The following is a 56,507-nucleotide window of genomic DNA, read 5'->3' on the forward strand; positions in this document are numbered from 1 at the left end:
GACTCGTGACGGGACCCCACCGCCCGGCCCGTATGGAAAGACGGCTCGCCTTCGGCTTCGCGGTTGAGTGGGCTAGGGGCGTCTGCGTTCCAAAAGGACGGTGTCTCGCCATTCGCCGTGGTGCTTTGCGATTCGTTCGCGTAGGCCCACTGTGCGGAAGCCTGCTTTGTGGTGCAGGGCGATGCTGGCTCGGTTCTCCGGGAAGATGACTGCTTGCAGGGTCCACAGGTCGTCTGCGTCTGCGGCTGAGACCTGGTGGTGCAGCAGGGTTTTGCCCACGCCCTTGCCCTGGGAGGCGTCGGCCACGTAGATCGAGGTCTCCACCACTCCGGCGTAGCACTCGCGGGCGGAGACCGGGGTGGCTGCTGCCCAGCCCGCGGTCTTGCCGTCCACCACGGCTATCCAGCGGTGGTCTGGCAGCCACTTGGATTCGAGCGTTCTGCGGGACGGGACTTCGGTTTCGAACGTGGCGTTGCCCGAGGCTATGCCTTCGCCGTAGATGCGGCGGACGTCTGGCCAGTCTGCGGCCGTCATGGTGCGGATGGTCACGCCCTGGGCCGGGGTCATCGTGCCTGATGAGGAGAGGGCGCCCATCACCGCGTCTGCCGCGTGCGGGAGGCCCGTGCAGCAGGCTGGATTGACTGTGACGAGGGTTGTTGTGCCCTCGCGCTGGATGTGGAGGAAGCCGACCTCTGCCAGTTTGCGGACGTGGTGTGAGCAGGTGGACTGGCTCACGCCCAGCAGGGTGGTGAGTTCTCCTACGGTGACCGGGGTCGGGGACGAGGCCACGTGGTTCAGCAGGCGGACTCGGGTCGGGTCGGAGAGCGTCGCGAACCAGGAGGCGTAGGTCGTGGCTTCGTCGGTTAGCATGAGGCAAGTATCGACGTTGGTCGATTAAAGGGTCAAATCGAATACTTCTTCACGCAGAACGAGAGGCCTCGGAAGAAGCCGTCGCCGAACGCTTCCACGCGGGCGAAGCCCGAGGGGACCGCCTTGCCGTTGACGTCTGCCGCGATGAGGCTGTCGTCTGCCAGGAGTTCTGCCACTGCCTCGTCCAGGTCTCCTGGGGAGAGGCGCAGGCCCGCTGCCGCGTTGGGGCGGTTGGTGAGGCCCGCCCAGGCTCCTGTCAGGCAGGCGGTGCGCTGGCCCGCGGCGTCGTCGTCCAGTTTGAAGCCCGTCGCGTGCTGGATGGAGAGGGAGAAGCGGGAGGCGATGACGGCGAACGCGGCGAAGTCGCCGATGCCGCCCTTCGCGCCCTTCTTCGGGGGTGTGCCGATCTTCACCAGCTGCGGGAGGTCCAGCTGGAGCTGGTTGAGTGCCGGGCAGTAGGAGGCGGGGGAGGTGGTCTGGGCGTTGGCGCAGGATTTGATGCCTGCCTTGTCGAAGGCGGGGAAGGCCGCGCCGCTCGACTTGTAGGCGTCGCGCAGTGACTCCTCCAGGGCCCTGAGGTACTTGTCCTCGTTCACCTGGGCGTTGCCGCGGCCCTGGCCCTGGTCGGTGTCGGAGAGGTCGAACGGGCGCTCGGTGATGCGCTTGGAGATCTCGGCCTCGTTGATCTCGGCGCAGCGGGCGGCGCCTCGGGTGAAGCCGAACTGGAAGGCGGAGACGCGGTCGAACGCGCTGCCGTGGGCGCCCTGCTTCTCGAAGGACGTGCCGGCGCTGTCGCGGATGAAGAACATCGTCTGCAGGACCTGGTTGAGGCCCTCGCCGGTGGAGAGCTCGAAGTGCTTCGACTTGTTCTCGGCGATCCAGCGCATGAAGACGCCGGTGTAGCAGTCGGCCTGCTGCTCCTTGACGATCGACGGCGTGTTGGCGCCGATGTTCGAGGCCGGGCCGAGCTTGTACTGGACGGCGTGGCCCATCTCGTGGGCCAGGACGGTGACGACGGCCATCGGGCCGAAGGAGTCCTTGAGCATCGGCAGCAGTTCGCCGCGGTCCCAGGTGATGCTGTCGTCGAGGGCGCAGTAGAACGCGTTCGCGATGCCGGTGGTGTTGAGCTTGCAGACCTCGACGCCCTTGCCGTTGGAGTCGTAGGAGATGAAGCGCTTCACCGGTTCGAACGTCTTGCCCGCGAACGAGGCGGGGAACTCGGCCTTCCAGAACTCCTGCACGTCGGCGAGGGTGTTGATGGCCAGGCGGTCCATGTCGCCGCCGTCGCCGTTCTCCACGCTCAGGTCCGCGTCCGGCACGCCCTTCTTGGGGCCGGACGGGCCGTTGGAGATCTCCAGGCCCGCGACCTTCGTGGGGTCGGGGCGCTCGCCCTTCGGTTCGCCGTCGACCACGGAAGCGCACGCGGTCAAGGTTGCGGTCACGGCCAGCGCGACGGCGATTCGTCCGAATCCCATGAGGTCAGACCCTACTAAGCGCGTTCGGCGGCCATTCGGCACGTACCTTCGGCCAAACGTGAAAACTCCTCACCCCTCGGGGTGATTTCAAGACTGCGCGGACTCGTTTCCGTTGTACCGCTGATGTTCGGGAGCGCACAGTCCCTTCCGCAAGCCTTCAGCGTGGAAGGAGTTCAGCGGTATGGGTAGAACGCGCTGGGCACGGTTCGTCGGGGTGCTCGGCATCGGTGCGGTTGGTGCCGGTGCCCTCCTGTTCGGCATGTCCCAGGGAGCGCTGGCCGCCTCGTTCGCGGTGTCCGGCACCAATTTCAAGGTCTCCGCCGACAACTTGACGGGCCAGGGATTCGTCCAGTTCGGCGGTGTCGATGCGGGTGCGGGCAAGGTGCACGTCGTCGCGGTCAGCGGGTTCAAGACGGCTCGGCTCGACAAGTTCTGCCAGTCGGTGTTCGTGCCCGGCATGCCGATCGTCGGTGACGTGACGATGCGCATCACCGCGGACAGCGTGGGCGGCATGTCGGCCGACAACCTGGTGGTCAACCTCACGGACCTCAACGGTGACCTCGTCCTCGGCAACCCCGAGATCGGCATCGACGCGAACAAGGTGACGAAGGGACCGGAGAACCTCAGGGGCCTGCCGGGGTCGTTCGGTCTGCAGGCCGACACGGCCAACATCACGTCGCTGCAGCAGACCGCCTGGGCCACCACGGCCCAGACCATCAGGTTCAAGGGCATGAACCTGACCATTCGCCAGGGGAAGCAAGAGTGCTTCTGACGATCTGGCGCGGCTTCACCGCGTGGCGACGTGGCCGGCCCTTCGGGGCCGGCCTGTTCGTGGCCGGAGGCGCACTCATCATCCTGTTCCCGCCGTTCGTCGGCGTGAAGCTCGGCGACATGGTCATCTCGATCAAGACGATCGGCGGCGTCTCCGCGCTGCTGATCGGCGCGTTGCTGGCGATCTGCGCGGCCGCGTTGTGGCTGCAACCCAAGTTCCGGCTGGCGTCCGGCCTCGTCACGGTGCTGCTGTCACTGGTCGCGCTCGTCGTGACCAACCTCGGCGGCTTCCTGGTCGGCACCATCCTGAGTCTGCTCGGCGGCGCGCTCGCCGTCGCGTGGACGGACGAGCCCAAGAAGCCGAAGGAGGCGAAGGGGGCGGAGAAGGCGCGGCGTGAGGACGTGGAACCAGAGCCGGAGCCGACCCAGAGGGTTCACCCCACATGATGCGAACACAGCCGCTGGCCGCCGTCGCGATGGTCGCGGTGCTGGCGCTGCAGCCGCCGTCGAGCACCGAGCCGCCGCCGTCCTCCAGCCCCGGCAGCAGCTCACCGGCCCCGACCAGCACCACGTCGGAGCCACCACCCGCGTCGAGCACCAGTGCCACCCCGCCGCCGGTGTCGTCCACCGTGCCGACCCCGCCGCCCAGCACGGAGCCCTCGACGCCGGCACCACCGCCACCGGCCCCTGCACCGGTGGCGGCGGGAGGACGGGAGTGGACCCTGACGGCGTCCAGGCTCGACCTGGGCGGCCTCAACTTCGTCGGGATCGTCGACGCGCTGCTGAACGGGCAGGTCGTCGAGGTCCTGAAGTTCACCGCTGCGGACATGAAGATCAAGGACCTGGTGCAGACCGCCGAGATCTCGCCGGGCTTCAAGCTGGTGACGGCGGCACGGCCGGGCAGCACGTCCACGGTCTCGCCTGGCCGGATCGAGCTGTACACGGTGCAGCTCAAGGGCAACCTGGACATCCTCGGGATCAAGATCCCGGTGGACTACACGGCGGCACACCCACCGCCGCTGAACGTGCCGTTCGTGACCTTCACCGAGGTCACGGTGCGCAACACGGACCTGATCGGCGGAACGCTGAAGATCCCGGGCGCGCGGATCTCCGTGGTGTCCGACCAGGCTCCGGCCGCCAGACGCTGAAGCCCGCACCAGGCCTCGAGCCGGTGCGGGCTTCCGCTTGTCCTCAGTAGGTCGCGTCCGTGACCTGCCACCGCACACAGGTGGGGCGGGAGCCGGTCCGCTGGAACTCCAGCAACGCGTCTCGCACCTGTTCCAGCAGGATCACCGAGTCACGCGGGAACTCCGTCTTGTTGTCCTTGTCGACGTACAGCGTCGGCGCGTCATCGGTCGGCTCGACGGCTTGCGTCACCCAGAAGCCGAACTGGTCGGTTCCTCCGTCGGGGTCTGGCCCCACGTAGTGCAGCGCCGCGAACCCCTTGTCGACATCCAACTTGAACATGCGGTCAGGGATCTCCAGGACGCCGAACCTCGGCAGCTCACGTGCGGCGATCTGAGTGGGATGAGGTTGCGCGTGGTCCACCAGGTAGGCCAGCACCCGATCGAGCTCTGACGCGGTACGGACGGCCTCAGGCTCGTCGGCGCGGTTCTCGCCGTGGTAGTACCAAATGTCCAGCGTGTAACTCACCGCACATCCTTTCCGCGGAACACCCGCGAACGTACCGGATCGTGCACGGTCAGCGTCTGGCCAGGGCCAAGCACGAAAGGGAGCAACTGAGCGCAGGACAGCGCTCCGTTGCAAAGTTCGTTGTTGACCACCAACTCCGCGTGCTTCACACCACCCAGCCGCATGCGCCAGCCGAACTTTGACCTCGACGTGTTTCGAAGCCTCGAGGCTCGCTCCTGGGCGGCCGATGCCCAGTCGAACCAGGTGATCGTTGATGCGGTCATGCTCGCCATCGGGTTCGCGCCCACTTTGAACGATGTCGCTGTGTCCGTCAGGGTCCCGGTACATGCCACTGGTCTGATAAGCGGGCAGTTGCGCTCGCGACCGCATGACCCACGGTTGCTCACGCGGCGACATCGGCTCTGCTGGCGGTGGCACAGGGGTTGTAAGCCCCGGCTTCGTCTCGGACTCGAACGTCGCGCGGACCCGGGCGACACCTTCCAGCGCGGTCTTGGCCTCGCTGATCAGTGCCTGCGCGCCGTGCCCGACTGCGTTGAACGATGCGACGACGGCATCGGCCTCAGCCTCTTCTGCGGTTCCGGACGTCGTCTCCGCGACGTGGGATCGGCACTCGTCAGCGAGCGCGGACGCCTGCATCAGCCTCGCGATCGAGTCTTCGACCTTCCGAACGACCTGATCCAGAACGGCGGCAACGTCCGCGAACGTGGACAAGTCGTCAGACGCCGCACTTCTTCGCGCCCTCGAACACACCTTCGCGGAACTTCGCCACCCGCTCGAACCCGGGATCCACGGGGTTCGAGCCCTTGGTGTCACGGGCCGCGTAGTCGAACTGCAGCAGCACCGTCACGGCCTCGTCGAAGTCACCCGGCGAGAGCCCGAACCCGTCCTGCCGCTTGAACACCTCGCCCGTGTACGCGCCGGCCAGGCACAACGCCGCCGCGGAGGCGCCCTCGCCCTCGGTCGGCTTGCCCAGCACGGCGAGCTCGGCCATCGCGTACCTGGTCGCGATCAGCGTGCCCGTCGCGTAGTCGCCGAACTCCCTGTGCAGCGCCGGCAGCTCGTCCTTGGTGTCGATCTTGATGGTCTTGTCCGCCGGGCAGTACGCGACGGGGCCCTGGTCGCCGGAGCAGGTCGGCTCGGTCTGGGAGGCCTCGGCGCGCGGCGACGGCCAGGTCTTGCCGGCGGTCGTGGCGAGGTTCTTGAAGAAGCCGTCCAGGTCGGGCGTGACGGCTTCGAGCATGTCGTCGAACGGCAGGTTGCCGCCGTTCGCGCGGTCCTTGACGCTGGTGAACGCGCGCTGCGTGAACTGGCGGTTCTGGACCGTCATCGCCCCGCAGAACTTCGTGCCCTGCTCGTAGCCGTCCTGGAAGGCCGCCACGCGGTCGAACGCGCTGCCGTGCGCCTGCTCGTCCTCCGGGGAGGTGCCGACCGGGTCGCGGAACGTGATCAGCGCGCCGAGGGCTTTGTCCAGGGCGTCCGCGTTGATGTCCAGGCGTTGCGACTTGCCGTCCGTCACGTTGCGCACGAACGCGCCGGCGAAGCAGTCGGCCTGGGCCTCGGTGAGGATCGTCGGGTACCTCTCCGGCTCGCGGCGTTCGGCCTCGGGCGTGATGCCCATGCGGTTCTGCACGGCGTGGCCGATCTCGTGCGCGAGGACGACGACCACGGCGGCCTCGCCGAAGCGGTCCTGCAGCACCGGCAGCAGGGACGCGCGGTCCCAGGCGATCGCGTCGGCGGCCGGGCAGTAGAACGCGTTGCCCTCCACGTCCGCGGCCTTCTGCGTGCACGGTGGCGGCTTCGCGGTGGCGTCGGCCGTGTCGACCGAGAAGTAACCGCCGCCCAGCGGCTTCCACGGCTTGTTGAAGGTCGTCTGGAACGACTCGGTCCAGAACTCCTCGATGTCCGTGAGCGCGGTGGCGGCCAGCTTGTCGATCGGGCCGTTGTCCGAGCCGCGCACCTGGACGGTGGTGGTGGACGCTTCCTTCTTCACCACCTTGGCGGCACGGGGCGTCCCTGGGATCTGGGCTGTGCACCCTGCGGCAAGCAGGGCGGTGACGACGATCAGCGCGATGCTCCGGTGCCGCATGGAACCATTGTGCCTGCCGGCCGGCTCCCGGGGCGTCCTAGTCGTCCAAGTCAGGCGCATACAAGGGGCAACGTGCGGCGGACTGATCAGGTTCACCGCGCTGGAGTCGCCCGATCGACTTACATTTCCATTCGTGCGCGAGGTGTTGTGCGCCCTGTTGCTCCTTCTGGGCCCTCCCACGGGGGCCGATCCGACCATGCCCGGTTGCCTCGGGGGCATCGCGCCGGACCCGCGGGCCGGCGTGGTCATCGGGCCCGGTACCGCCCGCTCGGCGCTGGACGTGGTGCCGGGAGGTGTCTACGACCTGTCGGTCTGGGCAGGTAGCCGGGCACCCGGACCCGCGACGGCGACCGGACTGCGGTTCCTCGACGGCGCCGGCGTCCAGACCGGACGGACCTACGCTCTCCGGCCGGCCCGCGAGACGAAGCGCCAGAACAGTTACGGCATGGTCGCACCGCGTGACGCCGCCACCGTCGAGTTCTTCGCCACCACGACCACGGAGATCCACTGGGACTGCGTGTTCCTCAGGGTGTCCGCCTACGACGTCGCCCTCGAAGCCGGGCAGGACACCCTGAAGATCACCGTCACCAACACCGGAAGCGAGCCGCTGACCGGCCTGAAGCTCACAGTCACCGGCTGCGCGGACTTCCCGCCGTTCGACCTGAAAGACCAGGAGCAGGTCGTCCGCACCTGCGCGGGCTCCGGTCCCGCGCAGGTGTCCGGTGCGCTCTACTGGAACGGAGCGCTGCCGGACGTCTCAGAGAGTCTCGATCTCGGCCGCCGGGTCGGGGACCAGCCACAGCACCCCGGAGGGCGGCAGCTGCAGGATCGCTGAGTACGGCCGCCCGTGCCACGGCCTGGCCTCGGCCTCGACGCCGCCGAGGTTGCCCACGCCCGAACCGCCGTAGTGCGTGGCGTCGGTGTTCACGAGCTCCTTCCAGCGTCCGGAGGACGGCAGGCCGACGCGGTAGTCGTGGTGCGGCGACCCGGAGAAGTTCGCCACGCAGGCGAGCGTCGAGCCGTCCTCACCGACCCGCAGGAACGACAGGACGTTGCCGCCCGAGTCGTTGGCGTCGATCCACTGGAACCCCTCCGGCGTGACGTCGTGCGAGAACAACGCCGCTGCGGTCTTGTACACCGAGTTCAGGTCGCGCGTCAGCGCCTGGATGCCCTGGTGCAGCGGCTCCTGCTCGACGAGGTGCCAGTCGAGCGACCGCGACTCCGACCACTCCTGCCGCTGCCCGAACTCACCGCCCATGAACAGCAGCTGCTTGCCCGGATGCGCCCACATGAACGCCAGCAGCGACCGCACGCCGGCGGCCTTGTTCCAGTCGTCGCCCGGCATCCGGGTCCACAGCGAGCCCTTGCCGTGCACCACCTCGTCGTGCGAGAGCGGCAGCACGAAGTTCTCGCTCCACGCGTACACCAGCGAGAACGTCATCTCGTTGTGGTGGAACGAGCGGTGCACCGGCTCACGCGACAGGTAGTGCAGCGTGTCGTGCATCCACCCCATGTTCCACTTGAAGCCGAACCCGAGCCCGCCCAGGTGCGTCGGCCGCGTGACGCCCGGCCACGCCGTCGACTCCTCGGCGATCATGACCACGCCGGGGTGCCGCTTGTAGACCGTCGCGTTCAGCTCCTGCAGGAACCGGACCGCGTCGAGGTTCTCCCGGCCACCGAACTCGTTGGGCAGCCACTGGTCCGCCGGACGCGAGTAGTCGAGGTAGAGCATCGATGCGACGGCGTCCACGCGCAGACCGTCGAGGTGGAACTCCTCGATCCAGTACAGCGCGTTCGCCACCAGGAAGTTCCGGACCTCGTTGCGCCCGAAGTCGAAGACGTACGTACCCCAGTCGAGCTGCTCACCGCGGCGCGGGTCGGCGTGCTCGTACAGCGGCGTGCCGTCGAACTTCGCGAGCGCCCAGGCGTCCTTCGGGAAGTGCGCCGGCACCCAGTCGACGAGCACGCCGATGCCGCGCTGGTGCAGCGCGTCGACGAAGTACCGGAAGTCGTCCGGCGAGCCGAACCGCGAGGTCGGCGCGTAGTACGAGGTGACCTGGTAGCCCCACGAGCCGCCGAACGGGTGCTCGGACACCGGCAGCATCTCGACGTGCGTGAAGCCCATGTCCTCGCAGTAGTCCGCGAGTTCCGCGGCCAGCTCCCGGTAGCCGAGACCCGGTTTCCACGAACCGAGGTGCACCTCGTAGATCGACATCGGCGCGTTCGTCCAGTTCGTGGCCTCGCGGCGCGCTTCCCACTCCGCGTCGCCCCACTGGTACCCGGACCGCGTGACGACCGAGGCCGTCTGCGGCGGGACCTCCGTGGCGAACGCCATCGGATCGGCCTTCTCGTGCCAGACGCCGTCCTGGCCGAGGATGCGGAACTTGTACCGCGAGCCCACCACGACGTTCGGCAGGAAGACTTCCCACACACCGCTGGAACCCATGGAGCGCAACGGGTTCGCGCGGCCGTCCCAGCTGTCGAAGTCACCGGTCACGCGCACGCCACGCGCGTTCGGAGCCCACACCGCGAACGAGACACCGGTGACGTCACCGGCAATCGTTTCGTAGCAACGAACGTGTGCGCCGAGCACGTCCCAGAGCCGTTCGTGCCGGCCCTCGCCGATGAGGTGCAGGTCGAGCTCACCGACGGTCGGCAGCCACCGGTACGGGTCGTCGACCTCGACCGTGTGGTCGCCGTAGGACACCAGCAGCCGGTAGTCGCCGGGCGCTTCGGGCAGCTCGCCCTCGAACAGCGCGTCGGCGATCCGTGGCAGCTCGACCTGCTTGTCACCCCACGAGATGGCGACCGACGTCGCGCCTGGGCGCAGCGCCCGCGCGATCACCTGGTCGCCGACGGTGTGCACACCCAGCACCGAGTGCGGGTCGTGGTGCGCACCTGACAGGAGTCGGTCCAGGTCGGCCTTCACGACTACTCTCCTCCAGAAGTCATCCGGGCGATCGACGACAGCGGAACCGTCAACCACTCCGGCCTGTTGGCGTGCTCGTAAGCGACCTCGTAGACCGCCTTGTCCAGCTCGAAAGCGCGCAGCAGGTGCGCGTGGTCCCGCGGGTCGTCCGCCACCTCGGCGTAGCCGTCGCAGAACGCCGCCCGGTTGCGCTTCGTCCACTCCATCGCGCGGTAGGCGAGCTGGTCGTCGTCGGGCTGGCCGATGAGCAGCTGCCTGGCCGCGTAGTCGAACGACCTCAGCATCCCCGCCACGTCGCGCAACGGCGACCGCAGCGCGAGGCGGTCCTCGACCTTCGCCGCGGGCTCACCCTCGAAGTCGATCAGCAGCCAGCCGTGCACGGTCCGCAGCACCTGGCCGAGGTGCAGGTCGCCGTGGATGTGCTGGATTCCGATCGCGCCGATGTGCCGGCGCGCCTCCTCGAACGCGGCGCGCAACGGCGCCTCGTGGCGGCCCAGTTCCGGCACCGCTTCCAGCACGACGCCCAGGCGCCGTTGCATGCCCTCGATGGCGCGGTCGATCGCGTCCTCGTCGGCGATCCGCGTGCCCAGTGCCTCGGCGAGATCGGCGTGCACCTTCGCGACGGCGTGGCCGAGGCGTTGCGCCTCGCCCGCGAAGTCGCCGCCGACCTCGAACGCGTGCAGGTCGGCCTCGGCCATCAGGTCGCGCACCGAGGTCTTGGCCATGTCCCAGCCCTCGACCGCGTCCGGCAGGAACTCCTGCAGCATCGCGAGCGTGATCTGCTGGTCGTTCAGGGTGGTGGAGATCGAGCCCAGTGGCAGCGCGATGTGCTCGCAGCCGACGGACCGCAACGCGCGGTGCATCGTCAGGTCGCGGTTCTCGCCGTTCGCGAGCTTGCGGAAGATCTTCAGGATGTACTGCTGGCCGTAGATCAGCGACGTGTTGGACTGCTCGACGCCGATCGGCCGCCCGCGCAGGCCCGACCGCAGTTCGGTGCCGGGCTCGTGCGCGAACGTGATGCCGTCGACGGTGTACCCGGACGCGATCCGGTCGAGCAGCACGCCGTTGTGCTCCGGGTCGAGCAGGACGTCCCAGGCGCCGGTGCTCAGGCTCAGCGCGCCCTGGTAGTTCTCGGTGCGTCCTGGCTGTTCGACCTCGAAGACCACGTGCACCAGGTCGCCGTCCACGACCGTCGTCCTCAGTGGACGGACGGCCGTGATCGGCCTGTCCTTGCCGCCGAACCACCTGGCGGCCGGGAGCAGATCGGGTAGCGAGGCGGCCAGCTTCTCGACCAGTTCGTGGGGATCGGTCACGCGCGATTCACCTCATCTCGCTGTCGTCGCCCGCCTCTACCAGCTGGAACCAGTAGAAACCGTGACCCGGAAGGGTCAACAGGTAGGGGAGTTCCCCGATCGCGGGGAATTTGACACCTCCGGTGAGCTCCATCGGCGCGTAGTCGCGGTGCTCGGAGAGGTCCAGCTCGACGGGTTGCGGGAAGCGCGACAGGTTGTTCACGCAGAGCACGATGTCCTCGCGGCCGTCCGGGCGCTTCCACTGCCGCTTGTAGGCGAGCACGCTCGGGTTCGAGCCGCCGAGCTCGGTGAAGTCGCCCTCGGCGAACGCGTGGTGCTGCTTGCGCACCTCGATCATGTGCCGGGTCCAGTTGAGCAGTGACGTCGAGCTGTTGAGCTGTGCCTCGACGTTCAGGCCCTGGTAGCCGTAGACCGGGTCCATGATCACCGGCAGGTAGATCCGGCCGGGGTCGCAGCTCGAGAAGCCCGCGTTGCGGTCCGGGGTCCACTGCATCGGCGTGCGCACCGCGTCCCGGTCCTGCAGCCAGATGTTGTCGCCCATGCCGATCTCGTCGCCGTAGTACAGAACGGGCGATCCGGGCAGCGACAGCAGCAGCGCGGTGAACAGCTCGTGCTGGTTGCGGTCGTTCTCCAGCAGTGGTGCGAGGCGGCGGCGGATGCCGATGTTCGCCTTCATCCGCGGGTCCTTGGCGTACTCCGAGTACATGTAGTCGCGTTCTTCGTCGCTGACCATCTCGAGCGTGAGCTCGTCGTGGTTGCGCAGGAAGATGCCCCACTGGGCGTTCTCGGGGATCGACGGCGTCTGAGCGAGGATCTCCGAGATCGGGAACCGCGACTCGCGCCGCACCGCCATGAAGATCCGCGGCATCAGCGGGAAGTGGAACGCCATGTGGCACTCGTCGCCGCCGACCGCGGGGTCACCGAAGTACTCGACCACGTCCGACGGCCACTGGTTCGCCTCGGCGAGCAGCACCCGGCCGGGGAACTCGTCGTCGACGACCTTGCGGCACTTCTTCAGGAACTCGTGGGTGCGCGGCAGGTTCTCGCAGATCGTGCCCTCCTCTTCGAAGAGGTACGGCACGGCGTCGAGGCGGAACCCGTCGATGCCGAGGTCGAGCCAGAACCGCAGGATGTCGAGCATCGCCTCCTGCACTTCCGGGTTCTCGTAGTTGAGGTCCGGCTGGTGGCTGAAGAAGCGGTGCCAGAAGAACTGCCCGCGCACCGGGTCGTAGGTCCAGTTCGACGTCTCCGTGTCGACGAAGATGATCCGCGCGTCGCTGTAGCGCGAGTCGTCGTCGCTCCACACGTAGTAGTCGCCGTACGGGCCGTCCGGGTTCTGCCGCGACTCCTGGAACCACGGGTGCGCGTCGGAGGTGTGGTTGAGCACCAGGTCTGTGATCACGCGGATCCCGCGCCGGTGCGCCTCCTCCAGCAGGTACACGAAGTCCTCGACGGTGCCGAACTCCGGCAGCACCGCGCGGAAGTCGCTGATGTCGTACCCGCCGTCGCGCAGCGGCGACGCGTAGAACGGCGGCAGCCAGAGGCAGTCGACGCCGAGCCACTCCAGGTAGTCGAGGCGCGAGGCGAGACCACGGAGGTCGCCCGTGCCGTCGCCGTTGGAGTCGCTGAAGGCGCGGACCAGCACCTCGTAGAAGACAGCGCCCTTGAACCAGTCCGGGTTGGCGGATGCCGGTTTCGCCGACTTGAAGTCCTCAGCCTGAGGTTCGACCAGGAAGCCGTCGCCGTCGATGGCTTCTCCGGTGTGCGGTGTTCCTTCCAGCCCGAGCGCAGCGTCGGGACGGGAGTCGTCGGCCATGGTTCCCACCTCGTCGGGGGTTGTGCGGGTTGATCAGCTGAAACGGCGCTGCAAGCTCACGACGTGCGCGGTGGCACGCCACGGCTCGAGGCGGACGTAGTTGGCCTGTCCCCAGTCCCACGTCTCGCCGGTGACCTCGTCGTGCGCGATCACCCGCTCGTGCCAGTCGAACCCGAGGTCGGGCAGGTCGAGGTACAACGTCCCCTCCTGCGTGTTGTGCGGGTCGAGGCTGACTACGACGACGACCGTGTCGCCCGTTTCCGGGTCACGCTTGGAGTAGGCGACCAACGCGTCGTTCTCGATGCTCTGGAACTTCAGCGTGCGCATCTGCTGGAGCGCGGGATGCGCCTTGCGGATGTGGTTGAGCTTGCGCAGCCACGGTTCGAGACTACGTCCGTCCGCCAGTGCACGGGCGTAGTCTCGGGGCCGCAACTGGTACTTCTCGGAGTTGAGGTACTCCTCGCTGCCAGGCTTCACGGCCTCGTGCTCGAACAGCTCGTAGCCGCTGTACACGCCCCACGTGGGGGAGAGCGTGGCCGCGAGCGCCGCGCGCAGCCCGAACATCGCCGGGCCGCCGTGCTGCAGCGACTCGTGCAGGATGTCCGGCGTGTTCACGAAGAGGTTCGGCCGCGCCTCGTCCCAGTGGTCGCGGACGTCCTCCCCGAACTCGATCAGCTCCTGCTTGCTCGTCCGCCACGTGAAGTACGTGTAGGACTGGGTGAAGCCGAGCTTGGCCAGGCCGTAGAGGCGAGCCGGCCGGGTGAAGGCCTCCGCCAGGAACAGCGTGTCCGGGTAGACCTCCTTCACCTTCCAGATCAGCCACTGCCAGAAGTCCGGCGGCTTGGTGTGGGGGTTGTCGACCCGGAAGATCCGCACCCCGTGCTCGGCCCAGTACAGGACAACGCGCAGCACCTCGTGGTAGAGGCCCTGCGGGTCGAGGTCGAAGTTGATCGGGTAGATGTCCTGGTACTTCTTGGGCGGGTTCTCGGCGTACGCGATCGTGCCGTCGGGCTGCGTCGTGAACCACTCCGGGTGCTTGAGCACCCACGGGTGGTCGGGCGCGCACTGCAGTGCGAAGTCGAGCGCCACCTCGAGGCCCAGTTCCCTGGCGCGTTCGACGAGCGCGTCGAAGTCCTCGATCGTGCCGAGCTGCGGGTGGATCGCGTCGTGCCCGCCCTCGTCCGCGCCGATGGCCCACGGTGATCCCGTGTCCTCGGGAGTCGCGACGAGCGTGTTGTTGGGGCCCTTGCGGTTGACCCGGCCGATCGGGTGGATCGGCGGGAAGTAGACGACGTCGAAGCCCATCGCCGCGACCCGGTCGAGCTCCTTGGTGGCCGTGGCGAACGTGCCGTGCACCGCCTGGCCGGTCTCGTCGATCCCGCCGGTGCTGCGCGGGAAGAACTCGTACCAGGAGCCGTAGGCGGCCTTCTTGCGGTCGCACCAGATCTTGTACGTCTTGCCCTTGGTGATCAGCTCGCGCACGGGGTGCTCGAACATCACCTTCTGCACGTCGGCCGCGAAGGCCGGCGCGACGCGTTCGGCGAGCGGCCGGTTCTCGTCCCGCAACGCCGCCGCCGCGGACGTGAGCAGTGCTCGCTCTTGACGCCTATCGGGTCGCCTTGCCACCCGATCGAGTAGGCCCGCACCGATTTCAAGATCGTTTGCGAGATCGCCTGGGCCCTGTCCTGCCGCGATCTTCACCTCAACGGCGTGGTTCCAGGTGCCCCAGGGGTCACTCCACGCATCGATCCGGAACGTCCAGGCGCCTTCGGCGTCCGGAACCACTGTCGCGCCCCAGCGGTCGAGGCCGATTCCGACCTCGTGCATGCGCGTCTGACGAGCGACTCGGTCGTTCGGTCCGCGCCAGCTGACTGTGGCCGCGAGTTTGTCGTGTCCCTCGCGCCACACCGTGGCTGCAACCGGAATGTGTTCTCCCACAACGGCTTTGGCTGGATACCTGCCAGCCGACACCGCCGGGGATACGTCGTCGATACCGAGCCGTCCGCTCATCGGCAGCGCCCTTCCGCCGTGTCGCTTCGCGTTGATGCGTCAAATCCTGCCTTGCTCGATCAAGCCGTCTGACAGCGGGTTACCCCATCTAGATCCGTACCCCGCCACTGTCGATCGCACACCTCAAACGTTGATCGTGTCCAGGGTCTCTCGGCCACGTTCCCGGCGCTTGGCGTCTTTCTCATTGGACACTTCCCGTACAACTCACCGTGTTAAGGGTGCGCTACAGGTACCGTGCGCGCGTGAACAAGCTTGGAGGCCGCTACGTCCTGCTCGATCAGCTCGGCGCCGGTGCGATGGGTGTCGTGTGGCGAGCACGCGACGAGTTCCTGCACCGTGACGTGGCGGTCAAGCAGCTGCTTCTGAACGACGTCGAGTCGAACGAGTTCCACGAGGCCGTGCAGCGCGCCATGCGCGAAGGCCGCATCGCCGCCCGGTTGCAGCACCCGAACGCGATCGCCGTGTACGACGTCGTGGTCGAGGACGGCAAGCCCTGTCTTGTCATGGAGTATTTGCCGTCCCGCAACCTCTCCTCGGTGCTGGAACGCGGCCCGATGCCTGCGCAGGAGGCGGCGCGGATCGGTTCGCTGGCCGCCGGCGCGCTGGCCGCCGCGCACAGCGCGGGCATCGTGCACCGCGACATCAAGCCCGGCAACGTCCTCATTGGACGCGACGGCACGGTCAAGATCACCGACTTCGGCATTTCGCGCGCTTTGGGCGATGTGGCCGTCACCAAGACCGGCATGCTCGCGGGCACCCCCGCGTACCTGGCGCCGGAACTGGCCCGCGGTGCCGAGCCCGCACCGCCCTCGGACGTGTTCTCGCTCGGCGCGACGATCTACGCGATGACCGAGGGCGAGCCGCCGTTCGGCAAGAGCACGAACGACCTGGGCCTGCTCTACAAGGTCGCGCGAGGCGAGACCCGCCCGCCGACGCGCTCGGGCCCGCTCACCGGCCTGCTGACCCGGCTCCTCGCGAACGAGCCGTCGCAGCGCCCCACCGCCGCCCAGGCCGCCGAGGAGCTGAAGGCGATCGCGTCCGGCGCCCCGGTCCCCGTCACCCGCGTGATCCCGCCGCGCCCGATGACGCCGCCGACCGGCACCGCCGTGATGGGCGCCGCGGGTCCGGGCACGATGCAGGGCCCACCGCGCACGATGCCCCCGCAGGCGCCGCGCACCCGCCCGCCCGCGCCGTTGCCCGCGACCTACGACGACTACGAGCCCGAGCTCGAACCGAAGAAGAGCAACCGGGGCCTCGCGGTCGCGGCCGCGATCCTCGGCGTGCTCCTGATCTCCGGCGTCGCCTACGCGATCATCTCGAACCTCGGGGACAAGTCGACCGCGGGTGGCCCCAGTTCGACGCCGGTGACCACGTCGGAAACCCCGGAGCCCACCTACAAGCCGACCACCAACCCGCCGGCCAAGACGACCGAGAAGCAGACGCCGTCACAGACCAAGCCGAGCCAGCCGCCGTCGTCGAAGCCGCCCGCCACCAAGTTCACCGTCCCCCAGATCACCACCTTCGTGAAGCAGCACTACGCGAAGCTGCCGGCGAACGTCGACGCCGCCCGCGGTGACTGGGACCCCGGCCAGGCGCCCGGCGCGGCCGAGGAGAAGGAGTTCTGGGGTCAGTACTCCAAGATCGCGATCAAGGAGGGACCGCTGGTGAACGCGAACGAGGACGGCACGTTCACCGTCACGACGCTGCTGGAGCTGACCGAGAAGGACACCAACAAGGCGACGGCCGAGGAACACACGCTCAAGATCTCGGGCAAGGGCGACAAGCCGCTGATCACGGACGAGCAGCGGGGTTGATCGGCGATCGAAGTATCCGCTGCTCACGGCCCCTCCCCGTCTTGACCGGTTCTGCAAGTCGTTGCAGGTCTGACCGGGAACGTTGTCAGGCACTCAGGGGTGGCAGGTAAGTTCGCTCGTCATGCGAGCACTTCGCCGGTTCACCGTCCGAGCCAGCCTGCCGGAGCCCCTGTCCGCGCTGAGCACGCTCGCCACCAACCTGCGCTGGACGTGGCACCCGCCCACGCAGGACCTCTTCGCCTCGATCGACCCCCGCGTCTGGTCCGAGGTCGGTGGCGACCCGTTGCGTCTGCTCTCCGTCGTCGACGCGGGAAAGCTGGAGTCGCTGGCCAGAGACGAGCAGTTCCTGCTCAAGCTCCACGCGCTCGCGAGCGACCTGGAGCGGTACGTCCAGGGCCCGCGCTGGTACCAGCGCAGGCAGGACGAGATCGCCCAGCGCCGCGAGCACGGGGCACCAGACACACCGCTGCCCACGAGCGTCGCGTACTTCTCGATGGAGTTCGGCGTGCACGAGGCGCTGCCGAACTACTCGGGCGGTCTCGGCATCCTCGCCGGCGACCACCTGAAGGCAGCCTCTGACCTGGGCGTTCCGCTGATCGCCGTGGGTCTGCTCTACCGGTCCGGGTACTTCCGGCAGTCGCTGTCGCTCGACGGCTGGCAGATCGAGCACTACCCGACGCTCGACCCGCGCGGACTGCCGCTGGAGCTGCTGACCGAGCCGTCCGGGCTGCCGTTGCTGGTGCACGTGGCCATGCCGGGCGACCGGATGCTGCGCGCGAAGATCTGGAAGGCGCAGGTCGGACGCATCCCGCTGCTCCTGCTCGACTCGGACGTGGAGCAGAACGACGAGGACCTGCGCGGCGTCACCGACCGGCTCTACGGCGGCGACCAGAACCACCGGATCCGCCAGGAGATCCTCGCCGGCATCGGTGGCGTGCGCGCCGTGCGCACGTTCTGCGAGCTCACCGGTCACGCGCAGCCCGAGGTCTTCCACACCAACGAGGGCCACGCCGGGTTCCTCGGCCTCGAGCGGATCCGCGAGTACATCACCAACGACGGTCTCGACTTCGACCAGGCGTTGACGGCTTCGCGCGCGGGTGCGGTGTTCACGACGCACACGCCGGTGCCCGCCGGCATCGACCGCTTCCCGGTCGACCTGGTCCAGCACTACTTCGGCGCCGAGAACCTGGTTCCCGGCGTGAACACCCAGCGCATCCTCGCGCTGGGCGCCGAGGAGAACCCCGGCATGTTCAACATGGCGCACATGGGCCTGCGGCTCGCCCAGCGGGCGAACGGGGTGTCCAAACTGCACGGTGAGGTCAGCCGGGACATGTTCCGCGGCCTCTGGCCGGGCTTCGACACCACCGAGGTGCCGATCGGCTCGGTCACCAACGGCGTGCACGGGCCGACGTGGGCCGCGACCGAGATGAGCAAGCTGCTCGGAGCGTCCGAAGCGGACAACCAGACGAGCAACGGCCTCGGCATCGGCGCGTTCGAGCCGGTCACCGACGCCGGGCTGTGGGAGCTGCGGTCGACGCTGCGCGGCCGGCTCGTCGACGAGGTGCGCCGCCGGGTGCGCGAGTCGTGGCTGCAGCGCGGCGCGTCGGCACTGGAGCTGGGCTGGACCGACTCGGTCTTCGATCCCGACGTGCTGACCGTGGGCTTCGCACGACGCGTGCCGACGTACAAGCGCCTCACGCTGATGCTGCGCGACCCGGAGCGGCTGCGTTCGCTGCTGCTGCACCCCGAACGGCCCGTGCAGCTCGTCGTGGCGGGCAAGTCGCACCCGGCCGATGACGGCGGCAAGGCGCTGATCCAGCAGATCGTGCGCTACGCCGACGAGGCGGGCGTGCGGCACCGGATCGTGTTCCTGCCGGACTACGACATGTCCATGGCCCGGTACCTGTACTGGGGCTGCGACGTGTGGCTGAACAACCCGATGCGCCCCCTCGAAGCGTGCGGTACGTCCGGCATGAAGGCGGCGTTGAACGGCGGCCTCAACCTGTCCATCCGCGACGGCTGGTGGGACGAGCTGTACGACGGCTCGAACGGCTGGGCCATCCCGACCGCGGACGGCGTCAACGACCCGGTCCGCCGGGACGACCTGGAGGCCAACGCGCTGTACGACCTGCTCGGCTCGCAGGTCGCGCCGCTGTTCTACGACCGGGGCGAGGACGGCGTGCCGACCCGCTGGATGTCGATGGTCCGGCACACGCTGGCCTCGCTCGGCCCGGTGGTGCAGGCCTCGCGCATGGTCCGCGAGTACGTGGAGACCTACTACGCACCGGCCGCCGCGTCCGCGCAGAACGTCGTCGGCGAGGGCTACCGGGGCGCCAAGGAGCTCTCCGCGTACCGGCACCGGCTGCGCGCGTCGTGGACGCGGGTGCGGGTGCTCGACAGCGACCTGGTGATCAGCGGCTCCTCCGTGCCGGTGCTCGGAGCGCCGGTCATCGTGCGGGCGCGGGTCGAACTGGCCGGGCTGGAACCGTCCGAAGTGGACGTCCAGGTCGTGCTGGGCAAGGTGTCGCACGACTCCGACGAGCTCAAGGACATCGTGTCCGCGCCCATGAACTACGCGGGCAACGGCAACTACGAGGCCGAGGTGCCGCTGCCGCACGCCGGAGCGCTCGGCTACACCGTGCGCGTGCTGCCACGCCACGGCCTGCTGGCGACCTCCGCGGAACTCGGCAGGGTCGTTCTGGCTGGTTGATCGCTTCACGGCATTGACACAGGGCATCCGGCCCGCCTGAAAACGGCGGGCTGGATGCCCTGATGTGTTCGTCTTCCTTGTTGCCTGTTCACTGCTCGTGACATGAGCCAGGCCTGTACCCCTCACACCCCTTCGCTCAAACGAATGACCCATTTTTCGAGTGGGTGAATTCACGATCTCCGCTGGTAGTGGCCTGGATGCGGGCTTACGCTCCTTGGCATGGAATGAACCGCACGAGAATTCGCTGAAAGCTTTCTCGGGGCGGCTCCAAATGAATTGCGCTTTGAGGAAGAAGGTAGCCGTGAAGAAGACGATTACCGCACTCTCGCTCGTCGCAGCATTGTTCACCGCCTCGACCATCCCGGCTGCCAGTGCGTCGCCCGCCGCGCCAGAACTCCCAGCCGCCTGCGCCGGTCTCGTCACCGACCTCGCCGGAAAGCTCACGAAGACCGTCAGCAGTCTCCTGCCCCTGCCCAACGTGGGCGCCGTGACACCGTTGATCGGTGACCTGCTCGGCCTGGTGACCGCGCTGCAGAGCGCCGGCTGTCTGCCCACACCCCCGGTGAGCGTGCCGGGCGTACCACTACCGACAAAGGCCGCCGAGTACACAGGACCGGTCGACCAGTGCCTGCCGGTCGTGCTGAACCTGATCTCGTCCATCGCGGGCCTCGGTGGCACGGTCCTCGGAGCCGCCAGTGGCGCTCTGCCTGACGTCGGCAAACTCACCGGCCTGTTGACGACGTTGCTCAAGACCGTCAGCGACCTGCTGAGCAAATGCGGCCTGCCGGCGCCTCCCGGCGGCCTGCCCACGCTGCCCGGCCTGCCGCTGCCGGTGCAGAACAGCTGATTTGTCCGCGGGGTGCAAAGGGCCCGTCACCGTTCTCGGTGACGGGCCCTTTGCAGTGAATGTTCCGTGTTGTGCGCAATGGCGGTATCCGCTGAGCAAACCGGAAGTCAGCTGATTTCCAGGCGGGCACGGGTCGCCGCCACCCGCGGGCTCCAGCCCGCGAGCTCGTGCGCCTCAGTCACGAATTCGCGTGCCTTCGCGTTGTCGCCGTCCTCCATCCACGCCCGTGCGATGGTGATCAGGTCGTCGGCACGTCCCTGCGCGTTCTCGCTCGACTCGGCCGAGTAGCCCGCGAGCTGCCTGGCCTTCGCGGTGTCGCCCTCGATCAACGCCATGATCGCCAGCGTCCCGTTCGCGCGCTGCTTCGGATATCCGGCCTCGTAGGCGTTGCCGAACATGCTGCGCGCGGTCTCCAGCCCCACCTCCGCGGGGAACTGCCCCGACTCGACCGCCAGCACGGCGACCCCCGCGGTGGTGGCCATGACGAACGCCAGGTCGCGCGTGCTCAGATCCTCGCGGCCGGTCAGCCCGATCACCGTCTGCAGCGCTTCGAGGTACCGCTCGCGGGCGCACGACGTCACGACCTTGAGCCCGACGACGGTGAGCAGGTCGGGGTGCTCCCGCACCAGCTCGGCGTAGATCCGCTCGGCCTCGTCGAGGTCACCGCGCTGGTAGGCGTCCATGCCGGCCAGCACTCCGGGCCGTGCCTCCAGCTCCCCGAGCGGCCGTCCGGAGAGCTTCGGCAGCGAGAACACGAACCAGCCCAGGCTCGTGTTGCCCGGTCGCTCGACCGGCACGAGCTGCCACAGGAAGCAGGCGGTCGCGGCGAGTGCCATGCCCTTGCCGAACGCGCTGCCGGTGGCGAGCCACGTCAGCGCCGCGACCGCGGCGCACAAGACGATCGCGAACGCTCCGGTGAGGACGGTCCGCCGGCGCACACCCGGCTTCAGCCCGGTGATCCCGACGGTCGCGAGCACGGGGATCTGGCGGATGACGAGCCGCTGGTGCGTCCACGTCCACGACTTGAGCTCGGCGCCGACGCCGATGATCACGTGCGTGATCCGGAGTCCGAACAGGACGGCGCCGAGCGCCAGGCCCACCTGGGTCGCGGTCATCCCCGCGATCAGGCCGACCAGTGCTCCGGCCAGGCCGAGGTGGAACTCCGGAAGGGTCCAGGCGATCGTCCCGGCCACCACCAATGCCGTCACGACCCAGCGCACAACTGTCACGATCACCAGACGTTACCGGCGTGGCAGCGGTTCCACGGTCAGACCACGGGCTCCGAGCCACCTTCGCGGATCGGCAGTCCGGCCGCGCGCCAGCCGCGGTACCCGCCGACGAGGTCCGTCGCGTTGGGCAGGCCGACCCGTTGCAGGTCCCGCGCCGCGAGTGACGACGCCCAGCCCTCGTTGCACACCACGACCACGGTCGTGTCGGCGGTGAAGCCCGGCAGCCGCCAGTCGCCGGCCGGGTCGAGCCGCCACTCCAGCACGATCCGCTCGACCACGACGGAGTTCTCGATCTCGCCCTCGGCCAGCCGGTTGTGGGCGGGCCGGATGTCGACGACGAGCACGTCCTCCAGCGCGAGCACCTCGTGCGGTTCCAGCCGCTTGAGGTGCGACCGGGCGTCTTCGAGGATGGTGTCGAGGTTGCTCACGGGCCCTCCAGGTCGGCCAGCTGACGCAGTTCGGCCAGCGGCAGGCGCTGTGCGGGCAGCGGTGGGATCGAGTCGGGGATGTCGTGCAGCGACGCGTACTCGCGGGTCGGCACGAGCGGCGGCGAGTAGGCGTGCACGGTCGCGGCCGGCGCCTCGAACGGGTTCAGCACCCGGTGTGCGCGTCCGGAGCCGAAGCCCAGCGCGTCGCCGGTGTCGCGCACCGCGGACCGGATCGGCCCGGCGGGGTAGCGGTAGTCCTCGCGCAGCTTGCCGGTCAGCACGGTGAACGACCCGGCCGAACCGCCGTGGTCGTGCGGCTCGGTTCCCTGGCCCGGCAGCCACGACAGCAGCCACAGCTCGACGCCCTCGGTCAGCCCCAGCCGCGCCCACCAGCGGCGTTCGGTCGAGTAGTCGAGGATCTGGAGCAGCCCGGTGGTCAGTTCGCTCGCCACGAACGAGGTGAGATCGCGCAGCTCGCGCGGCGTCCACAGGTCGCGGGACGGATGGATCACGTCACGCAGCAGCCGGCTGTCCAGCACCGGGTGGAGGTCGAATTGATCTTGGTCTGCATACGTCGAGGTCACGCACTCGCTCCTGAAGGCCGCGTCGGGTACGGGTAGCGATCAAGACGCGACGCAGGGCGCTGTCAGCGCGTGCGTCGCGTCGAGCTACACCCGCACGACGCCACGAGCACGAGGTCGATCGTGCGGTCCGTCCAGCAGTAGACGACCACGAGCGTGATGGTGCCAGACACGCTCTGAATGTGGCTAGAGCGTCCATTTGCCGGAAGAACCTCGGACACAGAGTCAAGTGACCGCAAGGAGTTCAGCGCGGTATGCGGAGCAGCAGCAACGATCGCGCGGGCACGGTGAGCTTCTCCCGCGCCGTGAAAGAACCGGGATTCGCGGGGGAGCCGTCCGTCGTCGTCGTGTCGAGGAACGGTTCGTACGACGGCCCGTAGCGCTCGTGCGGCAGCGTCACGGTGACGGCGTCCGCACCGGCGTGCATCAGCATCAGCCACGAGTCGTCGGACACGAGTTCGCCGTCCCGTGTGCGGGAGAGGCAGTTCGAGCCGTCGATGAACATGCCGAGCGTGCGGCGGCCCTCGTCGAACCAGTCCGTCTCGGCCATCTCCCGCCCGTCCGGCCGGAACCAGACCAGGTCCGGGTTGCCGCTGGGCGTCGTGCGGCCCTCGAAGAACTCGGGCTGCCGCAACGCCGGCGACGACGCGCGCAGGTCGATCAGCCGCTGCGTGAACCCCAGCAGCGCCTCGCTCGCGTCGCTCGTCGTCCAGTCGACCCACGACACCTCGTTGTCGAGGCAGTACGCGTTGTTGTTGCCGCCCTGGGTGCGCCACATCTCGTCGCCCGCCGTGATCATCGGCGTGCCGGTCGACAGCAGCAGCGTTGAGAGCAGGTTTCGCGCCTGCTGCGCCCGCAGCGCGAGGATCTCGGGGTCGGACGTCTCACCCTCGGCACCGCAGTTCCACGAACGGTTGTCGTTCGTGCCGTCGCGGTTCTCCTCGCCGTTCTCCTCGTTGTGCTTGTCGTTGTACGACACCAGGTCCCGCAGCGTGAACCCGTCGTGCGCGGTGATGAAGTTGATCGACTGCCACGGGCGGCGCAGGTCGTCCGCGTACAGGTCGCTCGACCCGGAGAGCCGGTACGCGAGATCGCGCACGGACGTGTGGCCACGCCAGAAGTCCCTGACCGTGTCGCGATAACGGCCGTTCCACTCCGCCCACTGCATGCCGAAGTCGCCGACCCGGTACCCGTCGCCCGTCGCGTCCCACGGCTCGGCGATCAGCTTCGACCGGCACAGCACCGGGTCCGTCGTGATGGCCGTCAGCAGCGCCGAGTCGCGGTCGAAGAAACCACCGCCCGGGCGGCCCATCGTCGAGGCGAGGTCGAACCGGAACCCGTCGACGCCCATCTCCTCGGCCCAGTACCGCAGCGAGTCGGTGACCAGCCGCACGACCTGCGGCGACCCGGCGTCCAGCGTGTTGCCGCAGCCGGTGATGTCGACCGTGCTGCCGCCGCCGGCGTGCAGGTAGTACCCCGGCGCGTCGTAGCCGCGGAAGCAGATGGTCGGCCCGCCGGGACCGCCCTCGCAGGTGTGGTTGTAGACGACGTCGATCAGCACCTCGATGTTCGCCGCGTGCATCGCCGCGACCATCTTGCGGAACTCCTGGACCTCGTTGCCGGGTTCGCTCGCGTACGCGGCGTGCGGCGCGCAGTAGCCCAGCGGCGAGTAACCCCAGTAGTTCGTCGCGCCCCTGCTCAGCAGCGACGGCTCGTCCTGGAACGCCTGGACCGGCAGCAGTTCGACGCTCGTGACACCGAGGCGCGTGAGGTGCTCGATCGCCGCCGGGTGCGCGAGCCCGAGGTACGTGCCGCGCAGCTTCTCCGGGATCTCCGGGTGGTTCTTGGTGAAGCCCTTGACGTGCATCTCGTAGATGACCGCCTCTTCGAACGGCACGTCGGGCTTCACGCCCGTGTCCGCGCCGCCCGGTGAGCTGACGACGCACAGGGGCACGCTGCCGAGCGAGTCGACCGCGGACGGCGGCCCGTGCATCGGGTCGCCCACGTAGCCGAGCGAGGCCTCCAGGTTCGTGATCCCGCCCTCGATCTGCCGCGCGTACGGGTCGACCAGCAGCTTCGCCGGGTTGCACCGGAGCCCGCGCCCCGCGTCGTACGGCCCGTGCACCCGGAACCCGTACCGCTGGCCGGGTGTGACGCCGGGCACGAGACCGTGCCAGACGCCGAACGTCCGTTCGGTCAGCTCGACCCGTTTCTCGGTGCCGTCGTCGTCGACGAGGCAGACCTCGACCGCGTCGGCGACGTGGGACGTCACCGCGAACCGGACACCGCCTGCTTCGGCGTGTGCCCCCAGTGGGAACGGTCGGCCTGCCAGCACCTCGGACTCGGGTCGCGTAGCCATGCCTCCGATCTTGGCATCCGATACCGACAAAAAACTTGAGAGTTCACACAGGCGGCGCAGCGGCGTCACCCCGCGCGAGGGACACCCCGATGAGTGGTCGGTGCGAGGCCGTTCGGAAGAATGGGGGCGTGGCGGACGTCGACGTGACAGATCTGGTCGTGCACATGGCGGGCGTGTCGGTCCGCCGAGGCAAGAACACGCTGGTCGGAAACATCGACTGGAGCGTGGAACTGGACGAGCGCTGGGTGGTGCTGGGCCCGAACGGTGCCGGCAAGACCACCCTGCTGAGGCTCTCCAGCGCCGACCTGCACCCGACCAAGGGCAAGGTCCACCTCCTGGGTGAACGACTGGGCAAGACGGACGTCCAGGAGCTCAAGCCCCGGATCGGCCTGTGCTCCGCGGCACTGGGCGGCCGCATCCCGCCGGACGAGACGGTCGTCGACCTGGTCGTCTCCGCCGGGTACGCGGTGCTCGGCCGCTGGCGCGAGGAGTACGGCAAGCAGGACACGGACCGCGCCCGCGAGTTGCTCGGCACCCTCGGCATGGCCCACCTCGCCGACCGCCTCTACGGCACGCTGAGCGAGGGCGAGCGCAAGCGCACGCTGATCGCCCGCGCGTTGATGACCGACCCCGAGATGCTGCTGCTCGACGAGCCCGCCGCGGGCCTCGACCTGGGCGGCCGCGAGGACCTGGTCGCGAAGCTCTCCGAGTTGGCGATGGACCCGGACGCACCCGCGATGGTGCTGGTCACGCACCACGTCGAGGAGATCCCGCCCGGCTTCACCCACGCGTTGCTGCTGCGTGAGGGGTCGATCGTGGCTCAGGGGCTGCTCGACGACGTGCTGACCGAGGAGAACTTGTCCAAGACCTTTGGGCAGGACCTGGAGCTGCAGAAGTCCGGGGAGCGGTTCTTCGCCCGCCGGAAGGTCTGAGAAGCTACCGCTAGGTAACGTGACGGCAATCGGACGGAATCGCGAGTTCGCGTCGGTCGTCCGGCCGCCGATTCAGGTCAACCGCCGCAGGCGATTCGGCCCGAATCGGCGGCCGGACGACCGACTTCCCGGCGAGCTCGCCGCCGTCTGCGGAGCAGCGGCAGAGGAGCACAGTGGCTGAGTTCGTTAGGCTTGAGGTCGAGGACGGGATTGGCACGATCCGCCTGGAGCGGCCGCCTATGAACGCCCTGAACCGGCAGGTGCAGACCGAGCTTCAGGCCGCCGCGAAGGAGGCCTCGGAGCGTTCTGACGTGTACGCGGTCATCGTGTACGGCGGCGAGAAGGTCTTCGCGGCCGGCGCGGACGTCAAGGAGTTCGCGCAGATCTCCCACGCCGAGATGACGCTGCGGGCCAAGGGCCTGTCCGACGCTCTCGGCGCGCTGGCCTCGGTGCCGAAGCCGACGGTCGCCGCGATCACCGGGTACGCGCTGGGCGGGGGCTTCGAGGTCGCTCTCGGCTGTGACCGCCGCATCGCCGGCGACAACGCGAAGGTCGGCCAGCCCGAGATCCTGCTCGGCCTGATCCCCGGTGGTGGCGGCACGCAGCGCCTTGCCCGCCTGATCGGTCCGTCGAAGACCAAGGACCTGCTCTACACCGGCCGGTTCGTCGGCGCCCAGGAGGCGCTCGAGATCGGCATGGTCGACGAGGTCGTCGCGCCCGACGACGTGTACGCCGCGGCCGTGCGGTGGGCCAAGCAGTTCGTCAACGGGCCCGTGCTCGCGCTGGCCGCGACGAAGGCCGCCGTCGACGGTGGCCTCGACACCGACCTGGAGTCGGGTCTCAAGCTCGAAAGCCACCTCTTCGCGGCGCTGTTCGCGACGGAGGACAAGAAGAACGGCGTGGAGTCGTTCATCGCGAACGGTCCCGGAAAGGCGAAGTTCAGTGGCAACTGATCCGGCACCGAACCCGCACGCGACAGCGGAAGAGGTCGAGGCGGCCTACAAGGACACCAAGCTCGCGCAGGTGCTCTACCACGACTGGGAAGCGGGCACGTACGACGAGAAGTGGTCGATCTCGTACGACGACCGCTGCATCACCTACGCGACGGACAGGTTCCGCGCCGCCGCCGGTGACGTCGGTCCGTACGAGCACGCGCTGGAGCTTGGCTGCGGCACGGGTTTCTTCCTGCTGAACCTGATGCAGGGCGAAGTGATCAAGAAGGGCTCGGTCACCGACCTGTCGCCCGGCATGGTCGAGGTCGCGCTGCGCAACGCCGAGCACCTCGGGCTGGACGTCGACGGCCGCGTCGCCGACGCCGAGCGCATCCCCTACGACGACAACACGTTCGACCTCGTCGTCGGTCACGCGGTGCTGCACCACATCCCCGATGTGGAGGCGGCGATGCGCGAGGTGCTGCGGGTGCTGAAGCCCGGCGGCAAGTTCGTGTTCGCGGGCGACCCGACGAACATCGGCAACTTCTACGCCCGCAAGCTCGGCCAGGCGACGTGGTGGCTGACCACCAACATCACCAAGGCCCTGCCCGTGCTGGGCGACTGGCGTCGTCCGCAGGAGGAGCTCGACGAGTCCTCCCGCGCGGCCGCGCTGGAGGCCGTGGTCGACCTGCACACGTTCGACCCGGACCAGTTGGAGGCCACGGCTCGTCGCGCCGGTGCCGTGGGCGTCCGCGCGGTGACCGACGAGCTGTCCGCGGCTCTGTTCGGCTGGCCGGTGCGCACGTTCGAGGCCGCCGTGCCGCGCGAGAAGCTGGGCTTCGGGTGGGCGATGTTCGCCTACCGCACCTGGCAGAACCTCACGTGGGTCGACCAGAACGTCTTCGCGAAGGTGCTGCCGCGCGAGGTGTTCTACAACGTGTCGATCACCGGCAAGAAGACCTCCTGAGTTGGGGTACGCGTTCACCTCTGCCGACGTGGCGTTCCTGCGCTCCGCCGCCGGAACCGCCGCGCTGGCCGAGGTGGACGCGTTGCCCTTCTCCGACGCCTCCCGGCTGCGCGACGTCGAGACGGCCCGCAAGCGGCTGGGTCCCGGGTTCGCCCCGGTCGTGGAAACCGTGCTGCTGCGACGTCGCGCGGTGTCCAAACTGGACTCTGCCGAGTCCTGGCTCTTCACCGATGACGCCTTGCAACAGGCCACGGCTTCCGCTGTCGCCCGGCATCGCGCGCTGCGGTTCGCCGGTCGTTCGGTGCACGACGTCACCTGTTCGGTCGGCGCGGATCTGTTCGCGCTGAGCGAGGTGGCCTCCGTCTGCGTCGGCTCTGACCTGGACCCGGTGCGGGTCGCCATGGCGCGCAACAACGTTCCGGGTCAGCTCGTCGCCGTCGCCGATGCCCTGCGTCCCGTGTCGCGTGCTTCGGCCGTCACCGCGGACCCCGCCCGCCGCGACTCGTCCGGCCGCCGCAAGTGGAACCCCTCGGACTTCGTGCCACCTCTGGACGAGCTGTCCGAGGTGTACTCGGGTGTGGACCTCGCGGTGAAGTGCGCTCCCGGCATCGACTTCGCCGTCGCGCCGTGGGCCGCCGAGATCGAGGTCGTGTCGCTTGACGGCGCGGTCCGCGAGGCCTGCCTGTGGACGCGAGGCCTTGCCACGCCTGGAGTTACGCGCCGCGCCACCGTTCTGCACGGCTCCGACTCGTGGACCCTGACGGACGCCGAACCGGACGACTGCCCGGTCGCTCCGCCCGGCGAGTGGCTCATCGATCCGGACGGAGCGGTCGTGCGCGCCGGTCTGGTGCGTCATTACGCGGCCCGGCACGGGTTGTGGCAGCTCGACGAGCGCATCGCGTACCTGAGCGGGTCCAAGCCTCCCGCGGGCATCCGGGCGTTCCGCGTGCTCGAACACGGGCACTACACGGAGAAGTCGCTCAAGTCGTTGCTGAAGACGCGGTCGGTCGGCCGGCTGGAGATCCTGGTGCGCGGCCTGGACGTCGACCCGAACACGATGCGCAAACGCCTGAAGCTCTCCGGTTCCGCGTCGGCCACGGTAGTGCTGACCCGGATCGGCTCAAAGCCCGTCTTCGTGCTGTGCGAGGCTGAGCGCACCTAGCAGCAGGTCGAGACGGGTCTCGTCGTGCACCGGCCGCAGTCTCCCGCCCTGCATGAGCGTCGCGATGCCGTGCAGCGAGCTCCAGAAGACCTCCGTCAACGCCTCCAGGTCTCGTTCGCCCCGAACGGGTTCGACCGCGGCGACCAGTTCTCCGAACGCGTCGAGCAGTTCCTGCGGCACCTCGTCCGTGCCCCACGGGATGTCGGACTGCTGCACGAACATCGCGTCGTAGAGCGCGGGCCTTCGTCGCGCGAACTCCAGGTACGCCTCCGCCGCGGCCCGCAGCCGTGACTCCCCGCGTGACGGACGGGCCTTCCGCAACAGCCGGGCCAGCTCACCGCACCCCTGGATCGCGACCGCGCGCACGATCGCGTCCTTGCCCTTGAAGTGGCTGTAGAGCACCGGCTGGCTGTACTCGACCTTCTCGGCGAGCCTGCGCGTGGTGACCGCGTCCCAGCCCTCCGCCTCGGCCAGGTCCCGGGCGGCGTCGATGATCAGCTGATGGCGTTCGGCGCGCTCGCGCTCACGCCGGTTCTGGATGGTCACGCCGCTGAATCTAGCACTGCTAGACATTCGAGCGCCTCTAGTGTTAGCGTCGCTCTCATCACTAGCAGCGCTAGATTTTCTCGGAGGATGCAATGCGTTTGGCCACGATCATGGGTTGGCTCGTCGTAGCGGCGGGCTTCTACTTCGGCCTGAGCTACCTGCTCAACGGCGATGGATCGGCTGCGGGCTTCGGCATCACCGACCCGGCCGGCTACTACGTCGTGAAGGGCGTGCGCGACCTCGCCTACGCGCTGACGGCCCTGATCCTGCTGCTGATGGGCCAGCGCCGAGCCCTGGGCTGGGTGGTCCTCGCGGACTCGATCATCCCGATCGGCGACTGCCTGGCCGTGATGACGCACGGCGGCTCAGTGGGCTTCGCGCTCGCGGTGCACGGCTCAGCGGCCGTGCTCGTCCTGTTCACAGCGGTGTTGCTGCTCAGGGAGACAGCGCCCGCACGGCCTCACGCAGTTCCGGCTCAGTGATCTCCTCGAGCAACAGCCCGGTCAGCACCTGGAACGCACGCCGCAGCTCGTCGGGATGAGTGGACAACACCACCGTCCCGGCGAACGCGTCCGCGTCCCGCAGGTCGTCCAGCCCTCGCCCCTGCACCGCGTTCACGCCTTCGCGCAGGCACCACAACGACATCACGTGGTCCCTCATGCCGTTGATCATGTAGAGCGCCTGCCACCCGCGCCCGCGCGCGATGGACGACCGCGCGTGCAGGGCGTACAGCCAGGCGAGCCCGATCAGGTCGTCCCGGTCGGGCTGCCCGGCCTGCGGCACCTGGTTCGCCTCACCGAACAACAACTTGAACGTCGGCCCGGTAGCCCCGAACTCGTCCGACGGCCAGAACGCGATGTCCACCTGCAACGTGGACCGCATCAGGAACACGCGGAACAACGTCTTCCCGCTCCGCACGTCGAGATGACCGACCGCCCCGCACGCGTACATCAACGCGGTCCAGTCGACCACCACCGCGTCGACGTCCCGCTCGACCGACAAGGCGAAGTCGATGTCCGACCAGCGATCTTCCCGCCCCACCGCAGCGGACCCGGTCAGCGCGGCACCGACCACACGCGGATCGACGTCGGCGGCGTTGACGAGATCACGACGCAACTGGTCGCGTTCGGAAACCGAGAACACGCTCCAACCCTATTGGTCGCGACTTCAACCCGGCTTGCGAACCAGGTTCGTGTACCCGGCCAGCGCCAGCGTCGCCAGCCCCCACACGGCGAGCTGCACCAGCCAGATCGCCGCCGTGAACGCCTGACCCTTCTTCGACGCGCTGTCGAGGTCGCACCTGGCCCGCATCCCGGTCATCGCCAGCGGCAACCCACGATCCAGCCCGAGCCCGATCAGTTCGACCGTCGAGCAGGGAGTCCCGACCGCGTTGGTCGCGCTGACGACCCGCTCGGCCGCGAGATGCCCGGGCCGGGTGTCGACCTGCCCGGCCCACCAGCCGATCGCCCCGGCGACGACGAGCACCAGCAGGAGCGCGGCGGCAGTGCGGCGGGCGCGGTAGCCGTACCCGGCCAGCACGCCCCACAGCCAGTGGAACCACCGTGTCAGCGGCCCGCCCAACGACTGGGGACTGCGGCGGCGCAGGTCGGTCTGCTGCGCCATGAGAACTCGGCGCACCGTGCCGTCGTGGCCTGCCGCCCGCTCGACCGCGGCCAGCCGCTGATAGGCCGAGGCGTGGTACGCGGGAGTGTGGCAGCGGATCACGTGGAGCCACTGTTCCCAGTTCCATCTCGGCGCGAGAGATGCATAGGTGAAGTCGCTCAGTGTCACGAGCCTTCTGCGTTCGCACGCCGCACCACGCTCGAGGCCGGGGCACAACGCCTCCAGTGGCAACCGCACGGACGCTCCGACCGTGGCGTCCTGAAGGTTCAGCACTGGACCCGACTCAGGATCAGCCTTCAGTTCGACCGTGTCCGCACAGCCCAGTCTGCCGGTGATGTGGGCGCTGACCAGGCTGAGTGAGGGCCCGTTGCCTGCATTGAGCTGTGTCCGGCCGAACAGCGCCAAGACGCTGCCGATGCGTATCCGGTTGGCGTTGACCGCGGGACCACCGGTGTTCGTGATGTTCGTGTTGGCGAGTTCGAGGATTTCTCCGATGCGGGCGTTGGCCAGGTCGACCGCACCGATGTCGTCGTGTCCGGCGATGGAGAGCTTGTTCCGCAGGAACAGGCTTCCGCTGATCTGGACGCCGTGTGCGTCGAGCGCGATTCCCGCAGCGTTGGTGATGTCTGTGTCCGTCAATTCGACATGACCTGAGACGCGAGCGTTGATGAGGCAAAGTGTGCCTGTGTCGCCACGTCCGGTTATCCGATTGCCGTCGATCAGAGAAAGGTCGCCGTCGATTCCGGCGTTGTCCACCTGCATCGCAGGACCGGTGTCGTTGCTGATCTCGGTTTCCGACATGTCCAGGTTCGACCTCAGGCGGGCACCTATGAGGTTGACCGCGCTCTCGTCGCCGTGCCCGATGATGCGGACGCCGTCTCGAAAGAGCACCTGACCACCGACTTCGAGGCCGGCGGCATTCAGGGCAGAGCCTGATGCGTTCGTGATCTGCGCGCCTTCGAGATCGAGGTCACCTGAGACATGAGCACCGAGAAGCCTGACGGTGCCGTAGCGGTGGTCACCCGACATGCGGACACCTCGGCGCAGGAACAGGTCTCCATCGACCTTGAGACCGTCCGCCTGGATCCCGGCGCAGCTTCCCCCGTGGAAGTACAGATACGGCAAGCCTGCGGAGCGCGCCTCGATCGGCTCGTTGATCACGCAGTTCTTGAAGGTCAGGCCCGCCACGGCTTGCACTCGGTTGAGGTTGAGCGTGTCCTCAACCTGGGCGCCGTCCAGCCTCACCCCGCGCGGGTCCAGCTCACCGTGACGGCCGAGCAGCAACTCCCTGATCAACCCCGCCCGCACCACGTTGTCGGGCTCGTCGCACTCCAGCCACTCGCCGTCGCGGGCGGCCTTGATCAGCCGCTGCTCGATGTCGGTCACCGCAGGATCATCCGTGCGACAGGGGCGGCTCAGCCGGGAAACCGAGCCGCCCCACCGGTATGGCCTAACCCAGTGCCACAGCGAAGACGTGCATGTTCACGTCATCCGGCAGCACGACGCTCGCCAGCGTCTTGCCTTCCGGAGCCACGTACGTCTTCGTCGCGAAGATGTGCGTGGCGACCTTCTCGTTGCCGCCGCCCAGCGTGTTGCGGTAAGGCGTGGTCGCGAGGACCACGTTGCCGAAGCTCGGCGTCGCCCCGCCACCGCCCAGCGTCCAGTCGCTGAAGCCGATGTCCACCGACGCCGTGGTGCCGTCCGTGAACGTCACCGCGGCCGGCTTCGTCCGCGCTCCGTTGGCCGCGGAGCCGACGAAGGCGAGCTTGGTTCCGGACAGGGCAAGCGTTTGCTTCGCCGCGGTTGCGTTGTCGGGACGGCCAGGGGGCGACGACGGCCAGGTGAACGTGAGGCCGTCGACGGTGCTCGTGCCACCCGGCGTGAGACCGGCCGTGGCCAGCGCTTCCCGCGAGTAGCTGTAGCCGCCGCCGTCGAAGTCGCCCTCGCCGTCGGCATCGGCCGACGCACCGACGTTGTTCACCGCGGCGAGCATGCTGCCCGCCGGAGCCACCTTGATCGTCTGGGGGAGCACGACCGGCTTGGCGGCGCCCTCGACGTTGACCGTCACGGTGATGTCGTAGAAGCCCTGGGGTGTATCGGGTTTGGCCGTGACCGTGAACTCCGACGGCACGGCGCCGCTGGTCGGCGTGAACGTGAGCGAGTCCGGGCCGGTGATCGTGTAGGTCGCCTTCGGGTCACCGTCGTAGAGCTTGACGGCGTCGACCTTCGCCGTGACCGACCCGCCCGGCTCCACCACGAGCTGCCGCGGCTCGACCGTGAGGAAGTACGGCTGGTCGTGCTTGATCGGCTTCTCGCCGTCGCGGAACGACGGCGGGGCGTCCGAGGCACCCGTGCCCCACGCGGAAGGAGCCTTGCCCAGCACGAAGTCCAGCTTGCCGCCGCGCTCCACGAACGACTCGGGCAGCCAGGTCTTCGTGCTGGCCTTGCCGTTGACCTTCAGCGACTGCACGTACTTCGTGGCGGTGTTAGCGGCGGGCGCGGTGATCGTGATGTCCTTGCCGCCACCGCGGTTGATCTTCACCGACGTGAACAGCGGGCTGCTCAGCACCAGTTCGGCGCGGGACGGCACCTGCGGGTACATGCCCATCGCGGTGAACACGAACCACGACGACATCGCGCCGAGGTCGTCGTTGCCGGGAATGCCGCCGGGGGTGTTCTTCCACAGCGTGTTGATGGTCTCGCGCAGCGTCTCCTGCGCCTTGGCCGGCTGGCCGGTGTAGTTGTAGAGCCACGGCACGTTCACCGACGGCTCGTTGTCCAGTTCGGACTTCGCGCCACCACGGCCGGTCAACGCCCATGTGCCGTCGGCGTTGTGGAAGAAGTCGTCCAGCCGCTTGTTGGCGCGCTCACGGCCGCCCAGCGAGTCGACGAGGCCGGCGACGTTGTGGGTGACCATCCACGTGTACTGGGCGCTGCTGCCCTCGACGAACCCGTTGCCGGTGTCGGGCGTGAAGTCCTTGACCCACGTGCCGTCGGCGTTGCGGTTGCGGATGTAGCCGCCGGTGGAGTCCGCGACCGAGTTGAAGTTGTTCTGCCACCACTGCGCGCGTTCGGCGAAGGTCTTCGCGGTCTTCTTGTCGCCCGTGCGCTCGGCCAGCTGGCTGATCGCGAAGTCCGCCGCGGAGATCTCCAGGGTCTCCGCTGCTCCACCCCAGGCGTTCGACACGGCCGGCATGTACTTGTTCTGCAGGTACTTGTCGAGCGACGGCCGCTGACCGACCGACATGACGGCCCAGCCGTCCTTGCTCAGGTCCAGCGCCGTGGGCACGGTCGCGGCCTTGACCAAACTCCGAAGCGACGACTTGAGGTCGTACTTGTCGCCGCCGAACGCCGAGATGGCCGCCAGCGCGATCGGCGCCGGGTCGCCGTTCATGACGTGGGTTCCGCCGCCGTTGTGCGTCCAGCGGTCCCACACACCGTTGTTCTGCTCGGCCTGGTTGAGCAGCGACTGCGCGATGTCCGAGCCGATCTGCGGTTCGAGCAGGGTGAGCAGCTGCAGCTGCGAGCGGTAGACGTCCCAGCCGGAGAACGTGCCGTACTGGGCCTTCTGCCGCCGCTTGTCGATCTTGTGGGTCTTGCCGTCGAACCCGGCGTACTCGCCGTTGACGTCGCTGAACAGGTTGGGGTGCAACAGCGAGTGGTACAGCGCGGTGTAGAACTTGGTCCGCTCGTCATCGGAGCCGCCGCCGACCTCGATGCGCTTGAGCTGCTTCTGCCACGCGATGTACGCGTTGTCCCTCATGTCCTCAATGGACTGGCCCTTGTTCTCTGCCTTCAGGTTCTCCCGCGCGTTGTCCAGGCTGACGTAGGAGATGCCGACCTTGACGCCCACCTGGCTGCCGGGTGCGAAGCCGAGGTACGCGCCGGAACCCTTGCCCAGCACCGGCCAGCCGTTCGTTCCGTACGTCGTGCCGCCCTTGGAGGACGTGCTTCCCGGGGTGACAACGTTGTCCTGGTACGTGCCGACCTCGGTGAACTCCTGGTCGAACTCCGCCACGAAGTGCAGCGTGTAGTAGCTGCGGCGGCCGACCTGGTTGATGTAGCCGCAGAAGTTCCCGCTGGTCACGGAGCCCGTGATGGTCCGCTTGTCCTTGTCGACCACGGTCTGCGCGTCGCTGCTGCCGACCTGCGACTTGGAGGTGTTGATCAGCACCGTCGCCGGCTTGTCGGCGGGGAAGCTGAACCGCGCGGCACCGGTGCGTTCGGTGGCGGACAGCTCGGCCTTGGCACCGGACTTGAGCGTCACGTCGTAGCGGCCGGGCTTGGCCACCTCGTCCGCGTGCGCGAACTCGCTGGCGTAGATCGCGTCGGTCGCGTCCGTGGTCGGCGAGGTCGTGACGGTCCCGACGTGCGGGAAGATCGGGATGTCACCGCTGCCGCCCGCGCAGCCCGTTCCCGACATGTGGGTGAGGCTGAAGCCGCGGATCTTCGTGGCGTCGTACCGGTATCCGCCGGGGGCCGCGGCGCGCAGGGTGTTGCCGCGGCTGGCTTCCGGGCTGAAGGAGAACATGCCGAACGGCACGACCGCACCGGGAAAGGTGTTCCCGAGGTTGGTCGTGCCGATGAACGGGTTCACGTGTGCCGCCGGATCCGGCACCACCTGAATCTGGGGCTGAGCGGAGGCAGGGACCACTCCGAACGTCATGGCCACCGCCACCGCAGCTGTCGTGAGGACTCTTCGCTGCATGGTCGCGGACCCTACTTACCGTGCCCGCTCAACCCCAGAGAGCGACACGAAGTTGTCGTCAAACGGACAAGCGCTGCTCCATGAAGGCCCTCAGCGCGGGCCAATCGCAGTCCTCCGCGACCTCTACCTGGTGCTTTCCCTCGACGAGCGCGCCCTCGTCGTCGATGTCGAGTCCGTGCGTCCGAAGGCTCAGGGTCCCAGGCACGATCGCCTCGGCCACCGCGACGGCGTCGTGGACGAGGATGCCCTCCTCGCGTCCCGACATGTTCTGCTCGGAGTGCCGCGCGAGGTACTCCCGGTAGGTGCCGGTGAGGTTGCTGAGCACCGGGTCGACGTTCGCGAGGAACGCGGTGTCCGCGATGCACCGCTGCGTCAGGTTGAGCGGCACGACGATCGGGTTGCCCCGGCGGATCACCGTCCGCGCCGCCGCGGCGTCGGCCCAGAAGTTGAACTCGGCGCGCACCGTCATGTTGCCGATGCCGAGCCCGCCGCCCATGACGATCAGCCGCGGGAACTCGATGCCGGCGTCGAGAGCGGCGGCGATGTTGGTGAGCGGCCCGATCGCGGCGACCACGGTGTCGGGCGTGAGGTTGTCGGCGAAGAACCGCACGGGATCCTCCCCGTGCACGCCCTTCGGGTTCTCCGGCAACGTGAGCGCCTGCCCGCCGAGCCCGTCCTCACCGTGCACGTCCGCCGCGCCGCCCGGCCCCTCGAACCCCCGCACCACCGGTACGTCGGTGCGGCCGAGGTGAGCGAGCAACCGCAACGCGTTGGCCGTCGTGAGGTCGAGCCCGACGTTGCCGAAGACCGTGGTCAGACCCCGGAGGTCGATCTCGGGACTGCGGGCCGCGAGCGCGATCGCGAACGCGTCGTCGACGCCGGGGTCGGTGTCGATGATGAGAGGAATCGCCATGCGTCCAGCTTGTCAGTGGAAGGCCTCCGGCACCCTGTCGAGCTGGTCACGCCACTCCCAGCCGTCCGGACGAGCTCTGCGGTCGAACCACGGCGTGCCCTCGGCCAGCCATCGCTCGCGGTGGCCCCTGGCCGCTTCCGGCGTCACGTCCTCGTAGCCGGCCTCGCACCCGCAGCAGTCGCAGATGTCGAACGAGCCGACGCCGTTCTCCCAGCGCACGCCGCCGTCCGACCACCCGCAGACGCGGCAGAACACTTCTCGCACGTGCCTAGGGTGCCTCAGCGCCGACTTCGGCCACGTCCCAGACGACACACCGCACACCGGGCGGCTCAGTCGCACCCTGGTCCAGCATGTCCTGGTGGTAGCGGCGCGCGTCGGCCTCGTTGTCGTACACCTGGATCATGTGCCCGTCGAGCGTCCACGTGCCGTGCACGAACCCCGGCAACCCGACCTTGCTCGACGCCATCAGCGGCACCTGCGCCCGCAACGCGTCGAGCACTCCGGGGTCGATGTCCCAGACTCCGATGACCGCCCACATGTCCGCACCTCGTCTTCGTCGAGGCCACTGCAGAACCGTTGCCCGGCCGCCGGCGGCCCGAAGTTAGAGTCTTCGTCCATGACTTCCATGTGGGGCGCCCCGGTCTGGACTCGCTGGCGCAGGTCGCGCCGGGACCCGATGCAGGCGCGGTTCCTCACGATGGCCTCCCTGCGCTGGGTCCTGCGCCACCGCGCCTACACCCCCTGGTACATCGTGCGGTACTGGCGGCTGCTGAAGTTCCGCCTGCTCAACCCGCACGTCGTCCTGCGCGGCATGGTGTTCTTCGGCAAGCGCGTCGAGGTCATGGCCCGCCCGGGCTTCGGCCGCCTGGAGATCGGCCGCTGGGTGCACATCGGCGACGGCAACGCCATCCGCTGCCACGAGGGGTCGCTGCGCATCGGCGACAAGGTCGTGTTCGGCAAGGACAACACGGTCAACTGCTACCTCGACATCGAGATCGGCGCGTCGTCGCTCGTCGCGGACTGGGTCTACATCTGCGATTTCGACCACAAGGTCGAGGACATCACGCTGCCGATCAAGGACCAGGGCATCGTGAAGTCGCCGGTGCGGATCGGGCCGGACTGCTGGCTCGGCGCCAAGGTGACGGTGCTGCGCGGCACTCGCGTCGGGCGCGGGTGCGTGCTGGGCGCGCACGCGGTGGTGCGCGGCGACGTGCCGGACTTCAAGATCGCGGTCGGGATGCCGGCACGGGTGGTGCGGGACCGGCGGGCCGACTACGAGGCCGACGCGCAGCGGCGGGCGGACATCGCGGACATGGCCCGCAAGGCCAAGGACGCCTTGGCCAAGCGGGCGGAGGACGCGTCGGCCTGACGGTCAGCGAGAGACGCGCTGCGGCCAGGTCAGCGGCGCGAGCTGCGGGCGCTTGGGCACGAAACCGTCACCCGGCTGCCGCCCGATGAGCTTGTTGCGCGTCCGCGAGTAAGCGACCGGCAGCACCTGGTCGCGCAGCCACCGCCAGTGGTCCAGCACCGACGCGGACGCGGCCTTGCCCTCCAGCGGCGCCAGCCAGGACTCGTCGAACGGGATGCCGAGCGCCGACAGCACGTGGCCGGCCAACCGCCTGTGCCCCAACGACGACAGGTGCAGGCGGTCCGGGCCGAAGTAGCGTGAGTCGTGCACGCACTCGTCGGCCTCCACGTCGACCAGGATCGCGCCGTAGCGGGAAGCCGCGGTGCGCATGGCGGCGTTCAAGGTCTCGATGCGTGGACGCATGCGCCGGCCGAACGGCATGCGGTGCGAGATGTCGCTCAACGTGAACACGGCGACGGTCGGCGCGAACGACGTCACGGCGCGCACCATCGCGTCTGCCCGTTGCGCGATCTGCTCCTGGGTCGCGTTGGACATCACGTCGTTGCCGCCGCCGAAGAGCACCACCAGGTCGGGCTCCAACGCCGCGGCGGACGGGACCTGCTCCACCAGCATCTGGTCGAGGCGACGGCCGCGCACGGCCAGGTTGGCGTAGCGGAAGCCCGGCGCGTCCAGTGCGGACGCGACCCGGTCCGCCCAGCCGCGGTACTGGCCGTCGGGGAGCAGGTCGTCCAGGCCCTCGGCGCAGCTGTCCCCGAGTGCCACGAAGCGTTGGTATTTCATTCAGTCCTCGGTCACCTTCTGTTCACGGGACCGGCGACTGTAGCGGACCTAGGTGAACAGATTTCCCGTCGCGATCTTGGGTCGGCCGAGGACGCGCGGCTCGCGCACGACGGCGGACCCGTAGACCGACGCCGTGCCTGCGGCGATCTTGGCCCAGTTGAAGTCGGAGACCAGACGTGCCTTGGCGGCGCGCGCACGGGTGGCGGCCGAGGCCGGGTCGGACAGCACGTCGCGCACGGCGCGAGTGAGTCCGTCCACGTCACCGGGGGCGAACGACAGTCCGGTGACCCCGTCCAGCACGACCTCGCCGAGCCCGCCGGCGGTCGACGCGACCAGGGGCGTTCCGGCGGCCGCCGCCTCCAGGGCCACGATGCCGAAAGGTTCGTAGCGGGAGGGGAGCACGACGGCGTCGGCCGCGGTGAGCAACGCGGCCAGAGACCTGTCGGAGAGGTGGCCGACGAACTCCACGGCCCGCAGCACGCGGTGTTTGCGCGCCTGGTCCTGCAACCACTCGGTCTGCGACCCGCCGCCGGCCACGACCACGCGCGTGCCGCGGTGGAAGCGGCGGATCCGGGGGAGTGCGGCGATCAGGTCCTGGATGCCCTTCTCCCACTCGATCCGGCCGAAGAAGAGCAGCAGCGGATCACTGTGCGGCGAGTACGTGCGGCGGGCGGCGCCGACGTCCTTCGCTCGCACCTTCCAGCCGCCCGGTTCGATGCCGTTGTGCAGCACGGAGACCTCGGCGGTGTCCACTTCGAACAGATGCCCGACCTCGGCGCGCATCGCCGACGAGCAGGTGATCAGCGAGTCGGCGCGGTTCGCCAGCCACCACTCCACCGAGTGCACCTGCTGGTTCAGCGGGTGCGACAGCCAGCCCGAGTGCCGGCCCGCCTCGGTCGCGTGGATCGTCGCGACCAGCGGCACGCCGAAGGCCTCCGCCAGCGCGACGGCCGGATGCGTGACGAGCCAGTCGTGCGCGTGCACGACGTCGGGGCGCCACGAGCCCAGCGCCAGCCCCGCGCGCGTCATCGCGTGCCCCATCGCGAGCGTCCAGGCCAGCAGGTCCTTCTCGAACACGAAGTGCGCGGGGTCCTCGGCGACGCGGATCAGCCGCACGCCCTCGCTCACCACGTCCACGGTGGGGTGGGTGATCGCGTCGGTGCCGGAGGGCTGGCGGCACAGCACGACGACGTCGTGCCCCTGCGCGGCCAGCTGTGTCGCGAGCGCGTGGACGTGCCTGCCCAGCCCGCCGACGACCACCGGCGGGTACTCCCACGACAACATCAGCACGCGCATCCCGTTACCCCATTCCTCGCGCGTCCAGATGCCCGAACGGGCCGTCCGCCGCGCGGAGCTCCGTTGCTCTGCCCAGTCCGCGACCGCTTCGTGCCAACGACGCGAGCTCGCTGAAGCGATCGCTGTGAATCTTCGCGCGGTAGCGGGCGTAGTCGGCGGCCGAGTCCTTGGTGACCATGAAGGCCCAGTCGCTCGACAACGCCAGCAGCGCCTCGCGCACCGCCTGGTCCAGCACCGGGTTCCGCACGCCGGAGGAGAAGTCCAGCCCCAGCAGTTCCTTCTGCACCGACTCGTTCAGCGACACGATGTCCGACACCTGCGCGCCGTCCCACACGCGCCAGTCCTTGCCGCTGCCCCACGACGACGCCGGCAGCTCGACCGGCGCACCCACGTGCCCGGCCTCGACGGCGCCCCGCAACGTCGTCACGCGCACGCCCGCCTCCGGCAACGCGCGCAACACGCCCTCCAGCCACAACGGACCCTCGTGCCACCAGTGCCCGTACAGCTCGGTGTCGTAGGCCGCCACGACGAGCCCGCCGTCGATCGCCCGCAGTCGCCGCACGACCGTCTCCACGAAATCGGCCACGTGCCGGTCGAGAGCCTCACGCGCCAGCAACGGGTCGTACGGCCGCTTGTCCTCCGGCGCCACGTTCTTGCCGGTCACGCGCGACGGCTTGAGGCCCGTCGGGTGGTCGTAGGTGTGAAAATCCCGGTACGCGGCATCGCCCGGATAGCCGACCTTCGGCGACCAGACGCGGTACGAGACCTCCAGATCGCGCCCGAACGCCAGCACGTCCGACGACCCGACGGGGTGCGCGGACGACGTGTCGCCGTGCAGCGCGGGCCCGTCGACCAGGAACCGCCGCACGCCCGCCGCCGCGTAGCCCGCCTCCATGCCGGGCGAGTAACCGCACTCCGGCGCCCAGATCCCCTCCGGCGCACGGCCGACGCGCAGCGCGGTGTCGTCCAGACCGGTCCGCAGCGCGAAGGCCCGGACCCGCGGGTCCAGCAACGGCTGGAAGGGGTGCGTGGCGGGTCCGCCGAGCAGCTCGATCGTCGAGGAGTCCACAAGGGACCTCAGGACGGGCGAGAACCCGTGCCGCCACTGGCTTTCGAACTTCTCGAGCGCCCAGGAGGACGCGCGGTGCTCGTACGCGGACAGCTCGCGCAGCCGTTCCCCGGCGAGGTGCGAGCGCAGGTGCCAGTTGCCGAGCCAGTCGTGCATGCCCCGCAGGCAGTACGGGTCGTCCAGTTGCGCGGCCAGGACCGGGGTGACGCCGAGCGTCAGCACGTCGGAACGGCCCTCGTCGGCGAAGCGCCGCAGCATGTCCACGACGGGCAGGTACGAGTGCGCCCACGCCTGGTAGAGCCACTCCTCGCCGACCGGCCACGCGCCGTGGTGCGCGAGCCAGGGCAGGTGGCTGTGCAGGACGAGGCAGAACGTGCCTTCCGAAGCTCCTGTGGTCACGCGCGCACCGCCACGGCCACGAGGTCGAGGCAGCCGTCCATGTCGTCAGGGGTGATGTCGAAGTCCCGCACCGTCACCGACTCCACAGCCTCCTTGAGCTCGGCCGGCCACGGCGCACCGGACAGCGCGACTTCGACCTGTGCGTCGATGATCTGTCCGTTCAGGAGCGTGTCAAGCCTTCGTCCGTGACGCAGTCCCGTCAGTTCGTCAACGCGGAAACCAGCGTCACGCAGCATCTCGTCCAGTTCGGACGGTGCGAGTTCTCTGGTGTGGAACGGGTTCAGCGGCGTGTCCTGGCCGGGCGAGAACGTCAGCCTGTTCGGCGTCGTCACGATGAGCTTCCCGCCGGGGCGCAGCACCCGCCGGCACTCCGCCAGGAACCCCTCCTGGTCCCACAGGTGCTCGATGACCTGCAGGTTCGCCACGACGTCGACGCTGCCGTCACGCAACGGCAGGGTCGCGAGGTTGCCGCGCAGCACGTCGAGCTGCGGGTACGCCTGAGCCACGTGCCGCGAGGTCAGCTCGTCGTAGTCGAGGGCGATCACCCGGCGCGCGACCGTGCGGATCAGCTGCGCGCCGTAGCCCTCGCCGCAGCCCGCCTCCAGCACGACGGCGTCCGCGCAGTGGCCGATGAGGTGCAGATACGCCGCCTCGTGCCGCCGGAACCAGTAGTTCTCTTCCGCGATACCGGGCACGGTGCGTTCGCCGGTCAGGGGGAGGGTCACGCCCGCCAGGTTACTTGTGAGTAGACCGCCTGCGAACTACCTGGTGCGCGATGGCGGTGACGACACCGGTCGCGGCGAGGGCCGCGGTCATCGCGGGGCTCATGTACTTCGACAGGCTGGGGGCCTCGCTTGGACCGGCGAGCCACATCGTCAACGGGATGGCGTAGGCGAGCGTGAGCGCTCCCGTCCACCAGCGGAGCACCCGCGACCGGCGGTCGCGCAGGCTCGCGACGAGCACGACGGCGATCGGAATCCCGGACAGCAGGCCGAACTGGCCGATGACCATCACCGGCGCGGCCCAGGCCGCGACCAGGGCCGACTTCGACGGGTGAGCGGTGTTGGTGGTGGTCGTCGTCATGACGGTCTCCCTCGTTCGTTAGTGGTAGTAGCTGAAGTTAGATGCTCTAACTGTTGTGACATGCCGAAGCTAGGCCGTCGCAGCCGTGACTGTCAATAACGAATGTGAGAGGGTCTAACCATGGCGACGGAGTCTGTTACCGATGCGGGGCGGAACCCTCGCGAGCGCTACCGGGCCCAGGTGCGCGACGAGGTCAAACGGCACGCGTGGGAGCAGATCGCCACGGCCGGGGTGACAGCGTTGTCACTCAATGCCATCGCCAAAGAGATGGGCATGAGCGGGCCCGCGCTCTACCGGTACTTCGCCGGTCGCGACGAGCTGATCACCGCGCTCATCCGGGACGCCTACCGCAGCCTCGCGGACACCGTCCGCGCCGCCCACCAGGCGGGCACCACCGTCGTGGGGCTCGCCGCGGTCATCCGGGAGTGGGCGCTGAGCGACCCGCACAGGTACCTGCTCATCTACGGCACGCCCGTGCCCGGCTACCACGCGCCCGACGACATCACCGCGATCTCCGACGAGATCCTGGTGGTGCTGCTGGAGGTCTGCGGCGGCTCGCCGGACGAGCAGCCGCGGTCCCCGTTCGACGTCGTGCTGGGCCTGAACGGCGGGTGGGCGGGTGCTCTGCCGGCGTCGCCGCCGACCGTGCACCGCGCCCTGTCCTTCTGGACCCGTCTGCAGGGCGTGCTCTCGCTCGAGCTCGCCGGGCACCTCACGCCCATGGGGTTCGATCCGGGGCTGCTCCTCGCGGAGGAAGTCGCGGACCTCTGATCAGAACGGCGAGACCGTGACGGCCAGCGCGCCCGGCCCCACGTTCGCGCCGATCGCCGCGCTGACCTGCGTCAGGACGATGTCGCGGGCGTGCGGGATCCGCTTCTGCAGCATCTGGAGCAGCTCGTGGCCCTCCTTCTCGGCCGCGAAGTGCTCGACCGCGAGGTCCACGTTGCGTCCGTAGGCGAGCGCCACGGCCTTGTCCACGAGCTTCGCCAGCGCCCGATCGCGGCCGACGACCTTGTCGAACGGCTCCACCTCGCCGTTCACGACCGTGAGCAGCGGCTTCACCGAGAGCGCGTCGCCGAAGAGCTTGGCCGCCGCGCTGACCCGGCCGGCCTGGCGCAGGTAGTGGAGGGTGTCGACGTAGATCAGCACGTTCGCGTCGCGCCCGCGCTGCTCGGCGACGCTGCGCGCGTTCTGGACGTTGCCGCCGCTCTGCACGATGCGCGCGGCCGCGAGCGCCGCGAACCCGAGCGTCATCCCCGACGAGTGCGAGTCCACGATGAACACCGGCACGCGCGACTTGGCCGCGGCCGCCTTCGCCGCGTCCGTCGCGGGGGAGAGCTTCGGCGTCACGTGCACCGAGACGATCGTCTCCGCGCCCTTCGCCCACGCGTCCTGGTAGGCCCAGAAGAACGCGTCCGGCGCCGGCGGCTGCGTCGTGATCGGGATCTGCGCCTCCATCGCCTGCAGCAGCCTGTCGGTCGGCACGTACGCCTCGTCGATCAGCTCCGACCCGATCTTGAGCTGCATCGGGACCGTGATGATGTTGAACCGATCCGCCAACCGGGCCGGGAGTGACGCGGTCGAGTCGGTGACGACGGCTACTCGTGAGGACACGAACGAGGAGGTTAACGAAGCGTGATCGAAGTAGCCACGACCGATGGTTGGCAATTCGTGTGATCTGGGCCTGGACGGTTGCTTTCCGTGTACGGCGAACGCACGGAGTGAACACCCCGGAAAGGCGTCCTACTTGACACAATCGGGTGACTGGCCGGTGTTTGGTGTTGATCTAGGGACGACGCGTTTTCCCAGGAAAAAGGCATTATTCCAAGTGTTACATCATGGCCGTCCGTCCACTTTCGACGCTGGTTGGCCCCACCGGCAGTGGGTAAGCTCGCACAATCTTCAGCCCGGTTGAGTGAGTAGGTGACCATGGGTGCAAAAGAGCAGGAACTAGTTCCGCTGCACGCCGGTTTTGACGTTGTCTACCGAGGTTTTCACCGACGTCAGGTCATCGAGCACATCGAGAATCTCGAGGAGCAGCTGCGCTTCACGAGCCTCGACAGGGCCGAGGCGCTGGCGCAGGCAGCGGATTTGCGCAAGCTGCTGGAAATGACGCGCCAGGACCTGGAGGACGCCCGCGCCAGGATCGAACGCCTCGAATCCACCTCGGGCACGCACGCCAGCGCCACCGAACGAATGCACCGCATGCTCCGCCTCGCCGAGGACGAGACGGCGGAGATGCACCTGCAGGCCGAACGCGAGTGCGCCGATCTTCGTGCGCGCACCGACGTCGAGGTGGCCGCGCTGCGTGCCGAGGCCGAGCGCGAGTCCGCCGCCATGCGTGCGGAGGCCGAGTCCGAGCTCTACGCCTCACGTCAGGACTGCGCCACCCGCGCGGCCGCCATGGAACGCCGCGAGCTGGAGATGGAACGCCGCTGCGCCGACCTCGAAGCCCAGCACCGCCAGCGCGCCGACGAGGTGGAGCGAGAGTGCGCGGAGGCGGTCGCCCAGGCGCAGACCGACGCGGACATGCTGCTGCGGGAGACCGCTCTTCAGTGCAACTCGCTGGAGGCCGACTCCGAACGCAAGCGCGAGAAGGCCCAGCAGTTCTTCGAACTCACGATGACCCGGCGCCGCAACGAGGCCGCACAACACCTGCAGGAGCAGGAGGCGCTGGCCAGGGCACGCTCGGAGTTCATGGTGAAGATGGCGTGCCGTGAGGCGCAACGCCGGCTGGCCGAGGTCGCCGACCGCACCGACGAGCTGCACGAGCTCAAGCGCGTCGTCCACTCGCAACTCTCCGCGGCCCGCGCGGCCCTGTCCGTGGCCGCTGACCGCGTCGCCCCGATGCACATCCCCGAACAGGTCGCCGCGTCGTGAAGCGCTGGGTTCCGCTCGTGGTCGGTGCGCTGATGGTGCCCGCGTCGGTGACGGCGTTCGGGTTCTCCGTGTACGGCGACGAGCTGGAGACGGCGCTGTCGTCGTCGCCCGCGGTGCCGGCCGTCCTCGCGGGCCCGGTACCGGTCACCGACTTCGTCGCACCGCTGCGAATGGAGCCTCCGGCACCGGTCCTCCTGTCCGCCGCGGTCGCGCAGCAGGCGGTGCGCGACCTGTTCTCGGCGCACGCCGTCAAGGGCATCACGTTCGCGCCGGGCACCGCGTCGCTGGCAGGACGTGGTGAGGACGTGCGGCGGTCGCTGGCCGGCGTGCTGCGCAACGCCACCGGCTCGGTGACGTTGGTGGCGCACGCGTGGAACGGCGAGACGGCATCGCACCGCTGTGACGTGCTCGCGATGGAGCGAGCCGGCCTGCTGCGGCAGTACCTGGCCGAGCAGGGCGTGGACAAGGTCGTCGCCACTCGCGTGATCGTGGACCCCGTGTGGGGCCCGCCCACGGATTTCGGTCCTCAGATCGACGTCCTCGTCAGCTAGGAGCCTTCGCAATGGCAGGGGCAGTCGGGATCGTCTTCGGGCTGTGCGTGCTGTCCTTCACGTTGGGGGCGGCCCTCATGTACGTGCTGGTGCGGCGTCGCGAGGACGCCGACTCCCAAGTGCCTGCCCCTGCGGAGGCGCCGGACGAGCGGACGTGGGTGGAGAAGCCCATCGCCGTCGAGCCGGTGGACGACGAGTACGACTCGCGGCCGATCCACCGCAATCCCGTCATGGGGCTGCCGCAGATGGAACCGGCGCTGGCGGCTCTGGCCGAGCCGGTGGGGAAGCCCGAGCTGGTCGCCGAATCCGAGCGCGTGTCGAAGCTCGAGCCGGTGGCGAAGCGCGCGTCGGTGTTGAAGCGCGCGCTCGCCGCTGAACCCGAGCGGCCGGTCGAGCTCGCGTCGGTGACCAAGCCCGAGCAGGTGGTCGAGCTGACGCCGGTGCCCGATTTCGAGCCGGTCGCGAAGGCCGCGCCGGTGATCGAGTCCGCGCTGGGGGCGGAGCCCGGAGAGCTCGCAGAGCCCGAAACTGTCGGTGCTGCTCGATATGATCGGGATGGGGACCTCGTTCCCCCCATGGGGGATTTCGAAGCCCCCGAATCAACCGTAGCGCCGAGCACCGACAGTCCTGAGACCATCGCGAAGCCCACGAAGCCCACGAAGCCCGTTGAGCCTACGAAGCCGGCCGAACCCGTGGGACACGTCGAACTCGCGGAGCCGGAAACCGAGGCGCTTGCCGAGGCTCCCCTCGACGCGTCCGTGGAGGAGACCGAGCCGGAGCAGGTCCCAAGCCCTGTCGTGCGGACCGCGCTGCCCCCACCCGCCTCCCCCCAGCCCGCCGAGCACACGACGTGGGTCGAGCGGGAGGACTTCCGCCAGCGCTACCTGCGGACGTTCGAAGAGGTGCGCCGCAAGGCAGGCAGCAACTAGCGCGGCACCCCGGCGGGAATGTCGGAAAGTCGCCGGTACCTGTCCGATTTTCGCCGGACTTCCACCGGTGCCTGCTGATATCAATCGATCATGACTTCCGCCTCTGATCGAACGAAGCTCTTCCACGCGCTGCACCAGCCCGGCCCGCTCGCCCTCCCCAACGCCTGGGACGTCGCCTCCGCCCTCGTCGTCGAGGCCGCCGGCGCGACCGCCGTCGCCACCACGAGTGCGGGTGTGGCGTGGAGCCTCGGCGCTGCCGACGGCGACCACATCGCGCGGGACCGGGCGGTCGATCTCGTGGCCAGGATCGTTGCCGCCGTGGGGATTCCGGTGAGCGCGGACATCGAGACCGGGTTCGGTGCCACGGCCGGCGAGGTGGGCGAAACGGTGCGCGCGGTCGCCGAGGCGGGGGCGTCCGGGGTCAACATCGAGGACGGGCTCGGTGCGGGTCAGCGCGACGTCGCGGAGCAGTCCGAGCGGTATGCGGCGGCGCACGAGGCCGGGCCGGAGCTGTACATCAACGCGCGCGTCGACACGTTCCTGCGTGGTGTCGGTGACCCGGCCACGAGGCTCGAGCGGACGCTGGAACGCGCCGCGAAGTTCCTCGAGGCCGGGGCGAGCGGCATCTTCGTGCCGGGTGTGACCGATCTGGAGACCGTTGCGGAGCTGGCGAAGGGAATCGCCGCGCCGCTCAACGTTCTCGTGGGGCCCGGCGCGCCCGCCGTCGACGAGTTCGCGAAGGCGGGCGTGGCGCGGGTCAGCCTCGGCTCTGCGGTGGCCGAGGCCGCCTACGCCGTCGCCAGGCGGGCAGCGGAGGAGATGCTGACCAAGGGCACGTACAGCAGCGTTGAGAACGGCATCGCTTACGGCGATCTCAACGCGCTCTTCAAGAATTAGTGCTTCTTGCCGCGAAGCTTGCGCAGCAGCTGTTCGGCCTGTGCGCGCTTGCGCGGGTCTTGCGCCATCTGCCGTGCCTTCGCTTGCAGCTTGTGGCCCTGCGGACTGCGCAGGAACCTGGTGATCTTGTCCATGAAGCCGGCCATCGGTCCTCCAGGTGTCCGTTACGTCCATTTCAACGGACGAAACCGCTTCCGGAGTTCCCGGCGGTCAGACCGGCGAAACGGTGATCCCCAGCGCGCCGGGGCCCACGTGGGCGCCGATGGCCGAGCTGACCTGCGTCAGCATGAACTGGCGGACGTTGGGCACGCTGCGCCGGAGCTTGCGCAACAGCCGCGACGCCTTCTCCTCGGCGTCGAAGTGCTCCACGGCGACGTCCACGGTGTCGGTGCCCGCGCGCTTGATCGCGATGTCCAGCATCCGGTTGAGCGCGCGGTCCGCGCCGATCACCTTGTCCAGCGGCGTGATCTGGCCGTCGGCCATGGTCAGCAGCGGCTTCATCGACAGCACGCCGCCGACCAGTGCGGCGGCGGCACCGATGCGGCCACCGCGGCGCAGGTACTCGAGGGTGTCGACGTAGATCAGCTCGGTGGACCTGTCGAAACGGCGCTGCGCGGTCGCGAGCACCTTCTCCACGCTGCCACCCGCCTCGGCCACCTTCGCGGCGGCCTGGACGGCGTAGCCGATGCTCATCCCGCAGGTGTGCGTGTCCACGACGTGCACGGGCACGCGGACCTTGCCGGCGGCTTCCCTGGCGGCCTCCACGGTCGCGGACTGGCGGCTCGACACGTGCACGGACACGATCGAGCGAACGCCCTGCGCGGCCAGTTCGTTGTACGTCCAGAAGAACGCGCCGGGGTCCGGCGGAATCGTCGCGACGGGCACGTTCGAACGCATGGCCGAGACCAGGTCGGGAACGGGGATGCGGGACTCGTCGTCCGTGTGGTCGCCGATCCGCACCTGGATCTGCACCACTTCGATGCCGAGTTGATCAGTCAGCTGCGCCGGGAGACAAGCGGTGGAGTCTGTCACGATCGCTACTCGCCGGTACATGTCCGCGCAGCCTAGTCCCCTGAATGGGTTAGGTCTCAGTTGGTGGCGTCAACGGGTGACAACTGTCACGCTAGCGGGGTGCTTGCTGCTGTTTGCGGGGCTGCTACTGGCGGGTAACATCCGGGTGATGGCAGGGTCGTGAACACCCGGCGGCGCAGTTCTAAAGTCCTCCGCGCAAGCGTCGCCGCCCGTCCGCAGGAGGTCGAAGAGGACCTATGAACATTGTTGTCCTGGTCAAGCAGGTGCCTGACACCTGGTCCGAGCGCAAGCTCACCGACGCCGACCACACCCTTGACCGCGAATCCGCGGATGCCGTGCTCGACGAGATCAACGAGCGGGCTGTCGAAGAGGCTCTGCAGCTGCAGGAAGCCCACGGCGGCGAGGTAACCGTGATCGCGATGGGTCCCGACCGCGCCACCGACGCCATTCGCAAGGCGCTGTCGATGGGTGCGGACAAGGCGATCCACGTGAGCGACGAGGCGCTGCACGGCTCGGACGTGCTGGCGACGGCGAAGGTCCTCGCGAAGGCGATCGGCACGGTCGAGAACGTCGACCTGGTCATCGCGGGCAACGAGGCCACCGACGGCCGCGCGGGCGCCGTGCCGGCCATCCTCGCCGAGCTGCTCGGTCTGCCGCAGGTCACCCAGCTGCGCAAGGTCACCGTCGAGGGCACCACGATCAAGGGCGAGCGCGAGACCGACGAGGGCGTCGCGTTCCTCGAGGCCTCGCTCCCGGCCGTGGTCTCCGTGACCGAGAAGATCAACGAGCCGCGTTACCCGTCCTTCAAGGGCATCATGGCCGCGAAGAAGAAGCCCGTCTCCACGCTCACCGTGGCGGACCTGGGCATCGACGCGTCCGAGGTCGGCCTGTCCGGCGCGTACACCCAGGTGCAGGAGGCTTCCCCGAAGCCGCCGCGCAGCGCGGGTCAGCGCGTCGAGGACGGTGGCGACGGCGGATCCAAGATCGCCGAGTTCCTCGTCGGCCAGAAGCTCATCTGAGGGAGGGGAAGTCATGTCTGAAGTTCTGGTTCTGGTCGACCACGTCGACGGCGAGGTCAAGAAGGTCAGCTACGAGCTGCTGACGGCCGCGCGCCGCCTGGGTACCCCGGCCGCAGTGGTCGTGGGCGCTCCCGGCACCGCGTCGAAGATCCGCGAGTCGCTGGGCAAGTACGGCGCCGCGAAGGTCTACGCCGTCGAGTCCGACGACGCCGCAGGCTTCCTCACGACCCCGAAGGTCGACGCGCTGGCCGCACTCGTCCCGAACGCGTCCGCGGTGCTCGTCTCCGCGACGATCGAGGGCAAGGAGGTCGCGGGCCGTCTCGCCGCGCGCATCGACTCCGGCTGGCTGGTCGACGTCGTGGACGTCGAGGCCGACGGCACCGGCGTGCAGTCCATCTTCGGTGGCGCGTTCGTCGTCAAGGCGAAGGTCAGCAAGGGCACCCCGGTCATCACCGTCCGCCCCGGCGGCGTGGAGTCCGAGGAGTCCGCCGCGGACGCCGTGCTGGACGAGTCGGTCTCCATCTCCGTGGACACCGCCAAGTCCGCCCGCATCACGTCGCGTGAAGCCGTCGTCGGCGGCGACCGCCCGGAGCTGACCGAGGCCTCGGTCGTCGTCTCCGGTGGTCGCGGTGTCGGCTCGGCCGAGAAGTTCTCCGTCGTCGAGGAGCTCGCCGACTCGCTCGGTGCCGCCGTCGGTGCCTCGCGCGCCGCCGTCGACTCGGGCTACTACCCGCACCAGTTCCAGGTGGGCCAGACCGGTAAGACGGTCTCGCCGCAGCTGTACGTGGCGCTGGGCATCTCCGGTGCCATCCAGCACCGCGCGGGCATGCAGACCTCGAAGACGATCGTCGCGGTCAACAAGGACCCCGAGGCGCCGATCTTCGAGATCGCCGACTTCGGTGTCGTGGGCGACCTGTTCAACGTCGCTCCGCAGCTGACCGAGGACGTCAAGAAGCGCAAGGGCTGAGCACTCGAGCTCATGAACGGCCGTCCCACCTCGGTGGGGCGGCCGTTCGCGTCAGGCGACGGACTGCAGCAGTGAACTCCACGAGTTCCTCCGCAGGTTCCACCCACCGGAAGACAGCGGCTACGAGCGGACCTTCCTGCTCAGGTGGTGCTCGGACTGCCGCACCTTCGCGACGTACACGGTGCATGTGGATCGCGGCACGGTCCTGCCCGATCCGCTGGCCGGTCTCGCCCCGGACGAGCGCAGAAGGCTGGTGCGCAAGGAACTCCACCTCGTCCGGCACCTGGACCGGATGATGCGGCGCGGCGAGTTGTAGCAGGTTTTCTGATGTTCCAATGAGAAGGGTTCGGCTTGTGATCGACGCAGTCGGCTCAGCGATCAGGGACCACGTGCAGGGCTTCTGGCCTGATCGCGGGGCACGTCTGAGGACCTGGGATCGCGGCAAGATCGTTGAGGCCATCCCGGAGTTCGCGGTGCTGGAGATCGCGCCGGAGGAGGAGGGCAAGGCGTGGTTGTACTCCTCGATCGGGGCGTGGCGGGTACCGGTGCCAGGCGAGCACCGGCTGGAGTTCCTGTCGCTCACACCGCGGGAAGCGGAGGAGGCGGTGGAGAACCTGGCCATGGTCGCCGCGTTCCACGCCGACGAGAGGTTCCGCGTCCGGCTCGGCAAAGTGATCAACATCGGGAGGCCGTGGCTCGCCGGGTCCACCTGCGACCACTTCCTGGTGAGCACGCCGTTCCTGTTCGGCGACGAGTTCGAGAAGGTCCACGCGGACGGCGTCGGCGTCAGCATCTACTGGCTGCTGGCGATCACCGCGAGCGAGGCGGCGTTCGCGCGGGAACACGGCGGGCACGCGCTCGAGCACCTCATCGAGGAGAACGACGCCGACCTGCTCGACCCCACCCGCTCAGCAGTGGTCTAGGCGCTGCACGGGTGTCCTGACGATTCCGGGCCCGGTGCGTCAGTTCGGTGACACGGCCTGACCCGGTGGCGCTGCCGTTGAGCGAGGACCTGGTGGAGCAGACCACCGTGGGTTAACCCGACTGCCATTGACCGGTCATCGTTCTGACCTGCTGTAATTCGCCAACCCGGCTTCACCCTGGTTCGCATGACGCAGCCGGAACTGCTTGTCAGCACCCCCGTCCAGCAGGACGGGGACGCACCCCGCTACTCCCTCCTCGTCGCCCGTGACAGCGACGAGGTCGTCGCCGCGCAGAGACTGCGCTACGAGGTGTTCGCCGGTGAGATGGGGGCGACGCTGCACACCGGCGTGCCCGGCCACGACGTCGACGAGTTCGACGAGTACTGCGACCACCTCGTGGTGCGCGACGACCGCACCGGCGAGATCGTCGGCGGGTACCGGATGCTGCCGCCGGAGCGCGCCAAGGAGGCCGGGCGGCTCTACGGCGACGGCGAGTTCGACCTGACCAACCTCGACGACATCCGGAGCTCCACGGTCGAGACCGGACGCTCGTGCGTGCACCCCGACCACCGCAACGGTGCCGTCGTGAGCCTCGTGTGGGCCGGTATCGCGCGGTACATGCTGCTCAGCGGGCACAAGTGGCTCGTCGGGTGCGCGTCGATCCCGCTGCAGGACGGTGGCAGCCTCGCGGCCGGTGTCTGGGACACCGTGCACGCCAAGCACTACGCGCCCGAGCAGTACCGCGTCACGCCGCACAACCCGTGGGACGTCGATGCGATCGCGCGGCCGGACAAGACCGTGCTGCCGCCGCTGCTCAAGGGCTACCTGCGGCTCGGCGCCAAGATCTGCGGACGGCCCGCGCTCGACGCGGACTTCGGCGTCGCCGACCTCTTCATCCTGCTCGGCATGGACCACGTGGATCAGCGCTACCTGAAGTTCTTCCTGGGGGAGACGTCATGAGCCACGCCTGGATGCCCGCGTCGCCGTGCGGTGACGGGTGCGTAGCCAGTGCGCCCGGTGAGGTCGGCAAGCTCCGGCAGACCTGGCGCGCGGTCACGGCGATCACCGCGATCCTGTGCGGCGCGTGGATCGCCCTGGCGCTGTTCCTGCCGGGCAGGCAGCGTGAAAGCGTTGTCCGGCTGTGGTTCCACGCCATCCTCCGCGCGTTCGGCGTGCGGCTGGAAGTGCACGGCGCCCGGAGGTTCCAGGAGATCCCGAAGCGCGGTGTGCTCGTCGCGAGCAACCACGTGTCGTGGCTCGACGAGCTCGCGATCGACTCGGTGCAGCCCGTCAGGATCGTCGCCAAGAAGGACATCAAGAGCTGGCCCGTGCTCGGCCCGATCATCACCGCGGTGGGCACGGTCTACCTCGACCGCGAGAAGCTGCGCGAGCTGCCGCAGACCGTGAACGAGCTGGCCACGACCCTGCGCAACGGCAGCGCGGTCGCCATCCACGCCGAGGGCACGACGTGGTGCGGGCTCGCCTCCGGGCACTACAAGCCGGCGCTGTTCCAGGCCGCGCTCGACGCCGGCGTGCCGGTGCGGCCGATCGTGCTGCGCTACCGGATCGGCGGCCACCTGACGACGCAGCCCGCGTTCGTCGGCAGCGACACGCTGATCGACTCGATCCGCCGCGTGATCAAGGCCCGCGATCTGGTCGTCGAGGTCCACGTGCTGGACGAGATCGCTCCCGGACGCGCCGGAACCCGCCGCGAACTAGCGAAACTTGCCGAAGAGCAATCAATCCGCTTGACCTCGACCGAGCTGGAGATTGCACCATCTACAGGTGACTCTCACCGCGCCCGTCCCGTCTCGCCTCTGGTCGCCTGAACGCCGCTGGCCCACGACGGGCATCCTCCTGCTGGTCACCCTCTTCGCCTTCGAGGCGATGGGCGTCGGCACCGCGATGCCCACCATGGTCCGCGAGCTGGAAGGCGAGGCGCTGTACGCGTGGCCTTTCCTCGCGAACCTCGCGGCGAGCGTGATGGCCACGGTCTTCTCCGGACGGCTCTCGGACCGCAGGGGACCCAAGCCCGCGATCCTGATCGGCGTGGTCCTGTTCCTCGCCGGGCTCGTGGTCGCGGGCATCGCCGAGAACATGACGGTGCTGCTCGCCGGCCGGGTGCTGCAGGGCTTGGGCGTGGGCTTCCTGATCGTCGCGATCTACGTGCTGATCGCGCTCGTCTACCCCGAGGACGACCGGCCCGCCGTGTTCGGCGCGCTGTCCGCGGCCTGGGTGGTGCCGTCGATGGTGGGGCCGGCGGTCGCGGGCTGGGCGACCGAGCACCTCACGTGGCGGCTGGTGTTCGTCGGCATCGTGCCGTTGGTGCTCATCGGCAGTGTGCTGCTCGTTCCCGTGCTCAAGAAGCTTCCGCCGCACGCTGACACGCCGTCGCAACGCAAGTACCTGCCTGTCGCTGCCGTGGCGGTCGGTCTTGGCGTGGCGGGTCTGAGCTGGTCACTGCAGCACCGCACCTGGTGGATGCTCGTGGTCGCGTTGCTGCTGCTCGCGCCCGCACTGCGCATCCTGCTCCCCAAGGGCACGCTCCTCGCCCGGCGCGGCCTCCCGGTCACGATCCTGGCGCGCGGCCTGCTCGCGGGCACGTTCTTCGCGGTGGAGGGCTTCATCCCGCTGACGCTGACCGTCGTGCACGGCTACTCGCCCCTGGAGGCGGGCATTCCGCTCACGCTGAGCGCGCTCGGCTGGGCGAGCGCGTCGATGTGGGCGTCGCGGCATCCCGAGATCGAGCGCCACACGCTCGTCCGCGCCGGGTTCCTGCTCTCCGCGACCGGTATCGCGGCCGTGACGCTCATCGCACCCACTTGGGGGCCCGCCTACCTGACGCTGGTCTTCTGGGCCGTGGCGGGTGCGGGCATGGGCATCGCGACGTCCAGCGTCGGCGTGCTGATGATGGCCGCGTCACCCGAGGCCGACCGGGGTTTCAACTCCGCTGCACTGCAGATCTCGGACATGCTCTTCTCCGGGGCCATGATCGGACTCGGCGGTGTGCTCGTGCTGGCGACGGCGCCGACCTCGGGCGTGGTGGTGCTCAACCTGTCGATGGCGGCGTTGGCGGTGGTGGGAGCGATTCTGACCGGGCCCCGCATGCGGGCTACCCTGAAGGCCTGATGGCTTATCTCGACCACGCGGCCACGACGCCCATGCACCCGCAGGCGGTCGCGGCCATGACCGAGGCGTTGTCCACCACGGGCAACGCCTCGTCGCTGCACACCTCCGGCAGGCGGGCGCGGCGGGCGATCGAGGAAGCCCGCGAGAACATCGCCGACGCCCTGGGCGCCCGGCCGTCCGAGGTGCTGTTCACCGGCGGCGGCACGGAGAGCGACAACCTCGCGGTCAAGGGCATCTACTGGGCCAGTGGTCGTCGTCGCGTGCTGGCCTCGGCCGTGGAGCACCACGCCGTGCTGGACGCCGTCGAGTGGCTGGAGCAGCAGGGCGCCGAGGTCACCTGGCTGCCCACCGACCGCTTCGGGCGCGTGTCGCCGGAGTCGGTGGCCGAGGCACTGGACGCTTCCGACGACGTCGCGCTCGTCACCACGATGTGGGCGAACAACGAGGTCGGCACCATCAACCCCGTGCACGAGATCGCTGCCGTGTGCGCCGCACGCGGTGTGCCGTTCCACACGGACGCGGTGCAGGCCGTGGGCGCGGTCCCGGTCGATTTCGCCGCGTCCGGCGCCTCCGCGCTGACCATGACCGGCCACAAGGTCGGTGGGCCGTACGGCGTGGGCGTGCTGCTGCTGGCGCGGGACGTGAAGTGCACGCCGTTGATGCACGGCGGCGGTCAGGAACGCGACGTGCGGTCCGGCACCCTCGACGTGCCGTCGATCGTCGGCCTGGCTCGTGCGGTGCGGATCTCGGTCGAGGAACAGGCTTCCCGAGCCGTCGAGATCGCGGCGCTGCGGGACGAGCTGATCGCATCGGTGCGCGTGGTGGTGCCGGACGTGATCGTGAACGGCGACCCGGTCGACCGCCTGCCGGGCAACGCGCACCTGACGTTCCCCGGCTGCGAGGGCGACAGCCTGCTGATGCTGCTCGACGCCCGCGGTGTCGAGTGCTCGACGGGCTCCGCGTGCACGGCCGGCGTCGCACAACCGAGCCACGTGTTGCTCGCGATGAGCGTCGAACCGGCGCTGGCGCGCGGCTCCCTGCGCTTCTCGCTCGGGCACACGTCGACGCAGGCGGACGTGGAAAAACTGGTGTCGGTCATCGGACCGGTGGTGGAGAGGGCCCGCACGGCGGGCCTGGCAGGCATGAGGCGTTCCCGGAAGGTGGTCAAGCAGTGAAGGTCCTCGCGGCGATGAGCGGTGGTGTCGATTCCGCGGTGGCGGCGGCGCGCGCCGTCGAAGCGGGACACGACGTGACGGGCGTGCACCTGGCGTTGTCGGCGAAGCCCGGCACACTGCGCACCGGCGCTCGTGGCTGCTGCACCGTCGAAGACGCCCACGACGCCCGTCGCGCGGCCGACCTGATGGGCATCCCCTTCTACGTCTGGGACTTCGCCGAGCGCTTCACCGAAGAGGTCGTCGAGGACTTCGTCGCGGAGTACGCGGCCGGTCGCACGCCGAACCCGTGCCTGCGCTGCAACGAGCGGATCAAGTTCGAGGCGCTGCTGGACAAG

General features: G+C 69.0%; 55 protein-coding genes (1 of these 55 running past the window's edge). 27 read left to right on the forward strand and 28 right to left on the reverse strand.

Features of this window, described 5'->3' with window-relative positions; translation table 11 throughout:
* Positions 1-72: 72 nt before the first annotated feature.
* Positions 73-870, reverse strand: a complete 798-nt coding sequence (locus SK571_RS41550; protein ID WP_319989618.1) for a helix-turn-helix domain-containing GNAT family N-acetyltransferase — start codon at positions 868-870, stop codon at positions 73-75.
* A 32-nt stretch (positions 871-902) separates the two neighbouring features.
* Positions 903-2,345, reverse strand: coding sequence for a neutral zinc metallopeptidase (locus SK571_RS41555; RefSeq protein WP_319989619.1), 1,443 nt, complete (start codon positions 2,343-2,345; stop codon positions 903-905).
* Between the two features lie 181 nt (positions 2,346-2,526).
* On the opposite strand from SK571_RS41555, the gene SK571_RS41560 reads away from it, so the two are divergent.
* Genes SK571_RS41560 through SK571_RS41570 form a run of 3 tightly spaced genes read left to right on the forward strand, consistent with a single transcriptional unit; the run spans position 2,527 to position 4,264 of the window.
* The gene (locus SK571_RS41560) at positions 2,527-3,117 is read left to right on the forward strand and encodes a DUF6230 family protein (RefSeq protein ID WP_319989620.1); all 591 of its coding nucleotides are present in this window, start codon (positions 2,527-2,529) and stop codon (positions 3,115-3,117) included.
* A complete protein-coding gene (locus SK571_RS41565; RefSeq protein ID WP_319989621.1) occupies positions 3,108-3,563 on the forward strand; it encodes a DUF6114 domain-containing protein in 456 nt (151 codons plus the stop codon). Before SK571_RS41560 ends, SK571_RS41565 begins: the two co-directional genes overlap by 10 nt.
* Positions 3,560-4,264, forward strand: a complete 705-nt coding sequence (locus SK571_RS41570; protein WP_319989622.1) for a hypothetical protein — start codon at positions 3,560-3,562, stop codon at positions 4,262-4,264. Before SK571_RS41565 ends, SK571_RS41570 begins: the two co-directional genes overlap by 4 nt.
* 43 nt (positions 4,265-4,307) lie before the next feature.
* Here the strand turns inward: SK571_RS41570 and SK571_RS41575 are convergent, their stop codons facing one another.
* The 3 genes from SK571_RS41575 to SK571_RS41585 all read right to left on the reverse strand — a co-directional run bounded on the left by SK571_RS41575 (position 4,308) and on the right by SK571_RS41585 (position 6,855).
* Entirely contained in the window at positions 4,308-4,769 is a 462-nt protein-coding gene (locus SK571_RS41575) for an Imm1 family immunity protein (RefSeq protein WP_319989623.1), read from the reverse strand.
* Positions 4,766-5,032, reverse strand: a complete 267-nt coding sequence (locus SK571_RS41580; RefSeq protein WP_319989624.1) for a DddA-like double-stranded DNA deaminase toxin — start codon at positions 5,030-5,032, stop codon at positions 4,766-4,768. The genes SK571_RS41575 and SK571_RS41580 overlap by 4 nt, the downstream gene beginning before the upstream one ends.
* 452 nt (positions 5,033-5,484) lie before the next feature.
* Positions 5,485-6,855, reverse strand: coding sequence for a neutral zinc metallopeptidase (locus SK571_RS41585; protein WP_319989625.1), 1,371 nt, complete (start codon positions 6,853-6,855; stop codon positions 5,485-5,487).
* A 133-nt stretch (positions 6,856-6,988) separates the two neighbouring features.
* On the opposite strand from SK571_RS41585, the gene SK571_RS41590 reads away from it, so the two are divergent.
* Positions 6,989-7,690 carry a DUF7850 domain-containing protein gene (locus SK571_RS41590; RefSeq protein ID WP_319989626.1) on the forward strand — a complete coding sequence of 234 codons (702 nt, stop codon included), beginning with the start codon at positions 6,989-6,991 and terminating at the stop codon, positions 7,688-7,690.
* Here the strand turns inward: SK571_RS41590 and glgB are convergent.
* From glgB to SK571_RS41610, 4 genes are read right to left on the reverse strand one after another with little or no spacing between them, the layout of a single operon-like run.
* Positions 7,613-9,784, reverse strand: a complete 2,172-nt coding sequence (gene glgB, locus SK571_RS41595; RefSeq protein ID WP_319989627.1) for a 1,4-alpha-glucan branching protein GlgB — start codon at positions 9,782-9,784, stop codon at positions 7,613-7,615. The two genes, SK571_RS41590 and glgB, sit on opposite strands and share 78 nt — an antisense overlap.
* Before the next feature lie 2 nt (positions 9,785-9,786).
* Positions 9,787-11,097 (reverse strand): maltokinase N-terminal cap-like domain-containing protein, encoded by a 1,311-nt coding sequence (locus SK571_RS41600; RefSeq protein ID WP_319989628.1) that lies wholly within the window; start codon positions 11,095-11,097, stop codon positions 9,787-9,789.
* Positions 11,098-11,104: 7 nt separating this feature from the next.
* Positions 11,105-12,913: a maltose alpha-D-glucosyltransferase gene (gene treS / locus SK571_RS41605; RefSeq protein ID WP_319989629.1), complete on the reverse strand. Its 1,809-nt coding sequence runs from the start codon at positions 12,911-12,913 to the stop codon at positions 11,105-11,107.
* Between the two features lie 33 nt (positions 12,914-12,946).
* A complete protein-coding gene (locus SK571_RS41610; protein WP_319989630.1) occupies positions 12,947-14,923 on the reverse strand; it encodes an alpha-1,4-glucan--maltose-1-phosphate maltosyltransferase in 1,977 nt (658 codons plus the stop codon).
* 242 nt (positions 14,924-15,165) lie between these two features.
* Here SK571_RS41610 and SK571_RS41615 point away from each other — a divergent pair, with 242 nt between their 5' ends.
* The 3 genes from SK571_RS41615 (at position 15,166) to SK571_RS41625 (ending at position 20,294) form a co-directional block, all read left to right on the forward strand.
* Positions 15,166-16,737, forward strand: a complete 1,572-nt coding sequence (locus SK571_RS41615; RefSeq protein ID WP_319989631.1) for a serine/threonine-protein kinase — start codon at positions 15,166-15,168, stop codon at positions 16,735-16,737.
* A 121-nt stretch (positions 16,738-16,858) separates the two neighbouring features.
* Complete coding sequence (glgP, locus tag SK571_RS41620; protein WP_319989632.1) at positions 16,859-19,447, forward strand: alpha-glucan family phosphorylase; 2,589 nt, start codon at positions 16,859-16,861, stop codon at positions 19,445-19,447.
* A 301-nt stretch (positions 19,448-19,748) separates the two neighbouring features.
* The gene (locus SK571_RS41625; protein ID WP_319989633.1) at positions 19,749-20,294 is read left to right on the forward strand and encodes a hypothetical protein; all 546 of its coding nucleotides are present in this window, start codon (positions 19,749-19,751) and stop codon (positions 20,292-20,294) included.
* Between the two features lie 107 nt (positions 20,295-20,401).
* Here the strand turns inward: SK571_RS41625 and SK571_RS41630 are convergent, their stop codons facing one another.
* The 4 genes from SK571_RS41630 to glgX all read right to left on the reverse strand — a co-directional run bounded on the left by SK571_RS41630 (position 20,402) and on the right by glgX (position 24,891).
* A complete protein-coding gene (locus tag SK571_RS41630; protein WP_319989634.1) occupies positions 20,402-21,529 on the reverse strand; it encodes a tetratricopeptide repeat protein in 1,128 nt (375 codons plus the stop codon).
* A gap of 32 nt (positions 21,530-21,561) precedes the next feature.
* The gene (locus tag SK571_RS41635) at positions 21,562-21,951 is read right to left on the reverse strand and encodes a rhodanese-like domain-containing protein (protein WP_319989635.1); all 390 of its coding nucleotides are present in this window, start codon (positions 21,949-21,951) and stop codon (positions 21,562-21,564) included.
* Positions 21,948-22,535: a cysteine dioxygenase gene (locus SK571_RS41640; RefSeq protein ID WP_319989636.1), complete on the reverse strand. Its 588-nt coding sequence runs from the start codon at positions 22,533-22,535 to the stop codon at positions 21,948-21,950. Before SK571_RS41640 ends, SK571_RS41635 begins: the two co-directional genes overlap by 4 nt.
* Before the next feature lie 241 nt (positions 22,536-22,776).
* Positions 22,777-24,891 (reverse strand): glycogen debranching protein GlgX, encoded by a 2,115-nt coding sequence (gene glgX, locus SK571_RS41645; RefSeq protein WP_319989637.1) that lies wholly within the window; start codon positions 24,889-24,891, stop codon positions 22,777-22,779.
* 89 nt (positions 24,892-24,980) lie between these two features.
* On the opposite strand from glgX, the gene SK571_RS41650 reads away from it, so the two are divergent.
* From SK571_RS41650 to SK571_RS41665, 4 genes are all read left to right on the forward strand, one after another.
* Positions 24,981-25,823: an ABC transporter ATP-binding protein gene (locus SK571_RS41650; RefSeq protein ID WP_090066541.1), complete on the forward strand. Its 843-nt coding sequence runs from the start codon at positions 24,981-24,983 to the stop codon at positions 25,821-25,823.
* A 173-nt stretch (positions 25,824-25,996) separates the two neighbouring features.
* Positions 25,997-26,776, forward strand: coding sequence for an enoyl-CoA hydratase/isomerase family protein (locus tag SK571_RS41655; RefSeq protein ID WP_093592942.1), 780 nt, complete (start codon positions 25,997-25,999; stop codon positions 26,774-26,776).
* A complete protein-coding gene (locus SK571_RS41660; RefSeq protein ID WP_319989638.1) occupies positions 26,766-27,722 on the forward strand; it encodes a class I SAM-dependent methyltransferase in 957 nt (318 codons plus the stop codon). Before SK571_RS41655 ends, SK571_RS41660 begins: the two co-directional genes overlap by 11 nt.
* 1 nt (position 27,723) lies before the next feature.
* The gene (locus tag SK571_RS41665; RefSeq protein ID WP_319989639.1) at positions 27,724-28,884 is read left to right on the forward strand and encodes a THUMP-like domain-containing protein; all 1,161 of its coding nucleotides are present in this window, start codon (positions 27,724-27,726) and stop codon (positions 28,882-28,884) included.
* Here SK571_RS41665 and SK571_RS41670 read toward each other — a convergent pair.
* Positions 28,843-29,430, reverse strand: coding sequence for a TetR/AcrR family transcriptional regulator (locus SK571_RS41670; protein WP_319989640.1), 588 nt, complete (start codon positions 29,428-29,430; stop codon positions 28,843-28,845). The genes SK571_RS41665 and SK571_RS41670 overlap by 42 nt on opposite strands.
* Before the next feature lie 92 nt (positions 29,431-29,522).
* Here SK571_RS41670 and SK571_RS41675 point away from each other — a divergent pair, with 92 nt between their 5' ends.
* On the forward strand, positions 29,523-29,912 hold the full coding sequence (locus tag SK571_RS41675; RefSeq protein ID WP_319989641.1) for a DUF4267 domain-containing protein: 390 nt from the start codon (positions 29,523-29,525) through the stop codon (positions 29,910-29,912).
* Here SK571_RS41675 and SK571_RS41680 read toward each other — a convergent pair.
* The 6 genes from SK571_RS41680 to SK571_RS41705 form a co-directional block, all read right to left on the reverse strand.
* On the reverse strand, positions 29,866-30,573 hold the full coding sequence (locus tag SK571_RS41680; protein ID WP_319989642.1) for a nucleotidyltransferase domain-containing protein: 708 nt from the start codon (positions 30,571-30,573) through the stop codon (positions 29,866-29,868). The two genes, SK571_RS41675 and SK571_RS41680, sit on opposite strands and share 47 nt — an antisense overlap.
* Before the next feature lie 24 nt (positions 30,574-30,597).
* Complete coding sequence (locus SK571_RS41685; protein ID WP_319989643.1) at positions 30,598-32,439, reverse strand: hypothetical protein; 1,842 nt, start codon at positions 32,437-32,439, stop codon at positions 30,598-30,600.
* Positions 32,440-32,503: 64 nt separating this feature from the next.
* Positions 32,504-35,761 carry a GH92 family glycosyl hydrolase gene (locus SK571_RS41690; protein ID WP_319989644.1) on the reverse strand — a complete coding sequence of 1,086 codons (3,258 nt, stop codon included), beginning with the start codon at positions 35,759-35,761 and terminating at the stop codon, positions 32,504-32,506.
* A gap of 58 nt (positions 35,762-35,819) precedes the next feature.
* On the reverse strand, positions 35,820-36,674 hold the full coding sequence (locus SK571_RS41695; protein ID WP_319989645.1) for a nucleoside hydrolase: 855 nt from the start codon (positions 36,672-36,674) through the stop codon (positions 35,820-35,822).
* Positions 36,675-36,686: 12 nt separating this feature from the next.
* Entirely contained in the window at positions 36,687-36,938 is a 252-nt protein-coding gene (locus tag SK571_RS41700; protein WP_319989646.1) for a hypothetical protein, read from the reverse strand.
* Between the two features lie 4 nt (positions 36,939-36,942).
* Positions 36,943-37,212: a hypothetical protein gene (locus tag SK571_RS41705; protein ID WP_319989647.1), complete on the reverse strand. Its 270-nt coding sequence runs from the start codon at positions 37,210-37,212 to the stop codon at positions 36,943-36,945.
* 78 nt (positions 37,213-37,290) lie between these two features.
* On the opposite strand from SK571_RS41705, the gene SK571_RS41710 reads away from it, so the two are divergent.
* A complete protein-coding gene (locus SK571_RS41710) occupies positions 37,291-38,043 on the forward strand; it encodes an acyltransferase (RefSeq protein ID WP_319989648.1) in 753 nt (250 codons plus the stop codon).
* Between the two features lie 3 nt (positions 38,044-38,046).
* Here the strand turns inward: SK571_RS41710 and SK571_RS41715 are convergent, their stop codons facing one another.
* Genes SK571_RS41715 through SK571_RS41735 form a run of 5 tightly spaced genes read right to left on the reverse strand, consistent with a single transcriptional unit; the run spans position 38,047 to position 42,670 of the window.
* Entirely contained in the window at positions 38,047-38,823 is a 777-nt protein-coding gene (locus tag SK571_RS41715) for an SGNH/GDSL hydrolase family protein (protein ID WP_319989649.1), read from the reverse strand.
* Positions 38,824-38,871: 48 nt separating this feature from the next.
* Entirely contained in the window at positions 38,872-40,119 is a 1,248-nt protein-coding gene (locus tag SK571_RS41720) for a glycosyltransferase family 4 protein (RefSeq protein WP_319989650.1), read from the reverse strand.
* A gap of 4 nt (positions 40,120-40,123) precedes the next feature.
* On the reverse strand, positions 40,124-41,587 hold the full coding sequence (locus tag SK571_RS41725; RefSeq protein WP_319989651.1) for a glycoside hydrolase family 57 protein: 1,464 nt from the start codon (positions 41,585-41,587) through the stop codon (positions 40,124-40,126).
* Positions 41,584-42,312 carry a class I SAM-dependent methyltransferase gene (locus tag SK571_RS41730; protein ID WP_319989652.1) on the reverse strand — a complete coding sequence of 243 codons (729 nt, stop codon included), beginning with the start codon at positions 42,310-42,312 and terminating at the stop codon, positions 41,584-41,586. The genes SK571_RS41725 and SK571_RS41730 overlap by 4 nt, the downstream gene beginning before the upstream one ends.
* 10 nt (positions 42,313-42,322) lie before the next feature.
* Complete coding sequence (locus tag SK571_RS41735) at positions 42,323-42,670, reverse strand: hypothetical protein (protein WP_319989654.1); 348 nt, start codon at positions 42,668-42,670, stop codon at positions 42,323-42,325.
* Positions 42,671-42,790: 120 nt separating this feature from the next.
* Here SK571_RS41735 and SK571_RS41740 point away from each other — a divergent pair, with 120 nt between their 5' ends.
* A complete protein-coding gene (locus SK571_RS41740) occupies positions 42,791-43,441 on the forward strand; it encodes a TetR/AcrR family transcriptional regulator (RefSeq protein ID WP_319989656.1) in 651 nt (216 codons plus the stop codon).
* Here SK571_RS41740 and SK571_RS41745 read toward each other — a convergent pair whose 3' ends face one another.
* Positions 43,442-44,284 (reverse strand): DegV family protein, encoded by an 843-nt coding sequence (locus tag SK571_RS41745; protein WP_319989657.1) that lies wholly within the window; start codon positions 44,282-44,284, stop codon positions 43,442-43,444. It lies immediately after the preceding gene.
* A gap of 315 nt (positions 44,285-44,599) precedes the next feature.
* Between SK571_RS41745 and SK571_RS41750 the strand changes: the two genes are divergently transcribed.
* From SK571_RS41750 to SK571_RS41765, 4 genes are all read left to right on the forward strand, one after another.
* Positions 44,600-45,550: a coiled-coil domain-containing protein gene (locus SK571_RS41750; protein ID WP_319989659.1), complete on the forward strand. Its 951-nt coding sequence runs from the start codon at positions 44,600-44,602 to the stop codon at positions 45,548-45,550.
* On the forward strand, positions 45,547-46,101 hold the full coding sequence (locus SK571_RS41755; RefSeq protein WP_319989660.1) for a hypothetical protein: 555 nt from the start codon (positions 45,547-45,549) through the stop codon (positions 46,099-46,101). The genes SK571_RS41750 and SK571_RS41755 overlap by 4 nt, the downstream gene beginning before the upstream one ends.
* 11 nt (positions 46,102-46,112) lie before the next feature.
* On the forward strand, positions 46,113-47,030 hold the full coding sequence (locus SK571_RS41760; protein ID WP_319989661.1) for a hypothetical protein: 918 nt from the start codon (positions 46,113-46,115) through the stop codon (positions 47,028-47,030).
* Positions 47,031-47,120: 90 nt separating this feature from the next.
* Positions 47,121-47,927 (forward strand): isocitrate lyase/PEP mutase family protein, encoded by an 807-nt coding sequence (locus SK571_RS41765; protein WP_319989662.1) that lies wholly within the window; start codon positions 47,121-47,123, stop codon positions 47,925-47,927.
* On the opposite strand, the gene SK571_RS41770 is transcribed toward SK571_RS41765, so the two are convergent.
* Together SK571_RS41770 and SK571_RS41775 are read right to left on the reverse strand one after the other, a co-directional pair.
* Positions 47,924-48,073, reverse strand: a complete 150-nt coding sequence (locus tag SK571_RS41770; RefSeq protein WP_319989663.1) for a hypothetical protein — start codon at positions 48,071-48,073, stop codon at positions 47,924-47,926. The two genes, SK571_RS41765 and SK571_RS41770, sit on opposite strands and share 4 nt — an antisense overlap.
* A 64-nt stretch (positions 48,074-48,137) precedes the next feature.
* On the reverse strand, positions 48,138-48,980 hold the full coding sequence (locus SK571_RS41775) for a DegV family protein (protein ID WP_319989664.1): 843 nt from the start codon (positions 48,978-48,980) through the stop codon (positions 48,138-48,140).
* Between the two features lie 215 nt (positions 48,981-49,195).
* Between SK571_RS41775 and SK571_RS41780 the strand changes: the two genes are divergently transcribed.
* The 9 genes from SK571_RS41780 to mnmA all read left to right on the forward strand — a co-directional run.
* A complete protein-coding gene (locus SK571_RS41780; RefSeq protein ID WP_319989665.1) occupies positions 49,196-49,978 on the forward strand; it encodes an electron transfer flavoprotein subunit beta/FixA family protein in 783 nt (260 codons plus the stop codon).
* A 13-nt stretch (positions 49,979-49,991) separates the two neighbouring features.
* Entirely contained in the window at positions 49,992-50,945 is a 954-nt protein-coding gene (locus SK571_RS41785) for an electron transfer flavoprotein subunit alpha/FixB family protein (RefSeq protein WP_319989666.1), read from the forward strand.
* A gap of 187 nt (positions 50,946-51,132) precedes the next feature.
* A complete protein-coding gene (locus SK571_RS41790; protein WP_319989667.1) occupies positions 51,133-51,261 on the forward strand; it encodes a hypothetical protein in 129 nt (42 codons plus the stop codon).
* Between the two features lie 37 nt (positions 51,262-51,298).
* Positions 51,299-51,868 carry a suppressor of fused domain protein gene (locus SK571_RS41795; RefSeq protein WP_319989668.1) on the forward strand — a complete coding sequence of 190 codons (570 nt, stop codon included), beginning with the start codon at positions 51,299-51,301 and terminating at the stop codon, positions 51,866-51,868.
* Positions 51,869-52,054: 186 nt separating this feature from the next.
* Positions 52,055-52,828, forward strand: a complete 774-nt coding sequence (locus SK571_RS41800) for a GNAT family N-acetyltransferase (protein ID WP_319989669.1) — start codon at positions 52,055-52,057, stop codon at positions 52,826-52,828.
* On the forward strand, positions 52,825-53,697 hold the full coding sequence (locus SK571_RS41805; RefSeq protein WP_319989670.1) for a lysophospholipid acyltransferase family protein: 873 nt from the start codon (positions 52,825-52,827) through the stop codon (positions 53,695-53,697). Before SK571_RS41800 ends, SK571_RS41805 begins: the two co-directional genes overlap by 4 nt.
* Entirely contained in the window at positions 53,654-54,997 is a 1,344-nt protein-coding gene (locus SK571_RS41810; protein ID WP_319989671.1) for an MFS transporter, read from the forward strand. Before SK571_RS41805 ends, SK571_RS41810 begins: the two co-directional genes overlap by 44 nt.
* The gene (locus SK571_RS41815) at positions 54,997-56,172 is read left to right on the forward strand and encodes a cysteine desulfurase family protein (RefSeq protein WP_319989672.1); all 1,176 of its coding nucleotides are present in this window, start codon (positions 54,997-54,999) and stop codon (positions 56,170-56,172) included. Before SK571_RS41810 ends, SK571_RS41815 begins: the two co-directional genes overlap by 1 nt.
* Positions 56,169-56,507: the start of a tRNA 2-thiouridine(34) synthase MnmA gene (gene mnmA, locus SK571_RS41820; RefSeq protein ID WP_319989673.1), read on the forward strand. Its footprint extends 744 nt past the window's final position; the window shows 339 of its 1,083 coding nt (coding positions 1-339); its start codon is at positions 56,169-56,171; its stop codon lies off the right edge, out of view. Before SK571_RS41815 ends, mnmA begins: the two co-directional genes overlap by 4 nt.

Origin of the sequence: Lentzea kristufekii, assembly GCF_033949925.1 — a bacterium.
In the GTDB taxonomy this organism is placed as follows: domain Bacteria; phylum Actinomycetota; class Actinomycetes; order Mycobacteriales; family Pseudonocardiaceae; genus Lentzea; species Lentzea kristufekii.

Bases quoted from the DNA above. Each gene is read 5' to 3' on its own strand.
- SK571_RS41550 (WP_319989618.1), bottom strand. From the start codon at position 870: ATGCTAACCGACGAAGCCACGACCTACGCCTCCTGGTTCGCGACGCTC.
- SK571_RS41555 (WP_319989619.1), bottom strand. From the start codon at position 2,345: ATGGGATTCGGACGAATCGCCGTCGCGCTGGCCGTGACCGCAACCTTG.
- SK571_RS41560 (WP_319989620.1), top strand. From the start codon at position 2,527: ATGGGTAGAACGCGCTGGGCACGGTTCGTCGGGGTGCTCGGCATCGGT.
- SK571_RS41570 (WP_319989622.1), top strand. From the start codon at position 3,560: ATGATGCGAACACAGCCGCTGGCCGCCGTCGCGATGGTCGCGGTGCTG.
- SK571_RS41580 (WP_319989624.1), bottom strand. From the start codon at position 5,032: ATGACCGCATCAACGATCACCTGGTTCGACTGGGCATCGGCCGCCCAG.
- SK571_RS41585 (WP_319989625.1), bottom strand. From the start codon at position 6,855: ATGCGGCACCGGAGCATCGCGCTGATCGTCGTCACCGCCCTGCTTGCC.
- treS (WP_319989629.1), bottom strand. From the start codon at position 12,913: ATGGCCGACGACTCCCGTCCCGACGCTGCGCTCGGGCTGGAAGGAACA.
- SK571_RS41610 (WP_319989630.1), bottom strand. From the start codon at position 14,923: ATGAGCGGACGGCTCGGTATCGACGACGTATCCCCGGCGGTGTCGGCT.
- glgP (WP_319989632.1), top strand. From the start codon at position 16,859: ATGCGAGCACTTCGCCGGTTCACCGTCCGAGCCAGCCTGCCGGAGCCC.
- glgX (WP_319989637.1), bottom strand. From the start codon at position 24,891: ATGGCTACGCGACCCGAGTCCGAGGTGCTGGCAGGCCGACCGTTCCCA.
- SK571_RS41650 (WP_090066541.1), top strand. From the start codon at position 24,981: ATGAGTGGTCGGTGCGAGGCCGTTCGGAAGAATGGGGGCGTGGCGGAC.
- SK571_RS41675 (WP_319989641.1), top strand. From the start codon at position 29,523: ATGCGTTTGGCCACGATCATGGGTTGGCTCGTCGTAGCGGCGGGCTTC.
- SK571_RS41690 (WP_319989644.1), bottom strand. From the start codon at position 35,761: ATGCAGCGAAGAGTCCTCACGACAGCTGCGGTGGCGGTGGCCATGACG.
- SK571_RS41695 (WP_319989645.1), bottom strand. From the start codon at position 36,674: ATGGCGATTCCTCTCATCATCGACACCGACCCCGGCGTCGACGACGCG.
- SK571_RS41705 (WP_319989647.1), bottom strand. From the start codon at position 37,212: ATGTGGGCGGTCATCGGAGTCTGGGACATCGACCCCGGAGTGCTCGAC.
- SK571_RS41710 (WP_319989648.1), top strand. From the start codon at position 37,291: ATGACTTCCATGTGGGGCGCCCCGGTCTGGACTCGCTGGCGCAGGTCG.
- SK571_RS41715 (WP_319989649.1), bottom strand. From the start codon at position 38,823: ATGAAATACCAACGCTTCGTGGCACTCGGGGACAGCTGCGCCGAGGGC.
- SK571_RS41720 (WP_319989650.1), bottom strand. From the start codon at position 40,119: ATGCGCGTGCTGATGTTGTCGTGGGAGTACCCGCCGGTGGTCGTCGGC.
- SK571_RS41735 (WP_319989654.1), bottom strand. From the start codon at position 42,670: ATGACGACGACCACCACCAACACCGCTCACCCGTCGAAGTCGGCCCTG.
- SK571_RS41740 (WP_319989656.1), top strand. From the start codon at position 42,791: ATGGCGACGGAGTCTGTTACCGATGCGGGGCGGAACCCTCGCGAGCGC.
- SK571_RS41750 (WP_319989659.1), top strand. From the start codon at position 44,600: ATGGGTGCAAAAGAGCAGGAACTAGTTCCGCTGCACGCCGGTTTTGAC.
- SK571_RS41760 (WP_319989661.1), top strand. From the start codon at position 46,113: ATGGCAGGGGCAGTCGGGATCGTCTTCGGGCTGTGCGTGCTGTCCTTC.
- SK571_RS41765 (WP_319989662.1), top strand. From the start codon at position 47,121: ATGACTTCCGCCTCTGATCGAACGAAGCTCTTCCACGCGCTGCACCAG.
- SK571_RS41770 (WP_319989663.1), bottom strand. From the start codon at position 48,073: ATGGCCGGCTTCATGGACAAGATCACCAGGTTCCTGCGCAGTCCGCAG.
- SK571_RS41775 (WP_319989664.1), bottom strand. From the start codon at position 48,980: ATGTACCGGCGAGTAGCGATCGTGACAGACTCCACCGCTTGTCTCCCG.
- SK571_RS41780 (WP_319989665.1), top strand. From the start codon at position 49,196: ATGAACATTGTTGTCCTGGTCAAGCAGGTGCCTGACACCTGGTCCGAG.
- SK571_RS41785 (WP_319989666.1), top strand. From the start codon at position 49,992: ATGTCTGAAGTTCTGGTTCTGGTCGACCACGTCGACGGCGAGGTCAAG.
- SK571_RS41800 (WP_319989669.1), top strand. From the start codon at position 52,055: ATGACGCAGCCGGAACTGCTTGTCAGCACCCCCGTCCAGCAGGACGGG.
- SK571_RS41805 (WP_319989670.1), top strand. From the start codon at position 52,825: ATGAGCCACGCCTGGATGCCCGCGTCGCCGTGCGGTGACGGGTGCGTA.
- SK571_RS41815 (WP_319989672.1), top strand. From the start codon at position 54,997: ATGGCTTATCTCGACCACGCGGCCACGACGCCCATGCACCCGCAGGCG.